Origin of the sequence: Natrinema sp. DC36, assembly GCF_020405225.1 — an archaeon.
In the GTDB taxonomy this organism is placed as follows: domain Archaea; phylum Halobacteriota; class Halobacteria; order Halobacteriales; family Natrialbaceae; genus Natrinema.
Genome location: NZ_CP084472.1, coordinates 2,524,240 through 2,578,450, shown reverse-complemented (window position 1 = coordinate 2,578,450; position 54,211 = coordinate 2,524,240). Strand labels below are relative to the sequence as shown.

The 54,211-nt window shown below is 65.2% G+C and carries 62 protein-coding genes and 1 pseudogene (2 of these 63 running past the window's edge); 38 read left to right on the top strand and 25 right to left on the bottom strand.

Translation table 11 applies throughout. From position 1 onward, the window contains the following. Together LDH74_RS13450 and LDH74_RS13445 are read right to left on the bottom strand one after the other, a co-directional pair. Window positions 1–580, bottom strand: the start of a protein-coding gene (locus LDH74_RS13450) for a hypothetical protein (RefSeq protein ID WP_226039228.1). It extends 869 nt beyond the left edge of the window; 580 of the gene's 1,449 nt are visible here — the first part of the coding sequence; its start codon is at window positions 578–580; its stop codon lies beyond the left edge, outside the window. 117 nt (window positions 581–697) lie between these two features. Continuing rightward, the gene (locus LDH74_RS13445) at window positions 698–1,675 is read right to left on the bottom strand and encodes an ROK family protein (protein WP_226039227.1); all 978 of its coding nucleotides are present in this window, start codon (window positions 1,673–1,675) and stop codon (window positions 698–700) included. A gap of 255 nt (window positions 1,676–1,930) precedes the next feature. Between LDH74_RS13445 and LDH74_RS13440 the strand changes: the two genes are divergently transcribed. After that, window positions 1,931–2,362 carry a hypothetical protein gene (locus LDH74_RS13440; RefSeq protein WP_226039226.1) on the top strand — a complete coding sequence of 144 codons (432 nt, stop codon included), beginning with the start codon at window positions 1,931–1,933 and terminating at the stop codon, window positions 2,360–2,362. A 54-nt stretch (window positions 2,363–2,416) separates the two neighbouring features. Here the strand turns inward: LDH74_RS13440 and LDH74_RS13435 are convergent, their stop codons facing one another. Together LDH74_RS13435 and LDH74_RS13430 are read right to left on the bottom strand one after the other, a co-directional pair. Continuing rightward, on the bottom strand, window positions 2,417–2,881 hold the full coding sequence (locus LDH74_RS13435) for a universal stress protein (protein ID WP_226039225.1): 465 nt from the start codon (window positions 2,879–2,881) through the stop codon (window positions 2,417–2,419). 215 nt (window positions 2,882–3,096) lie between these two features. Further along, window positions 3,097–3,558, bottom strand: a complete 462-nt coding sequence (locus LDH74_RS13430; protein ID WP_226039224.1) for a universal stress protein — start codon at window positions 3,556–3,558, stop codon at window positions 3,097–3,099. A gap of 196 nt (window positions 3,559–3,754) precedes the next feature. On the opposite strand from LDH74_RS13430, the gene LDH74_RS13425 reads away from it, so the two are divergent. Next, a complete protein-coding gene (locus LDH74_RS13425) occupies window positions 3,755–4,495 on the top strand; it encodes an SDR family NAD(P)-dependent oxidoreductase (protein WP_226039223.1) in 741 nt (246 codons plus the stop codon). A 21-nt stretch (window positions 4,496–4,516) separates the two neighbouring features. On the opposite strand, the gene LDH74_RS13420 is transcribed toward LDH74_RS13425, so the two are convergent. Further along, complete coding sequence (locus LDH74_RS13420) at window positions 4,517–5,143, bottom strand: hypothetical protein (protein ID WP_226039222.1); 627 nt, start codon at window positions 5,141–5,143, stop codon at window positions 4,517–4,519. A gap of 202 nt (window positions 5,144–5,345) precedes the next feature. Between LDH74_RS13420 and LDH74_RS13415 the strand changes: the two genes are divergently transcribed. The 3 genes and pseudogenes from LDH74_RS13415 to LDH74_RS13405 all read left to right on the top strand — a co-directional run bounded on the left by LDH74_RS13415 (window position 5,346) and on the right by LDH74_RS13405 (window position 6,828). Then, window positions 5,346–5,810, top strand: a complete 465-nt coding sequence (locus LDH74_RS13415; RefSeq protein ID WP_226039221.1) for an MOSC domain-containing protein — start codon at window positions 5,346–5,348, stop codon at window positions 5,808–5,810. A gap of 76 nt (window positions 5,811–5,886) precedes the next feature. Then, window positions 5,887–6,267, top strand: a pseudogene (locus LDH74_RS13410) (isochorismatase family protein); the annotation flags it as partial. 93 nt (window positions 6,268–6,360) lie between these two features. After that, a complete protein-coding gene (locus LDH74_RS13405; RefSeq protein WP_226039220.1) occupies window positions 6,361–6,828 on the top strand; it encodes a pantetheine-phosphate adenylyltransferase in 468 nt (155 codons plus the stop codon). A 24-nt stretch (window positions 6,829–6,852) separates the two neighbouring features. Here LDH74_RS13405 and LDH74_RS13400 read toward each other — a convergent pair whose 3' ends face one another. Further along, entirely contained in the window at window positions 6,853–7,650 is a 798-nt protein-coding gene (locus LDH74_RS13400) for a ZIP family metal transporter (protein WP_226039219.1), read from the bottom strand. A 108-nt stretch (window positions 7,651–7,758) separates the two neighbouring features. After that, complete coding sequence (locus LDH74_RS13395; protein WP_226039218.1) at window positions 7,759–9,012, bottom strand: digeranylgeranylglycerophospholipid reductase; 1,254 nt, start codon at window positions 9,010–9,012, stop codon at window positions 7,759–7,761. Window positions 9,013–9,160: 148 nt separating this feature from the next. On the opposite strand from LDH74_RS13395, the gene LDH74_RS13390 reads away from it, so the two are divergent. The 3 genes from LDH74_RS13390 (at window position 9,161) to LDH74_RS13380 (ending at window position 12,511) form a co-directional block, all read left to right on the top strand. Then, window positions 9,161–10,831, top strand: coding sequence for an AMP-binding protein (locus LDH74_RS13390; RefSeq protein ID WP_226039217.1), 1,671 nt, complete (start codon window positions 9,161–9,163; stop codon window positions 10,829–10,831). 435 nt (window positions 10,832–11,266) lie between these two features. Then, entirely contained in the window at window positions 11,267–11,596 is a 330-nt protein-coding gene (locus tag LDH74_RS13385; RefSeq protein ID WP_226039216.1) for a hypothetical protein, read from the top strand. Between the two features lie 90 nt (window positions 11,597–11,686). Next, entirely contained in the window at window positions 11,687–12,511 is an 825-nt protein-coding gene (locus LDH74_RS13380) for an MBL fold metallo-hydrolase (RefSeq protein ID WP_226039215.1), read from the top strand. A 25-nt stretch (window positions 12,512–12,536) separates the two neighbouring features. On the opposite strand, the gene LDH74_RS13375 is transcribed toward LDH74_RS13380, so the two are convergent. Further along, entirely contained in the window at window positions 12,537–13,535 is a 999-nt protein-coding gene (locus LDH74_RS13375; RefSeq protein WP_226039214.1) for a DUF5787 family protein, read from the bottom strand. A gap of 166 nt (window positions 13,536–13,701) precedes the next feature. Between LDH74_RS13375 and LDH74_RS13370 the strand changes: the two genes are divergently transcribed. The 5 genes from LDH74_RS13370 to LDH74_RS13350 are packed head-to-tail and all read left to right on the top strand — an operon-like array spanning window position 13,702 to window position 16,689. After that, a complete protein-coding gene (locus LDH74_RS13370; protein ID WP_226039213.1) occupies window positions 13,702–14,934 on the top strand; it encodes a translation initiation factor IF-2 subunit gamma in 1,233 nt (410 codons plus the stop codon). Between the two features lie 4 nt (window positions 14,935–14,938). Further along, complete coding sequence (locus LDH74_RS13365; RefSeq protein WP_226039212.1) at window positions 14,939–15,331, top strand: PIN domain-containing protein; 393 nt, start codon at window positions 14,939–14,941, stop codon at window positions 15,329–15,331. Then, window positions 15,332–15,901: a DNA-directed RNA polymerase gene (locus tag LDH74_RS13360; RefSeq protein ID WP_226039211.1), complete on the top strand. Its 570-nt coding sequence runs from the start codon at window positions 15,332–15,334 to the stop codon at window positions 15,899–15,901. Between the two features lie 2 nt (window positions 15,902–15,903). Then, entirely contained in the window at window positions 15,904–16,101 is a 198-nt protein-coding gene (gene spt4 / locus LDH74_RS13355) for a transcription elongation factor subunit Spt4 (RefSeq protein WP_098725680.1), read from the top strand. Between the two features lie 3 nt (window positions 16,102–16,104). Then, on the top strand, window positions 16,105–16,689 hold the full coding sequence (locus LDH74_RS13350) for a GTP-dependent dephospho-CoA kinase family protein (RefSeq protein WP_226039210.1): 585 nt from the start codon (window positions 16,105–16,107) through the stop codon (window positions 16,687–16,689). A gap of 79 nt (window positions 16,690–16,768) precedes the next feature. Here the strand turns inward: LDH74_RS13350 and LDH74_RS13345 are convergent, their stop codons facing one another. Next, on the bottom strand, window positions 16,769–17,386 hold the full coding sequence (locus LDH74_RS13345; RefSeq protein ID WP_226039209.1) for a DUF6230 family protein: 618 nt from the start codon (window positions 17,384–17,386) through the stop codon (window positions 16,769–16,771). Window positions 17,387–17,646: 260 nt separating this feature from the next. Beyond that, a complete protein-coding gene (locus tag LDH74_RS13340; RefSeq protein WP_226039208.1) occupies window positions 17,647–18,855 on the bottom strand; it encodes a hypothetical protein in 1,209 nt (402 codons plus the stop codon). Window positions 18,856–18,981: 126 nt separating this feature from the next. Here LDH74_RS13340 and LDH74_RS13335 point away from each other — a divergent pair, with 126 nt between their 5' ends. Then, the gene (locus tag LDH74_RS13335) at window positions 18,982–19,446 is read left to right on the top strand and encodes a GTP-dependent dephospho-CoA kinase family protein (RefSeq protein WP_226039207.1); all 465 of its coding nucleotides are present in this window, start codon (window positions 18,982–18,984) and stop codon (window positions 19,444–19,446) included. Window positions 19,447–19,551: 105 nt separating this feature from the next. Beyond that, the gene (locus tag LDH74_RS13330; protein WP_226039206.1) at window positions 19,552–19,908 is read left to right on the top strand and encodes a hypothetical protein; all 357 of its coding nucleotides are present in this window, start codon (window positions 19,552–19,554) and stop codon (window positions 19,906–19,908) included. Window positions 19,909–20,031: 123 nt separating this feature from the next. Here the strand turns inward: LDH74_RS13330 and LDH74_RS13325 are convergent, their stop codons facing one another. Together LDH74_RS13325 and LDH74_RS13320 are read right to left on the bottom strand one after the other, a co-directional pair. After that, complete coding sequence (locus LDH74_RS13325) at window positions 20,032–21,027, bottom strand: fumarylacetoacetate hydrolase family protein (protein ID WP_226039205.1); 996 nt, start codon at window positions 21,025–21,027, stop codon at window positions 20,032–20,034. Further along, window positions 21,024–21,848 (bottom strand): cyclase family protein, encoded by an 825-nt coding sequence (locus tag LDH74_RS13320; RefSeq protein WP_226039204.1) that lies wholly within the window; start codon window positions 21,846–21,848, stop codon window positions 21,024–21,026. Before LDH74_RS13320 ends, LDH74_RS13325 begins: the two co-directional genes overlap by 4 nt. A gap of 145 nt (window positions 21,849–21,993) precedes the next feature. Here LDH74_RS13320 and LDH74_RS13315 point away from each other — a divergent pair, with 145 nt between their 5' ends. From LDH74_RS13315 to LDH74_RS13300, 4 genes are all read left to right on the top strand, one after another. Then, window positions 21,994–22,176, top strand: a complete 183-nt coding sequence (locus LDH74_RS13315) for a hypothetical protein (protein ID WP_226039203.1) — start codon at window positions 21,994–21,996, stop codon at window positions 22,174–22,176. A gap of 129 nt (window positions 22,177–22,305) precedes the next feature. Next, the gene (locus tag LDH74_RS13310; protein ID WP_226039202.1) at window positions 22,306–23,397 is read left to right on the top strand and encodes a geranylgeranyl reductase family protein; all 1,092 of its coding nucleotides are present in this window, start codon (window positions 22,306–22,308) and stop codon (window positions 23,395–23,397) included. A gap of 166 nt (window positions 23,398–23,563) precedes the next feature. Beyond that, complete coding sequence (locus LDH74_RS13305) at window positions 23,564–25,000, top strand: MATE family efflux transporter (protein ID WP_226039201.1); 1,437 nt, start codon at window positions 23,564–23,566, stop codon at window positions 24,998–25,000. A 162-nt stretch (window positions 25,001–25,162) separates the two neighbouring features. Beyond that, window positions 25,163–25,351, top strand: a complete 189-nt coding sequence (locus tag LDH74_RS13300) for a hypothetical protein (RefSeq protein ID WP_226039200.1) — start codon at window positions 25,163–25,165, stop codon at window positions 25,349–25,351. A 10-nt stretch (window positions 25,352–25,361) separates the two neighbouring features. Here LDH74_RS13300 and LDH74_RS13295 read toward each other — a convergent pair whose 3' ends face one another. Continuing rightward, on the bottom strand, window positions 25,362–26,702 hold the full coding sequence (locus LDH74_RS13295; RefSeq protein ID WP_226039199.1) for a TIGR00341 family protein: 1,341 nt from the start codon (window positions 26,700–26,702) through the stop codon (window positions 25,362–25,364). A 57-nt stretch (window positions 26,703–26,759) separates the two neighbouring features. Beyond that, complete coding sequence (locus LDH74_RS13290) at window positions 26,760–27,167, bottom strand: hypothetical protein (RefSeq protein ID WP_226039198.1); 408 nt, start codon at window positions 27,165–27,167, stop codon at window positions 26,760–26,762. Between the two features lie 781 nt (window positions 27,168–27,948). Here LDH74_RS13290 and LDH74_RS13285 point away from each other — a divergent pair. From LDH74_RS13285 to lwrS, 3 genes are all read left to right on the top strand, one after another. After that, entirely contained in the window at window positions 27,949–28,608 is a 660-nt protein-coding gene (locus tag LDH74_RS13285; RefSeq protein ID WP_226039197.1) for a helix-turn-helix domain-containing protein, read from the top strand. A gap of 105 nt (window positions 28,609–28,713) precedes the next feature. After that, the gene (locus LDH74_RS13280; protein WP_226039196.1) at window positions 28,714–28,995 is read left to right on the top strand and encodes a 4a-hydroxytetrahydrobiopterin dehydratase; all 282 of its coding nucleotides are present in this window, start codon (window positions 28,714–28,716) and stop codon (window positions 28,993–28,995) included. A gap of 18 nt (window positions 28,996–29,013) precedes the next feature. Beyond that, the gene (gene lwrS, locus LDH74_RS13275; RefSeq protein ID WP_226039195.1) at window positions 29,014–29,406 is read left to right on the top strand and encodes an LWR-salt protein; all 393 of its coding nucleotides are present in this window, start codon (window positions 29,014–29,016) and stop codon (window positions 29,404–29,406) included. A gap of 95 nt (window positions 29,407–29,501) precedes the next feature. Here the strand turns inward: lwrS and LDH74_RS13270 are convergent, their stop codons facing one another. Together LDH74_RS13270 and LDH74_RS13265 are read right to left on the bottom strand one after the other, a co-directional pair. Beyond that, on the bottom strand, window positions 29,502–29,930 hold the full coding sequence (locus LDH74_RS13270) for a VOC family protein (protein ID WP_226039194.1): 429 nt from the start codon (window positions 29,928–29,930) through the stop codon (window positions 29,502–29,504). 130 nt (window positions 29,931–30,060) lie between these two features. Further along, window positions 30,061–30,429 carry a cupin domain-containing protein gene (locus tag LDH74_RS13265; protein WP_226039193.1) on the bottom strand — a complete coding sequence of 123 codons (369 nt, stop codon included), beginning with the start codon at window positions 30,427–30,429 and terminating at the stop codon, window positions 30,061–30,063. 83 nt (window positions 30,430–30,512) lie between these two features. Between LDH74_RS13265 and LDH74_RS13260 the strand changes: the two genes are divergently transcribed. The 6 genes from LDH74_RS13260 to LDH74_RS13235 all read left to right on the top strand — a co-directional run bounded on the left by LDH74_RS13260 (window position 30,513) and on the right by LDH74_RS13235 (window position 34,660). Continuing rightward, window positions 30,513–31,406 (top strand): ABC transporter substrate-binding protein, encoded by an 894-nt coding sequence (locus LDH74_RS13260; RefSeq protein WP_226039192.1) that lies wholly within the window; start codon window positions 30,513–30,515, stop codon window positions 31,404–31,406. 45 nt (window positions 31,407–31,451) lie between these two features. Further along, the gene (locus LDH74_RS13255) at window positions 31,452–32,492 is read left to right on the top strand and encodes an ABC transporter substrate-binding protein (RefSeq protein ID WP_226039191.1); all 1,041 of its coding nucleotides are present in this window, start codon (window positions 31,452–31,454) and stop codon (window positions 32,490–32,492) included. After that, complete coding sequence (locus tag LDH74_RS13250) at window positions 32,489–33,478, top strand: ABC transporter substrate-binding protein (protein WP_226039190.1); 990 nt, start codon at window positions 32,489–32,491, stop codon at window positions 33,476–33,478. Before LDH74_RS13255 ends, LDH74_RS13250 begins: the two co-directional genes overlap by 4 nt. Before the next feature lie 103 nt (window positions 33,479–33,581). After that, entirely contained in the window at window positions 33,582–34,250 is a 669-nt protein-coding gene (locus LDH74_RS13245) for an HAD family hydrolase (protein ID WP_226039189.1), read from the top strand. A 45-nt stretch (window positions 34,251–34,295) separates the two neighbouring features. Beyond that, the gene (locus tag LDH74_RS13240; protein ID WP_226039188.1) at window positions 34,296–34,466 is read left to right on the top strand and encodes a hypothetical protein; all 171 of its coding nucleotides are present in this window, start codon (window positions 34,296–34,298) and stop codon (window positions 34,464–34,466) included. Further along, on the top strand, window positions 34,463–34,660 hold the full coding sequence (locus LDH74_RS13235; RefSeq protein ID WP_226039187.1) for a hypothetical protein: 198 nt from the start codon (window positions 34,463–34,465) through the stop codon (window positions 34,658–34,660). Before LDH74_RS13240 ends, LDH74_RS13235 begins: the two co-directional genes overlap by 4 nt. 29 nt (window positions 34,661–34,689) lie before the next feature. Here the strand turns inward: LDH74_RS13235 and LDH74_RS13230 are convergent, their stop codons facing one another. Continuing rightward, the gene (locus LDH74_RS13230) at window positions 34,690–34,950 is read right to left on the bottom strand and encodes a glutathione S-transferase N-terminal domain-containing protein (protein WP_226039186.1); all 261 of its coding nucleotides are present in this window, start codon (window positions 34,948–34,950) and stop codon (window positions 34,690–34,692) included. 162 nt (window positions 34,951–35,112) lie between these two features. Between LDH74_RS13230 and LDH74_RS13225 the strand changes: the two genes are divergently transcribed. Further along, entirely contained in the window at window positions 35,113–35,445 is a 333-nt protein-coding gene (locus LDH74_RS13225) for a hypothetical protein (protein WP_226039185.1), read from the top strand. Between the two features lie 215 nt (window positions 35,446–35,660). Here LDH74_RS13225 and hemA read toward each other — a convergent pair whose 3' ends face one another. From hemA to LDH74_RS13205, 4 genes are all read right to left on the bottom strand, one after another. Beyond that, window positions 35,661–37,019 carry a glutamyl-tRNA reductase gene (gene hemA / locus LDH74_RS13220; protein ID WP_226039184.1) on the bottom strand — a complete coding sequence of 453 codons (1,359 nt, stop codon included), beginning with the start codon at window positions 37,017–37,019 and terminating at the stop codon, window positions 35,661–35,663. Continuing rightward, complete coding sequence (locus LDH74_RS13215; protein WP_226039183.1) at window positions 37,019–37,675, bottom strand: bifunctional precorrin-2 dehydrogenase/sirohydrochlorin ferrochelatase; 657 nt, start codon at window positions 37,673–37,675, stop codon at window positions 37,019–37,021. Before LDH74_RS13215 ends, hemA begins: the two co-directional genes overlap by 1 nt. Window positions 37,676–37,704: 29 nt before the next feature. Continuing rightward, window positions 37,705–38,787 carry an Lrp/AsnC family transcriptional regulator gene (locus LDH74_RS13210; RefSeq protein ID WP_226039182.1) on the bottom strand — a complete coding sequence of 361 codons (1,083 nt, stop codon included), beginning with the start codon at window positions 38,785–38,787 and terminating at the stop codon, window positions 37,705–37,707. Window positions 38,788–38,880: 93 nt separating this feature from the next. Then, window positions 38,881–39,297, bottom strand: coding sequence for a DUF5778 family protein (locus tag LDH74_RS13205; RefSeq protein WP_226039181.1), 417 nt, complete (start codon window positions 39,295–39,297; stop codon window positions 38,881–38,883). Window positions 39,298–39,471: 174 nt separating this feature from the next. On the opposite strand from LDH74_RS13205, the gene uppS reads away from it, so the two are divergent. Together uppS and LDH74_RS13195 are read left to right on the top strand one after the other, a co-directional pair. Beyond that, window positions 39,472–40,404: a polyprenyl diphosphate synthase gene (gene uppS / locus LDH74_RS13200; protein ID WP_226039180.1), complete on the top strand. Its 933-nt coding sequence runs from the start codon at window positions 39,472–39,474 to the stop codon at window positions 40,402–40,404. A gap of 243 nt (window positions 40,405–40,647) precedes the next feature. Beyond that, on the top strand, window positions 40,648–41,043 hold the full coding sequence (locus LDH74_RS13195; RefSeq protein ID WP_226039179.1) for a hypothetical protein: 396 nt from the start codon (window positions 40,648–40,650) through the stop codon (window positions 41,041–41,043). Here LDH74_RS13195 and LDH74_RS13190 read toward each other — a convergent pair. Then, window positions 41,040–41,645, bottom strand: a complete 606-nt coding sequence (locus LDH74_RS13190) for an undecaprenyl diphosphate synthase family protein (RefSeq protein ID WP_098725707.1) — start codon at window positions 41,643–41,645, stop codon at window positions 41,040–41,042. The genes LDH74_RS13195 and LDH74_RS13190 overlap by 4 nt on opposite strands. Window positions 41,646–41,804: 159 nt before the next feature. Between LDH74_RS13190 and LDH74_RS13185 the strand changes: the two genes are divergently transcribed. Further along, window positions 41,805–43,130, top strand: a complete 1,326-nt coding sequence (locus LDH74_RS13185; RefSeq protein ID WP_226039178.1) for a DUF92 domain-containing protein — start codon at window positions 41,805–41,807, stop codon at window positions 43,128–43,130. Between the two features lie 154 nt (window positions 43,131–43,284). On the opposite strand, the gene dnaG is transcribed toward LDH74_RS13185, so the two are convergent. Beyond that, entirely contained in the window at window positions 43,285–44,721 is a 1,437-nt protein-coding gene (gene dnaG, locus LDH74_RS13180; protein ID WP_226039177.1) for a DNA primase DnaG, read from the bottom strand. Window positions 44,722–45,505: 784 nt separating this feature from the next. Here dnaG and LDH74_RS13175 point away from each other — a divergent pair. After that, the gene (locus tag LDH74_RS13175; RefSeq protein WP_226039176.1) at window positions 45,506–46,888 is read left to right on the top strand and encodes an aspartate aminotransferase family protein; all 1,383 of its coding nucleotides are present in this window, start codon (window positions 45,506–45,508) and stop codon (window positions 46,886–46,888) included. A gap of 85 nt (window positions 46,889–46,973) precedes the next feature. Continuing rightward, the gene (locus LDH74_RS13170) at window positions 46,974–47,363 is read left to right on the top strand and encodes a Rid family detoxifying hydrolase (RefSeq protein ID WP_226039175.1); all 390 of its coding nucleotides are present in this window, start codon (window positions 46,974–46,976) and stop codon (window positions 47,361–47,363) included. Between the two features lie 31 nt (window positions 47,364–47,394). Here LDH74_RS13170 and LDH74_RS13165 read toward each other — a convergent pair whose 3' ends face one another. Both LDH74_RS13165 and LDH74_RS13160 read right to left on the bottom strand, forming a co-directional pair. Further along, window positions 47,395–47,847: a DUF4870 domain-containing protein gene (locus tag LDH74_RS13165; RefSeq protein ID WP_226039174.1), complete on the bottom strand. Its 453-nt coding sequence runs from the start codon at window positions 47,845–47,847 to the stop codon at window positions 47,395–47,397. Between the two features lie 48 nt (window positions 47,848–47,895). Then, entirely contained in the window at window positions 47,896–48,498 is a 603-nt protein-coding gene (locus tag LDH74_RS13160; protein ID WP_226039173.1) for a hypothetical protein, read from the bottom strand. A gap of 386 nt (window positions 48,499–48,884) precedes the next feature. On the opposite strand from LDH74_RS13160, the gene LDH74_RS13155 reads away from it, so the two are divergent. The 4 genes from LDH74_RS13155 to LDH74_RS13140 all read left to right on the top strand — a co-directional run. Continuing rightward, entirely contained in the window at window positions 48,885–50,165 is a 1,281-nt protein-coding gene (locus LDH74_RS13155) for an amidohydrolase (RefSeq protein WP_226039172.1), read from the top strand. A 167-nt stretch (window positions 50,166–50,332) separates the two neighbouring features. After that, window positions 50,333–50,980: a hypothetical protein gene (locus tag LDH74_RS13150; RefSeq protein WP_226039171.1), complete on the top strand. Its 648-nt coding sequence runs from the start codon at window positions 50,333–50,335 to the stop codon at window positions 50,978–50,980. Window positions 50,981–51,353: 373 nt separating this feature from the next. Beyond that, window positions 51,354–53,000, top strand: coding sequence for a BCCT family transporter (locus LDH74_RS13145; RefSeq protein WP_226039170.1), 1,647 nt, complete (start codon window positions 51,354–51,356; stop codon window positions 52,998–53,000). 176 nt (window positions 53,001–53,176) lie between these two features. Next, window positions 53,177–54,211 carry the 5' portion of an aminotransferase class III-fold pyridoxal phosphate-dependent enzyme gene (locus LDH74_RS13140; RefSeq protein WP_226039169.1) on the top strand. 327 nt of this gene lie beyond the right edge of the window, so the window shows 1,035 of its 1,362 coding nt (coding positions 1–1,035); it begins with the start codon at window positions 53,177–53,179; its stop codon lies beyond the right edge, outside the window.

Sequence of the window (54,211 nt, the reverse complement as noted above, 5' to 3'; positions counted from 1 at the left end):
GCCAGCCAGGCTCGCGCTCGAGCAGCGACCAGTAGCCGAGCTGCGTGATCCCGTCGCCACCGACGTCGTAAATCACGAGCGGACTCTCCCGTTGTGTGTTCACGACGACGAACAGCAGATCGTCCTCGAGATAGCAGTTGTGGATGAAGAAATCGGTTTCGTGTGCGCCGGTCGAGACGGGGTTTTCGGGGTCGCTCACGTCATAGCAGCGAAAACCCATCACGCCGAAGCCGGGGTTTGCCGGGCCCGCGACGACCAATCGATCACCGTCGACGGCCACGTCGAGGATCTCGGTCAGGGTCGCCCCATCGATTTCGATGCCGCGTTTCTCGGCGAGAACCGTCGGTGTCGCGGGATCGCTCACGTCGATGGACGCGAATCCGGTCGTCGCCGCGACGTACGCGGTCTCGCCGTCGTCACCGACGACGGCTTCCGCGGCACCGGTAACGGGAACCCGACCGAGCGGTTCGTACGTCCCCTGAACGGCCCCACCGCTCGAGCCGGTCGCTGCCGCCGGACTCGAAAGGGACAGGGCGAGACCGGCACCGCCGGTCGCTCGGAGGAACGCTCTCCGATTCATAATTACAGCGCAGGCTCGAAGGCATATAGAGATGGTCCCTCGAGGCGGCGACGCCGCTCGCCCGACTGGACGTCGCTCGAAGACTGGGATCCGGGCGGATACTGAACGGCGAGCGACTCAGCCGCGCAGCCGTCGCCGGTCGCCGGTCCCCTCGGTCATGGCGCTGGCGAGCGCCCCTTCGACGACGACGTCGTCGCCGAGTTCGGTGACGCGGATCTCGGGGACGTTCGTCATCACCATCTCCGAGACGCGCTCGCGAATCGGGTCGACGACGAGTTCCTCGTTGTGCAACGCGACCGCACCGCCGACGGAGACGACGATCGGCGCGAACGCGTGGACCACGTTGGTCACGCCGATCGCGTTCCAGTGGGCGAGCTGTTCGATGACGTAATCGGCCAGCTCGTCCTCGCCGGCGAGATCGAAGACGTCCTTCGCCGTGAAATCCGGCCCCTCGAGCGGGAGATCGGTCGAGATCGTCGGGTCGTCGTCGGCGAGTAGTCGGGCGTAGTCGGGGATGGCGTTGCCGGAGCAGTAGGCCTCCCAGTGGCCGTCGTGGCCGCACCCACAGGTCAGCCGACCGCGGGGGTCGACGACGTAGTGGCCGACCTCGCCGGCGTTGCCGTCCCAGCCGCTCGTGATCCTGCCGTCGGAGCAGACGCCGGCACCGATCCCCGAGGAGATGGTGATGTAGACCATGTCGTCCGGGTTGCTGGCGGCGTAAAACCGCTCGCCGATGACGCCCGCGGCGGTGTCGTTGTGGAGGTAGACATCCTCGCTGTCGATCAGCTTCGCGATCGGTCCCGTCAGCGGAATTCGATCGATCGAGTCCGGCAAGTTGGCCGGATCGATCACCGTTCCCTCCGCGAGATCGAACGGGCCGATCGAGCCGATCCCGGCGGCGGCGATCCGTTTGGGATCGACCTCGGCCTCGTCACAGGCGTCGCGAAGCGTTCGGAGGACCCCTTCCGTCACGTCGATTCCCGTCGGCCCGCGCGGCGTCGACCGGCGGCTCGCACCGATCGTCGTCCCGTCGGCCTCGGCGACGACGGCCCGGACGTTGGTCGCACCGAGGTCGACGCCCGCATAGTAGACCATGCTGTCCTAGGGACGACCGCGGCCGTACTTAACTACCCAGATTATACTCGACAACGAGTAGCGATTTCGATACGTTGTGGCGTCGATAGCGAGCGCCGCGGTTGCGTCCATCGACAGCGACGACGGTGTGGCGGCGATGATGGCGATGACGGTATGGCGGCGACGATTGCGACGATGGCGTGGCGACGACGACGATAGCAATTCCCTCGATGATCCGGCAACATATGTATGCCACTTCGTGGCATATGTTGTCGTATGACCACCGACGATACGTTCCCGAAATCAGCGGCCGAATCGGAGCCGACCCCCGCGCTGTCCGAGGCGGAACTCGAGGCCCTCCACGAGGTCGAGTTGGGGCTCGAATGGGCCCAGCGCGCCCAGGGCAGTCTGCTCGAGTTCCACCACGCGACGGGACACGGCATGGACCACCTCTCCCGGGCCGAGGAGTTGCTCAGGGCGGCCGGCCGCGACGACCTCGCGGCGGCGATTCGGGCTGACCTCCTTCCCCACGGCGTCGTCGACGAGGACCGGTGGTCATACGACGTCCTCGAGAACTTTCAGGAGAGCCTGCTGGCCGAGACGCGGTCGCTCGAGCGGCGGGTTCGGCGGGAGTTGGCCGACGGGGAGCGCCACGTCCGCGAGCGTCGACAGGAGCGAGCGTGGAAGCGACGCGCTGACGAGCCGTGAGGAGACCGAAGAAAGCGGCGCGGTGGGTCGGCGGTGAGTCCGCGGCGTGGGTCGCTACTCCATCACGTCGAGATCGCGGAAGTAGGTGACCGGACAGGGAGCCTGCAGGATGATCTCCTGGGAGACGGAACCGAGAACGGCCTTTTCGGCGGGCGAACGTCGCCGACCGCCGACGACCATTCGATCCGCATCGACGTCGATCGCCATGTCGACGACCTTGGTACTGACCTCGCCGAGCGCACCTTTGATTTCGTAGTCGACGCCGGCCTCCTCGAAGCGCTCGGCGAGTTCGGGAACCGGTGCGCGCCGGGCGGCGACTTCATCGGGATCGATGTCGTCGACGCGGGCCTCGAGGCCGAGATCGTCGTGGACGTCCTCGTACTCGTCTTCCGTGAAGGCGTGGCCGATGACGACCGTTGCACCGAGGGGTTCGGCGATCTCGAGAACCGTTTCGGCGAGCTCCGGCGCGCGAACTGTGTCCATCGGTCCGACTGCGAGAAGTACTGTATCGATTGCCATACCGGCACACTGTTCGGGCCATCCGCTTAAGTATTCTCGTCGTTGCAGTATTCGAGGAACGACGCGTGATACGGACTGCTGTCAGTCATTTCCGATGCGACCGCGATACGACCCGCGGTCGCAACGGTAAATCGTTACAGCAGACCGTATGAGTGGCGGGGAACCGCCGCTCTCTGCCGACGCGCCGTCGCTCGACGGCTGACCGGCGCAATCGATCAGTCCTCGAACTCCTCGCTCCGGACGAAGGTGACGGGGCACGGCGCCGAGAGCAGTACTTCCTGGGCCGTCGAGCCGAAGACGGCCTTCCCCGTCGGCGATCGACGGCGTCCGCCGACGACGACCCGGTCGGCACCGGTACTCGCGGCCAGATCGACGATCGACGGCCCGTGTTCCCCGACCGCGCCGCGGATCTCGTAGTCGACGTCGTGTTCGTCCAGGACGGCCTGCAGATCGTGGATCGTCGAGTGGCGCGACGCGACCGCGTCGGGGTCGATCTCGTCGACGTTCCGGTCGAAGTCGAGGCGGTCGAGCACCTGGTCGTACTCGTCGCTGGTGAACACGTGTGCGAGGACGACTGTCGCCCCGGCGGGTTTCGCGACCTCGAGGACCGCTTTGGCCAGTTGATCACTGCGGTCCGCGTCACCGGGTCCGACTGCGAGTAACACTGTATCTAGCATGGATGACGGATTGATCGCACACCACCGTAAATCCGCGGGTCGACGAACGCGGGCGTGAGTCGCGGAACACGCACGCAGGTCGCGAAACGCGAGCGCGAGTCGCGGAATGCGACCGCGCGTCACGAAACACGGGCCGTCGTCGGCGAGCACAACCCGTTCCGGACGGTTTTTCCACGCCGTCGTTGACTACGGACGCATGGACGGACCCGATCTCACGGGGCGAACGGTCCTCGTCACGGGCAGCGCGAAAGGCGTCGGGCGCGAACTGCTGTTGGCGACGGCCGAGCGCGGGGCGGCGACGGCGGTCCACTACCACACCAGCGCCGAGGCGGCCCGCGACGTGGCCGAGAGGGCCCGCGACCGCGGCGCAAGCGCGGCGATGACGGTTCAGGGCGACGTCACCGATCCCGAGAGCGTCGACGGCCTCTTCGCGGCCGTCGAAGCCGAACTCGGGAGCGTCGACGTGCTTGTCAACAACGTCGGCGACTTCGCGCCCGCCCACTGGTCCGACCTCGAGTTCGAAACCTGGAACCGCGTCCTCGAGACGAACCTCAACGGGACATACCTCTGTTCGAAGCGAGCGCTACCCGAGATGCGGGAGACCGAGTACGGCCGGATCGTGAACATCGGCTACGCCTCGAGCGAGCAGGGGCTCGTCAGTCCCGAGAACTTTCCCTACTTCGTGGCCAAGAAGGGCGTATTGATGTTCACGCGTATGCTCGCGGCCGACACGCAGGACGACGGGATCACGGTCAACGCCATCTCGCCGTACGTCGTCGAGAACTCCGACGAGTTTCCCGAGGAACTGCCCCGCGACCGGCCCGCGAGCTTCGAGGACCTGATCGCGCCGCTGTACTTCTATCTCGACCCCGACAGCGGCTACGTCAGCGGGGAGAACCTCGAGGTCGACGGCGGTTGGTTGCCCGAGACGGTGTGACCGGTCGCAGTCGAACGGCGTTCAATCGATCGTTCTGATAATATTCCGGAGGGTCGCGGGACCGTTCCTCACGAGCGCTCGCGGAAATCGTCTCCGAGGCGATCTGAGCGCCGCTCGAAGGACGGCGCTCCCGTTCTCCGTGATCCCCGCCCCGTGCCCGACGAGGACGCGTTCCGGCTCGAGGTCGTTCAATCGGCGCGGCGGCCTGAGCCGACGCAACAGCTGCAAGCCGAGTCGTTCCTCACCGACCAGGAACGAATCGATCGTCCCCAGCGAATCGGGAACGACGAGGGTTCCGCTGGGCTCGTGAAAGAGGATCACCTCGTCCCAGACGGAAAACGGTCGGTTGGGAATCGCGCGAATACTCGAGTCCGGGAACGAGCCGCTGTACCGCTCGAGCGGCGCGTCGATGCGCTGTTCGACGCGTCCCATCCAGTCGGGAACGGAGACGGGGACGTCGTAGCGGTCTGCGAACACGTCGGCGTCACGGGAGTGCCAGCACGAGAGGACGGCGACGCCGGCGACCGCACCGAAATTCCTCAGCACGCGATCGATATCGGGAGCGTCTAACGGATCGAGAAGCCAGACCCCGTCGTCCGTTCGAATCGCGTGGCTCACGCGCTGGCCGCCTTCTTCGGGGTGAGCCATCCAACTTATCCCATCGGACCGGTCGTTGCATATCTGCGCGCCCGCCGATTCGCCGCGATCGAACATTGCTATCGGTTCCTCTCGAGGCCGCTTTCATAGTTCTCCCGCCGACGGCCCACTGCTCGAGATACTCGAACCGAGATCGCGGCCGCTCGCGGAGCGCATCGAACAGTATACCTCGACCGCGGTCGTCTCTGTGCCCATGTCATCGACGGGAACGGTCCGGGCGATCCACGTCGCGCCGGAGCAGGGAGCACCGACGGAACGGGTCGACCGCGTCCGAGCCGTCGCCGGGTGCGGCCTCGAGGGCGATCGCTACTACAGCGCCGACGGCACGTTCGCCGACCGCGAGGGAAGCGATGTCACGCTCATCGAGGCCGAGGCGCTGTCCGCGGTCGAGCGCGACTACGAGATCGACCTCGAGTCCGGCGTCCATCGCCGGAATCTGACGACCGAGGGGATCGCTCTGAATCATCTGGTCGACGTCCGGTTCCGGATCGGCGAGGTCATTTGTAAGGGAGTCGAACTCTGCGAGCCGTGTTCGTTCCTCGAGTCCCACCTCGCGAAGAACGGGATCCGGGAGGCGCTGGTTCACCGCGGCGGGCTCCGAGCACGGGTCCTCGAGAGTGGAACCGTGACGACCGGCGATCGCGTCGAGCGGATCTAGCGCTTCCCCTCCGGAATACCCTACATATGTTCCGATGATGCCCAATCAACGAAAACAAAACCTACATTTTCGCGGAGTACAAGTGAGAACTGATGAACGAGTCTGGGATCCAGTCGCTGATGGATCAGGAAACGCTCGATCGGCGCGTTCGGGCCGGAGAAACCCCGGAATCAGCGCGTTCATCGGAACGGATCTCGAGACGTGGCTTCGCGATCGCGGCCTCGAGACGGTCGTCCTCGTGGGACTCACGACGGACCACTGCGTCTCCACGACGACGCGGATGGCGGAGAACCTCGGTTTCGCCCCGATCGTCGTCAGCGACGCCACCGCGACGTTCGAGCGGGCGTTCGACGGCGAGACCTTCGACGCGGAGACGGTCCACCGCACGGCCCTGGCTCACCTCGAGGGGGAGTTCGCCGACGTGGCGACGACCGCTGAGCTTCTCGGCGGAGACTGAGTCGCGTCGCTTCCGACCGGTTCGAGTCAAAAGCCGTATCGAGTCGCGACAGTCCGCAGTACAGTTATGTGTCGCCTTCTCTCACGACTACCTATGCGAGTCGCAGTCGCCGGCACGTTCGGGCCGCTCCACGATGGGCATCGAACTCTGTTCGAGCACGCGCTCCGGTTCGGCGAGAACGGTGTCGTCGTCGCGCTGACCAGCGACGAGTTGGCCGTCGAGACGCGTCACGAGCCCCGCCCGATCCCGTCGCTCGAGGAACGAATGCAGACCGTGACCGACGCGATCCGCGAACTCGACGAGTGGGATCGCGACGTCGAAATCCGAACGCTCGAGACCGAAGACGGAATTGCGACCGACGAGCCGTCGATCGACGCGCTGGTGGTCTCCCCTGAGACGGCCCCCGAACTCGAGGGGATCAACGACCGGCGGCGCGAGCAGGGGTTCGAACCGCTGTCGGGGATCGTCGCACCGTACGTCTACGCCGACGACGGAGAACGGATCTCGTCGACCCGGATCGTCGCGGGGGAGATCGACGAGCACGGGCGCGTCCTCGAGTAGGTGTAACGACGGCCACAGAAGCCGCTAGACGAACGCCAGCGGCACCATGACCAGAACGCCGACGACGATACCGCCCGCTAACTCCGGCTTGCCGCCCCGGGGCAGCCGTTCGCCGATCTCGAGCGCCTCGGGGACGAACTCGGTGAGCACGAGATAGATCATCGCGCCCGCGGCGAAGCCGAAGCCGTAGGGCAGGAATTCGCGGGCGTAGCGGACGAAGCCGAACGCGAGGACGGCCCCGATCGGCTGGGGCAGACTCGAGAAGACGGCCCACCAGACCAGCTTCCAGTTCGCGACGTCCATCGAGCGCAGCGGGATCGAGATCGCGGTCCCCTCGGGAACGTTGTGAATCGAGATGGCGATCGTCATGAAGATCGCCAGCACCGGGATGGTAAAGCCGAGGAACTGGGTCCCGCCCTCGAGGCCGAGATCGGCGAAGGAGACGCCGATGGCCACCCCCTCCGGGAAGCTGTGGACGGTCAGGATGCCGAGGATGAGGACGAGCTTCTTGAAATCGGCCTCCTCGTACTGCTGGGGGTCGATCTCGGTGTCCATCAGCACGTCGTGGGCGACGACGACGAGCGCGACGCCGGCCACCATGCCGATTCCGATCTCGAGGGGCGTCCCTTCGGCCAGTCCTTCATCGACGAGGCCGAACAGCGACGCCGAGACCATGATCCCCGACGAGAGTCCCCAGAGAATTACGTTTCGTCGGTCACTGATCCCCTCGAAGAAGAAAAACGGCAGCGCGCCGAGGCCGGTCGCCAGCGCTGTTATCAGCCCGGCGACGAACACTAACACGAGGTTCTCGAGCAGCGCCATCTTCCGGAGTGTCGGACCGGGTGTATAAATCGGCGGCGAAAGCGGCGGTTCGCGGCCGGTTTCGCCCGGCGGAGATCGCCGCGGGGCGAGCGACAGCGGCCGGTCGCGCTACGGCAGCAGCGAGCCGAGGTCGAGATTCATCTGCTGTTTCGCGAACCGGGCGAGCAGCGGCACGTCATCGAGTTCGATCAGGTTCGCGATGGCGCGGACATTCCCCTTGTTCGCCTGGGCCAGCGTGTCGTCGTCGAGCCGCTGGAGATCCCGCATGAGCGTGTCGTAGCGCTCGTTCGATGCGAGATAGAGGAGCTGGGTCATCAGCAGCCGGCTCTTCGCGTTGGGGGCGACGTCGCGGTGCCAGAGGGTGTCGTAGACCTCGAGGGTCTCGGCGGTCGGCTCGACGCCGTCGTGTTTGAGGACGCTATCGGCGGTGGCGGCAGCCGCGCGACCGGACAGCATGCACTTGTTGATTCCCTCGCCCCAGAGCGGGTCGAGGCTCGGCACGGTGTCGCCGATGGCCATGAACCGATCGGTGTGGAGTTCCCCCGGCGCCTGAATGTGGGCCGAGCCGCGGTGTTGTTTGCCCTCGATCGGTTCGGCGTCCCGGAACCGGGGGTCCGTCTCGAGCCAGTGAGAGAGGTAGTCGTCGATGGTAAAATCGTCGCGACTGTACTGGTCGTGGCTGCCGTTCTGGATGTAACAGAGGCCGACCTTGGCGGTGTCCTCCCCCGTGTGGAAGATCCAGGAGTAGCCACCGGGTGCGATCTCGTGGTCGAGTCGCAACATCATGGCGTCGCGCAGGTCCGCGAAGCCGGGGCGATCGATGTCGATCCCCTCGAACTCGTACTCGATGCCGATGGCGTGGTTTTCCCGCTTGAGATCGACGACGCCGAGTTTCTTCGCGAGGGGCGCGCTCGGCCCCGTCGCGTCGATCGTAATATCGCCGTAGACCTCCTCGTCGCCGTTGTAGGTGACGCCGATGATCTCGCCGTTTTCCGTGATCGGCGCAGTGACGCGAGCGTCGAATCGATACTCGGCGCCGCGGTCGCGGCTGTCTTTCACCAGATAGCGTTTGAAATCCGCGAACTCGAGGACCGCGCCGGTCTGGTCGCGGACGTAGTGCTCGGTCGGCGACTCGAGGACGACGCTGTCGGTGTACTGCATGACCACGTCGTCGGGGATGCCGAAGGACGCCATCATGGAGTGGAAGGTTCCCGCAGTGGACTTGTTGCTCTGTCGCGGGAACTCCTCTTCGGCCTCGGTCTCGAGGACGACGACGTCGTACCCCCTGGCGGCGAGGTCGCGGGCACACTGTGCACCGGCGGGACCGGCACCGGCGATGACTACGTCGTAGCGGTCGTTCATGTAATCCAGACTGTAGCGGACCTTAATTAGTTTGTCCAGTTACGACGGCTAGTACGGAGTCGAGTCCCTTGAGCGCTAACCCGGCAGAGACAGCCGGACGGGAGAATCCAACGGAACGAATTTAGGTGTTCATCGTGTCGTCGCGCCCATGGTTACCACGGAACCCGGTGAGTTTCCGGACGGGATTCCAAACGAGCTAGATCTCCCGTTCGGGGAGCGACCGCTTCACGAGTACGTTTCCCGCTACGCGGCGGAGCGGCCGGACGGCGTCGCGATCGACTACTACGGCGCACGGCTCACCTACGGGGAGCTCGGCGACGCGATCGACCGCTTCGCGACCGAGCTAGCCGAGCGCGGGTACGGCCGCGGGGACACCCTCCTCTTGCTTCTCCAGAACTGCCCGCAGTACGTGATCGCCTATTACGCGGCCCAGAAATTGGGGATGCGGGTCAGTCCCTGCAGCCCGATGGCGAAGGAACACCGCGTGAGCTATCAACTGTCCGACGGGGGCGCGCGAATCGTCGTCGCGGGGGACACCCACGCGCCGCTGCTCGAGGCCGTCCGCGAGGAAACGCCGCTCGAGGAGATCGTTTACACGCGCTTCGAAACCTATCTGCCCGACGAGCCGGTGCCCGCGATTCACGAGGACATGGCGGACGCGATCGAAACGCCGCGACAGCCCGAATCCGATGACGTTCGGTACCTCGAGTCGATCCTCGAGGAAACGCCCGCCGAGCCGCCGGCCGTCGAGGTCGCGATGGACGATATATGCCTCTTGCAGTACACTTCGGGAACGACCGGTCTGCCCAAGGGCTGCATGCACAGCTACGCGAACGTCCTGTTCGCCGCGGCCACGTCCTCGGCGCTGACCGGGCGGGACGAGCACACGCGCCACCTCGCGGTGATGCCCGTCTTCCACGTGGCCGGGAAGCTCAACGCCGTCGACTCCCCGATGATTCAGGGCGGGACGACCGTCCTCCTGACCCGATACGAGCCAGAGGCCTACGTCGACGCGCTGGCGGCCCACGAGCCGACCAACGGCTGGATCACCACGCCGATGGTCCGGGAGCTGCTGCCGTTGCTGGAGTCCGAGGAGCGGGCGATCGACTCGCTCGAGTCGATGCCGGTGACGAGCTTCGGGCAGGCGCTGACCGAGGCCCTCTGCGAGCGGTGGGCCGACGCGACCGACTCGACGATGTACGAAGCGGCTTACGGCCTGACCGAGACCCACACGCGGGACACGTTCACGCAGGGTCTCGGCGTGATCGAGGAGGGATTCGTCGGCAAGCCGGTCTACGAGACCGATATCGTGATCCGAGACTGGGAGAGCCACGAGGAGGTCCCCCGGGGCGAAACCGGCGAGATCACCGTGAAGTCGCCGTCGCTCTTCGAGGGCTATCTCGGCAAACCCGAGGAGACCGAGGCGGCGTTTCACGATGGCTACGTCCTGACCGGCGACATCGGCCGAATGACCGACGACGGGACGCTCTACTTCCTCGGGCGACGAACGTACATGATCAAGTCCAGCGGCTACTCGATCGCGCCCGCCGAAGTCGAGACGGTCCTGAAGACGCACCCTGCCGTCGCTAACGCCGCTGTCGCCGGCCGCGACCACGGGACCAAAGGGTCGGAGGTCGTCGCGGCCGTCACGACCGCCGACGGCTCGTTCGCCAGAGACGAGTTTCTCGAGTGGGCCGAGAACCGACTGGCCGCGTACAAGCGGCCCCGCGACGTCGTCGTGCTCGAGCAGTTGCCCGTTACGGATATGGGGAAGCTCGATCGGGAGCGACTCGAGGGCGTGATCACCGATCGGGCGTAGCGGCCGCGTGCTGTGGCGCGCGCTGGGGCCGCGGCGAACGAATTGTGAGCCGCGGGCTGACGCCGTGCGAGGGATGAGTGAGCGCCGTAAGGCGCGAACGTTAGCGCGGGACCGGAGGTCCCGCGAACCATGCGAACGGGCGCTGCGCGCCCGTGAGCAGAAATCGGCTGGGGAGGGCGTGGCGATTCCGTGTTGCCACGATAGCAGGTCGCTTTGTCTTACTCAGTCACTAGCAGAGCCAATTCCATTCATTGCCTGTAGTAAACGGGACGTTCAGTACGCGTCGTCGGGCGAACGGCTGACGGCCACGCCAATATATGGGCGACGAAACGGCTACCGACGGCCGCGAACTGTCCGCCAACTGTTGCGTCGAATCCCTTCAGTGACAGTCAGTGAACAACATATCCTTTATGCGACGGCTGCCTACCACGACGCATGAGCGATGGAGCGACAGCGGGGGACGCCGCGGCGGCGTTCGCCAGTCGGGCAGAGGCGGCCCACGGCGAGTCGATCCGTCACCTCGTCGCGTTCGGGGCCGCCGTCCGGGGCGACGACCGCGGCGTCCACACCGAGACCGAGATCCTGCTGGTCCTCGAGGAAGACGACGAAGCGATCGAGCGGGAACTCGAGGCGCTCGCCGAAAGCGTCGGACTCGAGCACGGCGTCGTCTTCTCGGTGCACGTCTTGCCGGCCGATCGGTTCGAAGCGAAGGCGGATCACCCGTTTATCCGGACGGCGCTCGAAGAAGGGACCGCGTATGTGTAGACTGCGGCGCTCGAAGGCGCTCGAGAGAGCGTCGAACCGGTCGGTGAGCGCCGACGGGACGGTGAGTGCCGATCGGAGGACTGCGTAATCATGCGGGTGACGCTGCTGGGAACCGGCGACACGACCGGAACGCCGACCGTCGGCTGCGACTGCGACACCTGTACGGCCGCACGCGAACGCGGCGTCGAGCGAACGCGATTCTCTGTTCACGTCGAAAACGAGCGCACGGGAGAGTCGCTGCTGATCGATTTCAGCCCCGACTTTCGTTACCAGTTCCTCCGCGACGATGTCCCGCTGCCCGACGCCGCCGTCATCACGCACATTCACTTCGACCACCTCGACGGGCTGGGCAACGTCTTTCGCGTCCTGGACTCGCTCGAGGTCTACGCGGCCGACGAGACCGACCCCGAGACGGGCAAGAGCGTCGCCGAAACGGTCCGAGACGACTATCACTATCTCGACACCGTCACCGTCGTTCCGACGACGCCGCTCGAGACGGTCCGGATCTGCGGACTCGACGTGACGCTGGTCCCGGTCGAACATCCGCCGCTGGTCTGTTACGGACTCACCGTCGAGGATCCGGAGACGGGCAGAAAACTATCGATAACGGGCGATACGAGCTACGATATCCCCGATGAATCCCGCGCGGTACTGGCCGATGCGGATCTCCTGCTGGCCGACGGAATCGTCCCTGCGAGCCTCTGTAAACATCACCCCCTCGGCGGCCGCCACGAGGACAGCGAGGGCACCCCTCGGACGTTCGGCACGAAACACATGACTCGAGAGGGGGCGATCGCGATGGCCGAGCGGCTGAACGCCGACCGGACGCGACTGGTCCACCTCGCGCACTTCTACCCCGCCGAGGAGGCGTTCGAGGAGCCGCTCGCGATCGACAGCGAGCAGTACGTCCTCTAACGGTTTCGGGCGGGAGGGGCCGTCGTCAACTGAATTCGCCGATTCCGGACTGTTGTCGCCGCTTACCGCCCGGATCGGCCTCCCACGCGGTTCGGCGGTCGCGTTCAGCATCGAGATCTATGTCCGGAGCCCCGGCCGCGTCGTAGCCCGAACACGACGGCCCGCACTCCGCAGCGGCATCGACCACCCGTCCCTTCCACTCGCAGTAGGGAAGCACTGCCCCGCTCGACTCGTCGGGGCGGCAGGCCGAACAGGCCGGAAAGTCGTACGTTCGCCACCCCTTGCCGTACGCGCGTTCGGCGATCTTTCGTCGCGCTCGCGCCTTCGCCGCGGGAGAGACGACCTCGATCTCCGTTCGGCCGGGATGGGACTCGAGCGGTTCGATTCCCGGCTCTGCGACGGGCAGCGACGCGGGGTCGCGAATCACCTCGATCTCGAGTTCGGCGTCCGGGTCGGACTCGTCGCGGTGGACCCGCCAGACGCCGATTTCCTCGGGAATTCGGTGCAGATGCGCGCGCGTCACGTAGCTCTCGGTCGCGAGGATCGCTTCGTCGACCAGCGCGAGGCTCACGTCCGTTCGCAGTTGGGCCTCGAGATCCCCCGGCCGACCGAGGTCGGGCTTGTTTTCGATGCCGACGATGCGACCGTACCAGTCGGGATAGCGGGCGACCTGTCGAACGTGGTCGCGACTGCTGGCCGCGCTGGCGGCGTGATCGCGTTCGAAGAAGCCGATCTCGAGCGCGCGCTCGAGGGCGCTGCGGGCGCGCTCTGGATGGCAGTCGAAGGCGTCTTTCCAGTAGCGCGCGTGACCAGTGCCGATAGCCGACTCGATGGCGGCGTCGGGGATCGACTCGCTCGTGATCGCGACGCGATCCTCGAATTCGGGACCGGGCTCGACGCAGAGCACGTCGAGGATCCGCCCGCCGGGATCGGCGACGCTGCCGCCGAGCTGGCGGGCGACGATCCCCTCCCGGCGCGACTCGAGATGGGCGCACAACTCGAGTTCGAACGCGAACTCTGACACGGTAGTAGGGAGGGCAGCGGTCGAGAAAAGTCGTCGGGTTCGACGGCTCGAAGCCGACCGTGTGCGTGGCAATCTCTCGGTTGTATCGTCGCCGAAACCGAAGGGATAGCTCGCAACCTTTATCAGTCGCACAGCGGAATCACTACCCAAGATTACTCATCGTCTTATGGTAGGAAATCGACAACCGGAGGTGAACATCGGGCTCGTCGGTCACGTAGATCACGGCAAGACGACGCTGGTGCAAGCGCTGAGCGGTTCGTGGACGGACCAGCACTCCGAGGAGATGAAACGCGGTATCTCCATCAGACTCGGCTACGCCGACGCGACCTTCCGCTACTGCGAGGGAGCGGACGAACCCGACTGTTACACCGTAGAAGAGGAGTGTCCGGACGGCTCGGAAAGCGAGCCGCTTCGGACCGTCTCGTTCGTCGACGCCCCGGGTCACGAGACCTTGATGGCAACGATGCTCTCGGGCGCGTCGCTGATGGACGGCGCGGTGCTGGTCGTCAGCGCTAACGAACCCGTCCCCCAGCCCCAGACCGAAGAGCACCTGATGGCGCTGGACATCATCGGCATCGACAACATCGTTATCGCCCAAAACAAGGTCGACCTCGTCGACGCCGAGACCGCTCGCAACAACTACGAGCAGATCAAAGAGTTCGTCGAGGGAACGGTCGCGGAGGACGCCCCCATCGTCCCCGTCTCCGCGGGACAGGAGGTCAATCTCGACCTGCTGATTCAGGCGATCGAGGAAGAGATCCCCACCCCCGACCGAGATCCAGACGCCGACGCCCGGATGCACGTTGCCCGGAGCTTCGACATAAACAAACCCGGGACGACGGCGAACGATCTCGCCGGCGGCGTCCTCGGCGGCAGTCTGGTCCGGGGCGAACTCGAGGTCGGCGACGAGATCGAGATCCGACCCGGCCGCGAAGTCGAGGAGGGCGGCCAGAGCGAGTACGTCCCGATCGAAACGAGCATCCGCTCGCTGCAGGCCGGCGGCGAGACCGTCGACACCGTCACGCCGGGCGGCCTGCTCGGCGTCGGAACCAAGCTCGACCCCTCGCTGACGAAAGGCGACGCGCTGGCGGGCCGGATGGCCGGCCCGCCGGGAACGCTCCCGCCGACGTGGAACGAGTTCACGATGGACGTCGACCTGCTCGATCGGGTCGTCGGCGCGGAGAGCGGCGAGACGGTCGACGAGATCAGCACCGGCGAACCGCTGATGATGACCGTCGGCACGGCGACGACCGTCGGGGCCGTCACCAGCGCCCGAAGCGGCGAGTGCGAGGTCAATCTCAAGCGACCCGTCGCCGCCGATCCGGGGACGAAAATCGCGATCAACCGCCGCATCGGCGCGCGCTGGCGGCTGATCGGGCTGGGAACGCTCACGGACTGAGGCGATGAGCACGCGGACGCGGGTCGCCCTCGACACGAGCGCGCTCATGATGCCAGTCGAACTCGACGTGCGGCTGTTCGAGGAACTCGAACGATTGCTCGATTCATTCGAGCCGACGATTCCACAGGCCGTCGTGGAGGAATTACGGCGGCTGTCCGAGAAGGGCGGCCAGGAGGGGACGGCCGCGACCGTCGGCCACGATCTGGCGACCGAGCGCTGTCTCGTCGTCGACACGGAGGCATCGTACGCCGACGACGCGCTGGTCGAACTCGCCCGCGAGGGCAACGTCGAGTACGTCGTCACGAACGATCGCCCGCTACGCGACCGGGTGCTCGAGGCGAGCAGACCGGTAATTGCATTACGCGGGAGAAACAAGTTAGCGATCACTCAACCATAGATGTACAAACGGGTCAGGCTGAAGGACACGGTAGAAGTACCGCCGGAAGAACTCGGCGACGTTTCGCCGAATCGAGTCAAACGACTGCTCCAGGACAAACTCGAGGGGCGCATGGACGAGGAGGTGGGGAGTATCGTCTCCGTCACCAACGTCCACGATATCGGAGAGGGGACGGTGTTGCCGAATCGGCCGGGCGTCTACTACGAGGCCGAGTTCGACGCGGTGACGTTCGATCCGCAGATGCAGGAAGTCGTCGACGGCACCGTCGTTGAAGTCGTCGAGTTCGGTGCCTTCGTCGGCATCGGTCCCGTCGACGGCCTGCTGCACGTCTCCCAGATCAGTGACGAGTATCTCGCCTTCGACGGCGAGAACCAGCGACTCGCCTCGAACGAGTCCGCCCGCTCGCTCGGCGTCGACGACGCCGTCCGAACTCGCATCGTCACCAAGAGCATCGACGAGCGCAACCCGCGCGACTCGAAGATCGGGCTCACCGCGAAACAGCCGGGGCTGGGCAAACACGGCTGGCTCGAGGAAGAACGCGAGAAACGCGAAGCGGCCGCAGGTGAATAACCATGGCATCCGACCGCCTCGTCTGTCGCGAGTGTCACCGGGTCAACGAACCGGACAACGAAACCTGTGACGCCTGCAACTCCTCGTCGCTGACCGAGGACTGGGCGGGCTACGTCATCATCGCCCATCCCGAGGAAAGCGAGATCGCGACGGAGATGCAGATCACCGAATCGGGCGCGTACGCCCTGAAGGTTCGCTGACGCGTGACTCGCGACGACGACAACGACGACGCGTCCGCCGCCGACGAGCAGCTACTGGTTTTACCCGACGAGCTCCGCCACGAACTCAAGGAGCCGATGGGGCCGATCGAGACCGACGCGGATCGACTCCTTGAAGCCGTCGACGGCCCCCTGATCGCCGTCGGCGACGTCGTCACCTACCACCTCCTGCAGGCGGGCCACCGCCCCGACGTCGCGCTCGTCGACGGCCGGACGAAACGCAGCGCCGTCGACGAGGAGATACGGGAGGCGGTCACGTCCGGCGCGAGCATCGAAGTTCGGAATCCGCCGGCAGAACTCTCCGCGCCCGTCATCCGAGCGCTTCGACGCGCGCTCGCAACGGATGATCCGACGACGATTCTGGTCGACGGCGAGGAGGATCTCGTCGCTCTGCCGGCGATCGTCGCCGCGCCCGAGGGCGCGAGCGTCGTCTACGGCCAGCCCGACGAGGGGATGGTCCACGTGAAAGTCACCGACGACCACCGAACGGAGATGCGCGACCTGCTCGAGCGATTCGAGGGCGACACCGAGCGCTTCTGGGAACTCCTCGAATCCAATACTGGCGCGTAACGACAGTCTCACACCGACGAGGCGACGGGCCGGGTTTTGATGCCATCGACGCAAACGAAGTATCGCTTCGAATACCGTCTCAGCCTGAGCTGTTCCCCGCCAGACAATCGTTTTCTCGAGTTCCGAGCCCCTCGTCGGGGTTCCGTATCGTATCGACCTCGAGGTCGTCGAGCGAGAGTTTGGTGATGAACTGGCGGTCGGTATGGATCGTGCCGTCCTCGATCGTGATGCTCGACGCCGAGATTCGCATCTGGTCCTGGGGGCCTTCGGTGTCGTATTCGGTAACCTGGTCCTCGTCGAACGAGAGATCGCCCTCGAGGCGAGTGAACTTCTGGCTGAGGCCCTGGAACTCGACGTCGTCGGATTTTATTGACACCCTGACCGTCTCACCGGTGACGGGCATCTCGGCGTCTTTGAACAGGTGCAGTCCCTCGATCGTCCCGTCGTCGATCTGGGCGACGTTGACGGAGTACTGTCCGCACGTTTCGGTGCTCCCCATCGTCGACCGTTGTTCGAACCCTTCTCCGTGGAGTTCGTCGAACGTAATCGCGAACGTTCCGACGCCGGCGGTTGGGACGGCAGCGCCAACACCGGCCGTTATCATGCCGGTCAAGACACAGACCAGCACGACGTTCGTGACGAGAAAGCTGACGAGAAACCGTTTGCGATCGATTGGCACGAGTGTCCCGTATTCCATCGAATGCGTAGTTATAAATTTGCACGTGTATCCGAGGTCCTATAAAACGGACCAGACGCGTTCGCTCGTCTCCGGAACGAGTATCGCCGTTAGAACGGTAACCCGTCCGTGATCGATGCGTGAATCGCCTCGAGAACGAATCGTGATTCGATCAGAAGTCGGCGAGACGCAGCGGCGGCAGGACGGTACCGACCACGTCGTGTTTCGACCGGGAGTTCCGGTCGGCTATCGGATCGATCGGTCGCCGATTCCGTCGGTCGCTAGCCGATAGCGGAATCGGTCCCGATAGTGATAGCATCTGTCGTTCCCTCTGCGATACCTCCGATTATGCCCGTCGTCCCATCCACGGTCTCGTCGACTACGTCGGTGGTCCCGTCTACGGTTTCATCGACCACGTCCGTGGTCCCGTTCACGGTATCGTCAACCACGTTGGTAGTCTCGTCTACGGTCTCGTCAACCGCGTCCGTCGTGTTGTCTACGGGTTCGTCGAGCGCCGTGTCATTCACGGTCTCGTCGACTGCATCCGTCGTACTGTTCGTGGTATCGTCGACCGCATCCGTCGTGGTATCTACGGTCCCGTCGACTGCATCGGTCGTGTTCTTCGTGGTGTCGTCAACCGCGTCCGTCGTATTATTCGTGGTATCGTTGACTGCATCCGTCGTATTGTCCACGGTATCATCGACCGCTTCCGTCGTCTCATTCGTGGAATTGTCGACCGGATCCGTCATATCGTCTTCTGTGTCGTCGACCGGATCCAGCACGACATCGTTCCCGGTATCGCCGTCCGAACTCGTGGTGTTATCCCCGGCATCGTCGTCCGAACCCGTGGTGTTATTCCCGGTATCGTCGTCCGGATCCGTCGTATTGTCTTCGGTGTCGTCGGTTTCGTTTGCCGCGGGGTCCGTTTCGTCGATCCCGTAGTCTTCTATCCCGAACAGATTTTTGATGGTCTTGATCGCATCGATCGAATCGGGGAGCTGCTTCAGGAGATCCAGTACCGCCTCCGGTGAGAGAACGACGGTCATCGAGTCAGCCTCACCCTGCTCGAACTCGACGTCAGTCCACGGGCCGATAAGCGTGGTGTCCTGGAACCCGACATCGTTGAGCCGGAGTTCGATACTCTCCTTGTCGTGATCCGATCCGCTAAAACAGATCGTGCTCGCGGCGATCAATCCGGACTCGATTCCGAACGTCTCTTGCCCGTCGGACGGGCCGGTACTGGTCGCGGAAACGTCCCCCGATTTCGTCCGGAGATTCGTCGCCTCCTGCTTATAGGCGTTCATCGAGATATTTTCGAGCGTCGGCGACGGGAGACACGCCAGGGAGTCGAGGGGGTCTCCGTCCGCCAGCTGTGCGGCTTCGTTCGACGACGAACTCGAACCCGGTGCGCCGGAGTAGGCCACGGCCGGAGGGCTCGCAATGACCACGACGACGAGGAACGCGGCCACGAAGGTACTGCGGTCGATCATTGGTACTGACTGTCGTACCTATCGCAATGTCATCATCTGTAATAGACATTGACTGACGTATCCCGGGCTCTTTATAAGGGTCCGTCGCCGGAACCACGGCTGCCCCGGCGATCGCGCGCCGACGAAGTGAACACCGTCGAGACCTCGTACCTGCCACCCCTGATCGCCGTCGGCGATGTCGTCAGCTACCGTCTCCTTGAGGCGGGCCATCGACCCGACATCGCCCTCGTTGATGGCCGGATCAAACGTAGCGCGGCCGACGAGGGGATCCGCGAGGCGGTCACTGAGGGTTCAAGTATCGAAGTGCGGAACCCGCCGGCCGAACTCGCCGCGCCGGCCGTACGGACGCTCCGGCGTGCGTTCACCGTCAACGAGCCGACGACGATACTGGTCGATGGCGAGGGAGATCTGGTCGCGCTGCCGGCCATCGTCGCCGCCTCCTCGGGAGAGAGCGTCGTCTACGGGCGGTCCGACGAAGGGATGATCCACGTGAAAGTCACCGACGACCACCGAACGGAGATGCGCGACCTGCTCGAGCGATTCGAGGGCAACACCGAGCGGTTCTGGGAGATTCTCGAAGGCGGATCGTAACGCTCGAGCGGATCACGACCGTTTCGTTCGGTCGCGATGCGAGCTGACGCTGCTAGCGCGCACCGTTTCACAAGGATATTATCACTGAAACGTGTTTTTCCAGATATGAATAGGTCCCTCCTCGCGGGACTCGGATTCGGAGCGGCGACGGGTGCTGTGGTGTACGTCGCGTTCGGGACGAACTGGTTCCTGATCGTCCCCGTGGTCGCGCTGTACGCCGGCTGGGGGTACTTCGCCGTGCGATACCGGCGACTGCTCTGGAGCGAGTTTCCCGCGTTCGATCGGTCGGCGGACCGACTCGGCTACGCGATCGGCCTGCTCGGTCTCTGTCTCGGATCCGTGGCGTTCGGTCAGCGGTACACGTCGGGCGACGGCAGCCTCGAGTTTCTCGTCGTCTATCTCGGCGTCATCGGCTTTCTCCACGCCTCGAGCGCCGCGGCCGCGGACGCCGATCCCGCGTGAGCGACGCGGGAGCGGATCGGCCGGCACCGTCAGAAAGACCGGTCCGGGCATTATCTACCGTGGCTGGAGCCAAACAATAAACTGTGGGACGAGTGACCAGTATTGCCGTCGCCGAGGCCGACCTCACTCGACGACCGTGTGCTCGAGCGTGCCGATCCCCTCGATCTCGAGCGCCACCGTATCGCCGTCCTCGAGCCATTGCCCCAGTTCCAGCCCGCAGCCCTCGCCGACGGTGCCGCTGCCGATGACGTCGCCGGGGTGGAGCGTCTCGGACTGGGAGATGTGTTCGACGATCTCCGCGAAGGAGTGGTACATCTCGTCGACGGTGCCCGCCGACCAGACCTCGCCGTCGATTCGGGCGGTCATCGGCGCCTCGAGCACGTCGATATCCTCGCGCGGGACGAAATAGGGGCCGAGACCGTTCGCGAAGTCCTTGCCCTTCGCGGGACCCAACCGGCCCTCCATCTCCCGGCCCTGGATGTCGCGGGCGCTGAAATCGTTGAAGACGGTGTAGCCGGCGATGTGCTCCTCGGCTTCGTCGGCCGGGATGTCCCGGGCCCGTTTCCCGATCACGGCCGCGATCTCGAGTTCGTAGTCCATGATCGACGAGTAATCGGGCCAGTCGATCGTCTCGCCCGGCGCGACGACGCTGTCGGCGTTGCCCTTGTAGTAGACCGGCAGGTCGTACCAGACGTCTGCGATCTCGCCGTCCATGCTGTTCTGCACGTGCTCTTCGATCGCCATGCAGTCGCGCAGCGAGTTCGGCCGGGGAAGCGGCGCGAGCAGGTCGTACTCGCCGGGTTCGTACCGGATCTTCGCACCGCCAGGACCGCGCTCGGCGTCGGCCTCGGTCGCGTACTCGAGGGCCTCGCGGGCGTCTTCGATCGCCCGGTCGCCGCGCTCGAGAAAGGCGATCATCTCCGGCGGAACGTGTGCCCGCGCGAGGTCGGCCGGCGCGGGTTCACCTTCGGCCTCGAGGGCGGCGCCGTAGGCGGCGGTGAGATCGACGAGCGTCGCTTCGCCGGCGGGCGCACCGTCGGATCCGGTGGACTCGTCGACGGCACCGATCCGTTCGACGGGGCCGACCGGCGTATCGACTTCGACGGTCGCGAGTTTCATGCGGTCTCACCTCCCGTCTCGTCCCCGAGAAGTGCGACCGGTCGCACCCACCCCGCGCTTCCGCCCTCGATTTTGATGGGGAACGCGACGATCGGCACGTCCGTCCTGCGGGGCAGTTCGTCGAGGTTGGCCATCTTCTCGATCTGGCAGTATTCGACCTCGCGACCGGCGAAGTGGGCCGGCCACAGTTCGTCCCCGTCGCCCGATTCGACGTAGCGCTCGCCCATCGCCGCGAACGGCTTGTCGAAGCCGTAGGCGTCGGTGCCGATCACCGTGATTCCCTGCTCGACGAGGAACTTCGTTCCCTCGGCGCTCATTCCGGGGAACTCGGTCAGGTACTCGGGCCGGCCCCACAGCTCGTCGGCCCCGGTCTGGAGCAGGACGATCTCGCCCGGCGAGAGGTCGTGATCCAGTTCGTCGAGGGCGTCCTCGAGATCCCTCACCGAAATCTCCTCGCCAGGGTCCATCCACCGGAAATCGAGGACGACCGCGTTCCCGCGACACCACTCGAGGGGAATCTCCTCGATCGTCTTCGCCGGCTCGCCGTCGACCTCGGGGCCGTAGTGCCACGGCGCATCCATGTGGGTGCCCGCGTGGGGGATCACCTCGAGATCTTCCCAAGCCAGCCCCATCCCGTCGGGGAAGTCCTCGGCCTCGACATCGTACCCTTGGTCTCGGAGGGTTTCGGCGAGTCGTTTCGCGCCGGCTTCGTGGTCGAAGGCATCGATTTTCGGCGGGGTTGGTTCGCTCGCGACGCCGTCCTCGAGGCCGATGCTCAGGTCGATCAGCGTGGTCTCGTCGGCTGTTACCAAGTCGCGCATAGTCGCCACGATTCGGTGAGCCCAGTTAACAGTGACTCCGATTCGCTGGGTTCTAGACCGGCCAGTTCCGGTGGCCGCGGCCAATACTGTCGCGAGACACATGAAAAACGAGAATCATTATGTGTCTGGTAGTGCGGTTTCGGACATGGAGACGGGATCCGAGTCGTGGGTCGCTCTTTTGACCGTGGGGATGTCGCTCAACGTCGTCGGTCTGCTCCTCTTGGATACGATGGCATGGTACGTCCAGTACGCCGCGTTGGGGCTGTCGGTCGTCCTCGTAGGTATCGCTGTGTATCAATTGACATCGGCCGAATCACGGGCGGAGTGATCGAATTGTCGAGAAGGAGGTGGCCAACGGCCACCCCTACGAGCGGCCGCTATCGACACCCCGTCGGCACCGGGATCCCATCGACTCGTCTCGAGTAACTATTTACTCTCCGCCGGAAACGTGACGACCATGTACGATTTCGTCGTCGTCGGCGTCGGTCCGCCGGGCGCGCGCTTCGCCCGCCGTGCCGCCGAAGAAGGCTACGACGTGCTCGCCCTCGAGAAAGGAGAAATCGGCGACCCGCTCGCCTGTTCGGGCCACGTCAGTACCGACATCTGGGAGTTCACCGGCGACGGCGCTCGCGAGGAGCTGTTCCAGAACGAGATCTACGGCGCGCGATTCCACGTCGGCGGGCCCGGCAGCGACGACTACCCGTTCTACAAGGGGGACGTCGCCTCGAACGTCATCGACCGCGTCGGACTCGACCGCCACCTCGCGGCGCTCGCTCGAGAGGCGGGCGCGGACGTCCGCGAGGAACACACCGTCACCGGGGTTACCGAACACCAGGACCGCGTCGAAATCGTCGCTAGTGGCCCCGACGGCACCGTCGAGTTCGAGGCGAAGATGCTCGCCGGCTGCGACGGTCCGCGCTCGAGAGTTCGGGACGAACTCGAGCTTCCACAGCCCGAGGAGTTCCTCCACGGCGTGCTCGCCTTCTCCGAGGAAGAAGACCACGAGGACTTCGTCGACGTCCACCTCACGCCGCCGACGTTCTTCGCGTGGCGGATCCCCCGCGGCGAGGCCGGCGTCGAGTACGGCCTCGCGGCCCCGCCGGGCGTGCAGGTGACCAAGCACTTCGAGGAGCTGATCGACGGCTACGAGATCGACGTCTCCCACCGCTGTTCGGGGGCGATCCCGGTCGGGTCGCCCGACCGGGTGACGACCCGCCGAGGCTTCCTCATCGGCGACGCGGCCGCCCAGACCAAGCCCTTCACCGGCGGGGGAATTCTCTATAGCATGACCAGCGCCGACCACGCGGCTCGCGAGATCGATCCCGATCGGCCGACCACGCTCGCGGCTTACGAACGCGCCTGGCGCGACGACCTCGAGCGCGAACAGGAACTCGGGCGCTGGATTCGGCGGGCCTACTCGCTGCCCGAGCCCGTCCAGCGGATCGGCCTCGGAGCGCTCTCGGGCGAGATCGGCGTGCACATGGACCGACCGACGTCGCTGGTCTCGCCGACGCATCTGAAGGCGGTCCTCTCGCGGTTCCGCGGATAACTCAGTCGAGGCACGACAACTCGAGGTCCTGCAGACGATCCGCTCGCAGCTCCTGCGGAGAGTGAGCCGATTCGAGTGCGATCCTCCCCGCATCGCTCGGCGGCGTTGACCGTCTCGAGTGCCGGAGCCGACAGACCGAAGGTGTCCGTAGCGCAACGAGCGATAGATGACGGGACGGCAGTTGCGGTCGTCCGGGGTCGAGTTCGTCGCGGGGCTCCTCGATCGCTACGGGGTGATCGACGCCGAGCGCTTTCGCTCGACGATGGCGCTCGCGTGGCCCCGGATCGTCACCGGCTTCGCGATCATGTCCAAGCAGACGGCCGACCTCGCGATGGTCGGGATCGCGGTCGGGACCGCTGGAACCGCGGGATTAGCGTTCGCGCTCGGCTACTGGCAGATCGTGACGCTACTGGGACTCGGCGTCGCGGGCGGCACCGTGACGCTCGTCTCGCAGAACTACGGCGGCGAGGAGACCGCCCGCGCATCGCTGGCCGTCAATCAGAGCGTCGTCCTGGCGATCGCGCTCTCGGTCCCGATCGCGGGGGCCTTTCTCGCTGTCCCCGAGCGACTGATCGCCCTGCTCGGAGCCGGCCCAGACGCGCTCCGTCACGGCAGCGTCTATCTGGTCTTCGTCGCGCCCGCGGTGGTCTTTGAGTTGCTGAACCTCATCGCCAGTCGGACCTACACGGGCGTCGGCGACACGTTCACGGAGATGATGGCCCGCGCCGGCGGCGCGGTTCTCAACGTCGTCTTCAGCGGCGTGCTCATCTTCGGGTACGGACTGGGCGCTGCCGGTGCGGCGATCGGAACGACGCTCGCGAGCGGGTTCGTGACGCTCGTACTCGCGTGGGGGATGCTCGGCCGGTCGTACGGCCGTCTCGGCATGCAGCCCAGCCCCGTTCCGATCACGCGGTCGGGGCCGTGGTTCGAGCCGACGCTGTTCCGGCAGCTGATCGAAATCGCCACGCCGGAGATCGGTCGACGACTCGCACAGGGAATCGTCGTCTTCCCGTTGCTGTGGATCGCCGCCTCGTTCGGGCCGGTCGTCGTGACGGCCCTCGAGGTCGGACGGCGCGTTCGGGACCTGATCAACAGCGTCAACTGGGGGCTATCGCTGGCCTCGAGTTCGCTCGTCGGACAGCACCTCGGTGCCGGCGACGAGGACGAGGCGGGGGCCTACGGCGCGGGGATTATCAGGCTCTCGGCGCTGTGCTACGCCGGAATCGCGGCGCTGGTTCTGCTCCTCGCACGACCGATCGCGACGGTGTTCGTGACGGCCCCCGACGAGGTCGCGCAGGCCGCCGTCTTCGTCGCCGTCGGTGCCGTCAGCTCGATCGGGTTCGGCATCGACGGGGCCGCCGCGGGGGCGCTGCTGGGTGCCGGCGACACCCGCTGGCCGTTCGTCGCCTCGCTGCTCGGTCGGTACGCCTTCGCTCTCCCGGCGGCCGCGCTAGGACTCGTTACGCCGCTGGGCGTCGACGGTCTCTACCTCGCGCTCTTCCTCGAGACGACGGTTCCGGGCGGGATCAACTACTGGTTGTTCCGAAGCGGCCGGTGGAAAGCCGTGAGCCGACGGTACCGTCCGTCCTCGGATCCCGGCTGAAACTGGCCCACGTCTCGTTCGGGCTTCAGCGCTGCGTGGAGGGCGTCGATTCTGTGAGACGCGGCCACAGCCAACGCGTTTCGCCGGCTTCGTTTTCCGACGCGTCGTCCAGTTCCGACGAACACACCGAGAGCTATCACCCTCGAGCGCTATCGGCTAGCCATGGCTGAACGAGGCGACGAGCCGACGGCTGCGGGAGACGGCGACGATAGCGAGAGGGGGAACATCGGGGTCGGCATCGCAATCGGCATGGGAGTCGGCGTCGCGATCGGCGTCGCAACCGATAACCTGGCGCTGTGGCTCCCCATCGGCGTCGCGATCGGCGTCGGCATCGGTGCGGGACTAAATTGACGATCGTCGCTCATCCTTCGTTCGAGAACCGAACGATCTCCTCCTCCTCGGCGTTGCTCCCTCGCTCCTCGGCGACGACGTACTGGACCTCGACGACCAGCGGTTCGTCGCTGTGCGGTTCGATCTCCTCGTAGAGTCGGTCGGCGAGCCCCGGCATCGTGCCAGGGTCCCGTCCGGTGACCGTGACGACGACCCGTTCGACCGACTGAATCGGGTAGTCGCCGTCGAGTTCGACCGCGACGTCTTCGGTCTCGAGCCCGTCGTATCGGGGCTCCGCGAGCACCGCATCGACCTCGTCCTCGGCCGCCGACTGGAGTTCGGTCGTATGGAAATCCAGCAGGGTGACGCCGGCCAGCGGTGCGGCGAGTACCAGCAGTCCGACGCCGAAGATCGCCGCGTACGTGTAGGTCGGGGTTCGGGTTGGCGACACCTCGAACAGTCCCTGCGGGCGATAGCCGGCGACCCACAGCGTCGCCAGCGCGGCGAGGTTGATCGACAGGAGGTTCACGATCACGAGGACGGCGGCACCGATCGCCGCGCCGGACATCCCCCAAGCGACCGTGATCCCGACCGCGGCCGACGGCGGAATGAGCGCCGCGGCGATCATGACGCCGACGATGGCCTCCGAGAACCCCCGCGTGAGACTCAAGATTCCGGCGATTCCCGCACCCAGCGCGACCGCCAGCGAGAACAGGTTCGGCGCGACCCGCTCCTCGAGTTCGGTGGCGGCGACGATATCGACGCCCGCCGGCTCGAGGCCGGCCAGCCGGGCGAGCGTGGCGAGTCCGATCGAGGCGACGACGACGATCGTGACGCCGACGAGCTGGTAGGTGAAGCCGGTCGACTTGAGTCGACCGTCGCCGGTAACGATGCCGACGTTGGCGGCGAGCGCGGGACCGAGCAGCGGCGCGATGACCATCGCCCCGATCACGACCGCCGGTGAATCGGCCAGCAGCCCGGCGGTGGCGACGACGGCGCTGATGAGCAACATGACGGCATAGATCGGAAACGGGGGCGTGAGTTCGTCGGCCTTCGTGCGTAACACCTGTCTCGAGGTACGCGATCCCATCTGGCCGCCGCGGCTGTACCGGTCCCGGAGCGTCGCGAACTGCTCCGAGATGACCGTCTCGGCGTCGATGACGACGACGCTGGCCTCGTCGCCGATACCGGCTCGCTTCAGCCGATCGAGAATCGGTTCGACGGCCTGCGTCGGGACCGGAAACCGGACCACTGCGGTGTACCCCCGACCGCTGGTCTCGTCGCTGACGACGTAGTTGACTCCTTCGTCCTCGAGGATCTCGAGCACGGCCCGTCGCTTCCCCTCCGGCACCGTGATTTCCAGATACCGCATATTGGGGTCACACGCGACCGCCCGATAGTCCCACGGGCGGCAGTGGACGGGTGCCCGTCAGTCGTCGGTGCCGAGGATCCCGCAGGCGACCGCTTCGGGCTCGACGAGTTCCTCGCCCTCGACCGCGTCGGGATGCAACAGGAGGATCGTATCGTCGGGCATCTCGTCCTCGACGCGAACGCGGCAGTCGAGTACCGTCTCGAGCTCGTCGACGTCGTCGATGTCGAACTCTCGCTCACAGAGCAGTTCGGCGTTGGCCCGTGAGAGAACGAAGACGAGCGCCCCCGGCTCGAGGTGTTCGCTCTCGGCGGCCTCGAGCAAGGTCGCGAGCGAGTCGGAACTGACGGCCTCGAGCGACCGGATCGTCACCCGTTCGGTGTCCGAGCCGGGCGCTTGCTGTGACTGCGTTCGGATGCGGGCGGTCAGTTCCTCGAAGTCGGTTTCAGAGTCGAGGCGTGCTGGCATACTCGCGTTCGGTGACCGCGAGTCTTGACGGTGTGGCCGGCCAGTTCCGGGACTCGATAGATCAGTGATAGCAAAGAAATACGCTCGAAAATGAATCGAACAATTCGGTAACTACGTCTGCTTACCTTATGGCATGACGCCTTCCCAAGGTTCATGTAGATGGAGTGAAGTTATTTAACTGTTGGAATCATGGATTGGGCCTTTCGAATTCGCAAAGACGTTGATCCAAAGATACAGCTTTTGATACTGGTTTTAGCAATTGCGGTTATCGCATCATTGCAGTATTTCAATATACTCTGATTTGGAACCGCTTCTCTGTGGCGACTGGTCTCGGTTTGCACTGACCGAAGTGTGTCTTCCCCGTACTTACCACGATTTCACGCTCAATTCCGAATAAATAACCCGTACTACCAACTACTGCAAAGGCGAGCGTCCTACCTCTACTGGAAACGAGGAATCGCCACGCCCTCCCCAGCCGATTTCTACTCACGGGCCGAAGCCCCGCTCGTATGGTTCGCGGGACCGTCGGTCCCGCGCTAACGTTCGCTCGCAGGCTCACTTACTCATCCCTCGCGCAGCATCGTCGGCCCCCCTTCGCTATCGCTCGAGCAGCCGACAGCGCGCGCCACCGCACGGCAGTTTACCGGTCTGGAGTACTAGCGGAAAGATTGGACTGAACGGTTTCGCCTCGAGTCACGTCTCCTCAGATCGATATCATCGAATTAGACAGTCAATCGAGCCACAACAGCGGTTTTTACGCCGCGGTGGTGTACGAAGCCCGATGTCGACGATAGCCGACCTTCGACTGCCGGCGGCGGAAACGGCGTTGGCGACCGCCTTCGAGCGCGCGCCGGCGGCCACGTTCGAACTCGAGTCCTCGGTGTCGAAGACGCGCCCGTCGCTGTGGGTCGCCGGCGTCGATCGCGAGACGGCCGACGACGCGTTTGTGGCCGACCCCTCGGTCGAGGCCGCCGAACTCCTCGTCGAGACGGACTCGCGGTTGCTGTACGACGTGACCTTCGCGGAGGAGACGGGGACCGAGATCCTCTGGAACGACCTGCTTATCGACGGCGGCTCGCTGCTCGAGGCGCGGGCGACCGACGGCTGGTGGCAAGTGACGGTGCGATACCGCGACCGCGATCGGCTCTGTGAGGCCTACGATCGGCTGGTCGATCGCGGGATCAACGCCGACCTCCGGCGCGTAACCGACGTGACCGACGCCGACGGCCGCGAGACGCGGTTGACGCCCGAACAGCAGGAAGCTCTCGAGGCCGCACTCGAGTACGGCTACTTCGAGATTCCCCGCGGGGTGTCGATGGAGGAGTTGGCCGAGGAGCTCGGAATCTCCCATCAGGCGCTCTCCGAGCGGTTCCGTCGGGCTTACGAGACGCTGGTTGACGCCGAACTCCAGCCCGCAAGTGAGGAGTCACAGCTCGAGTGATCGCCAGTCGACCGTCGATCGGCCGCGACGGACTGCGATCGCGAGGCGGCGGCCGAATGGGAACGCGGCACAATCGTTATTTGGGTGGCTTGCGTTCGGCACCACATGACTAACCTGCTTTCCGACGAGGAGATCGAGACGCAACTCCCCGACGACTGGAATCGCGAGGGCGACGAGATCGTCCGCGTGTACGAGTTCGACGACTACCTTCGCGGCGTCAACTTCGCCCAGATGGTCGGCGAGATCGCCGAAGCGCAGTTCCACCACCCCGAGATCATCATCCGCTACGCCGGCGTCGAGATCCGGCTGACCTCCCACGAGGAAGGCGGTATCACCGAGGACGACATCGAGATGGCGGAACTGATCGAGTCCGAACGCGGCGACTGAAATCGCAGTACCCACGCGATGGACGCCCGCTACGTCTTCCGCATTCGTTTCCGCCTCGAGCCCGCCGGGGAAGACGTCTCCCTCGAGCCGAGCAGCGCCGAGACGACGGTCACGCTCTTTCGCGGGGCCCCGGAGCCGGGTGCCGAGGGCTGGCTGTTTTTCCGCAATACACTGTGGCGCGGCGAGGTATCCGACGAGGACTACGCTCGCCGGCTCGCCGCGGAATGGCTCGGCGTTCCCGAGCGGACCGTCGAATCGGTCGACTTCCGCGAACTCCAGGCCGACGAAGAATACCTCGAGGCGCTGAAATCGGAGACTGCGGCGGATCTCGAGGCGTTCAAGGCCGATAACGTCTCCGAGGTGTTGTCGAAGTATCTGGGCTCGAGCGTTCGAGTGACGGATGCGTCGTGACCGCGCCGTGAGCTGACCGCGTTCCGTCCGGCGCTCGAGAGTCGAGGGTCCCGGGTACTCGTTCCTCCAGTACTCGTTACCCCATCGCGGACTCGTTACCCTACGTCGTCGTGAGTCAGTAGCCGTCGCGTTCGCTCGCCCTCGGGTGGATCGTACGTGACGACCTCGAGGAGGTTACCGTCCGGATCGAGGAAATAGAATCCCTCGAACTCCCCCCAGTCGTACGGTCCTTGCTTCGGGAACTGTCCCTCGAGGTCGTCCAGCAGGGCCTCGTAGGGTTCGCGGTCGGTCGCGAACGCGAGGTGGGCCTTGTCGAGCGGGTGATCGAGCCCGCGCTCGTCCCAGTTCTCGGCGCGGCCGGTTTCAGCCAGCGTCACGACCGTCTCGCCGGCCCGAAACATCGCGTGTGCGCCCTGGAAGTCCTCGGGGGGTCTGACCAGCTCGAGTTCGAGGACATCCCGGTAGAACTCGTAACAGGGCTCGAGCGCGTCGACGTCGACGTTGATGTGATCGACAGCGTTCATGCCAGTGAGTACCACAAGAGGGGACAAGAGGCTAGCCGTGGCAGCAGCGTCGGACCGGCCTCGAGCGAGTCTCGACTGCAGCGGTCCGCGCCGTCCGTCTGCGAGTGAGCCCACCGCGAGCGGGCGGTGATCACCCCCCGTCGGCTCGCGACGCCGATGGCGTCTGCCGCCACTCCGGCTCCTCCCGCGGCGGCGCGAGGATCCCGAGACCGAACGCGTCCTCGCGACTTCGGTTCTCCGCGCCGTGGCGTTCGTCGCTCGCGAATCGGTACGCGTCGCCGGCCGTGAGCGCGTACTCCTCGCCCTCGACCAGCGCGGTGAGTTCCCCCTCGAGGACGAACCCGATCTGTTCGTTGTCGTGTGTGTGGACCGGTAGCGTCGCCCCGGCTTCGATCCGCCAGTAGACCATGCCCGCTCGTTCCCCGGCGGGGAGCGCTGCGAGGTGGACGCCGTCGGCGACCTCCTCGAACGCTGCCCGGTCCGTCGATCGTTTCTCCATGTGAGCAGGCAACACTCCCCACGCCGTCACTGATAAACGTATCGTGAAAACGCTTTAAGCACCTCAGCGGTGTCGATTGTCCTATGTTGGCACACCAATCCGTCCGGCTGTTTCACCTCCCGTTCTCGTTCATGCTGCCCCAGCGGGTGGCGGCCGAACGCGGCTACTTCCGCGATGCGGGGCTCGCGGTCGAACTGGTCGAGCGAGATAGACGCGACGTCGAAATCAAGTATATCCCCGCAGAGGAGACGCTAACGGGCGACTACGACGTGGACCTCTACCCCATCTGCAAGTGGGAGAGCATCCGTCGGACGTGGGAGATGGACGACGGCCGCATCGTCGCGAACGGCACCTTTGCGAACCTTCCGTACACCGTCGTTACGCGACCGGATTCCGCGATCGAGACCCCGGCCGACCTCGCGGGGGTCTCGGTCGGCGTCAACCTGCGGACCGGCCAGGAGTACACCGCGCGAAAGGCCCTCGAGGAACACGTCCCACCCGACGAGATCGACCTCGTCGGCTGCGGAATGCCGACCGATCGGCTGCGGGCCCTTCGCGAGGGACGCGTCGACGCCGTGACGCTCATCGACCCCCACAGCACCCTCGCCGATCACCTCGGCTTCCGGCGACTCCTCGAGTACGACAACCACATGGGGATCGTCGGCAGCGCCGAGATCGACCGCGACCTGCTCGAGGCGTTCCTGCGAGCCTACGGCCGCGCGGTCGACGACATCAACGCCGATCCCGACGCCTTCCGCGGGACGTATCTGGAGTTGCTCGAGGCCGACGCGGCGGTCGCGCCCGACCTGTTCGACGAGGTCGATATCGACGCCGTCCGCGAAGAGATCGCCGTGCCCGAGTACGAGGTTCCCGAGCCCGCCGACCGTTCGGAACTCGACGACCACCTCGAGTGGATGCAGACCCGCGGCTTGATCGGCGAGGACGCGACGATAGACGACATCGTCGCGCCGTTATGATCGGTTCCGAAACTCCCCAGAAACACCCACATTCACAACCGACCTATGACCGACATCGACATCAGTTCCCAACAGGCCGCGATCGACGAGTTCCAGGGCGACCCCGGTGACCGCCCCGTCTTGCGGGCACGATTCGAACACAACGGCAGCCCGCGGTACATGCTCTATACGATCAAACGGTTCGGCTACGACCACGACCACGGCTTTCACCTCGACCTGCAACTCGTCTCCGACGAACTCGAGGCGGGCCGCGAGACCGTCGAGGCGAAACTGCAGGACGGCGACGCCGACCTGATCGACATCGACTACATCTCGACGGCCCGCGAGCGCGCCGACGGCGCGCCGATCGTCGCCTTCCACCCCTACGGCCAGACCGTCGGCGGCCTGGTCGTCCCCGACGACTCACCGATCGACGGGCTCGCGGACCTCTCGGGCCACCGGATCGGCGTCGTCAGACGCCTCGACAAGAACTGGATCCTCGTCCGGGCGGCCTGCCGGGAGTTCCACGGCTTCGACCCCGACGAGACGGCCACGCCGATCGAAGCCGGCTCGAAGGTCGAGCTCACCCGGCTCCTGGAGGACGGCGAGGTCGACGCGATCCTCCAGTTCTGGCAGATTATCCCTGAGATCGTCGAGACCGGCCCCTACCGCGAGGTACTGCCGATGTCGCGGCTGGTAGACCGCCTCGCGGACGCCGGTACCGATACCGACACCGATGGTGATGGCGATGACGATCGGCCGATTCCGGTCTCGACGTTCCTGACGAGCGAAGGGTATCTGGCCGACCACACCGATGCTGTCCGCGGGTTTCAGGGCGCGTTTCAGGACGCCGTCGAGCGACTGCAACGCGACGACGACCTCTGGGACGAGATCGGCGCGCGACTCATGTACGAGGACGATCCCGCGGTCATCCGAGCCGTCCGCGATCGGTGGCGGGAGATGGTCGTTTCCGACTGGGACGAGTCGACGGTCGAGGGGATGGAGCGGCTGTTCGACGACCTGCGCGCGGTCGCCGGCGCGGACGCGCTCGGCGTCGACGAACTCCCGGACGGACTGTTCCGGCCGAGCCTCGAGGTGGACGCATGACCGCGACGGACAGCGAGCCCATTTCGTTCCAGCTCAACTGGGAACCCAACGGTTTCCAGTCGCCGTACTTCCTCGCCCGCGAAGCGGGGTTCTACGAGTCCGAGGGCCTCGAGATCGAGTTCGTCGAGGGACACGGCTCGCCGTTCGCGGTCGAACGCGCCGCTCGCGGCGATAGCGATATCGCGCTCGCCGGCGCGAGCGCCGTGTTGGCGAAACAGAGCGAAGGCTTCGAGCCGCTCGCGGTCGCGGCGGTGACCCAGAAGACGCCGGCGGCCGTCTACACGCTGCGGGACGTCTTCGGTGAGGAGCTCTCCGAACCCGAACAACTCGCGGGCCGAACGGTTGCGCCGTCCGCCACGAAGACGCGGATTCTCACCGCTCAGTTGCTCGCGAACGCGGGCATCCGCGACGAGGTCGACCTCCTCGAGGTCGATCCGCACACGCACCACCGCGTCCAGCACAAGGTGATCGACGGGGCGGTCGACGCGGCGGTCGGCGTGGTCACGAACGGAATCGAGATCGGTCGGGAGCACGATCGGACGGCCGACGAACTCCCGATCGGCGACTACCTGGACATCTACGGGATGACGCTCGTCACCGGCCCCGAGTTCGCGGACGAGAATCCGGAAACGATTCGGTCGTTCCTGCGGGCGACCGCGCGCGGCTGGGCCGCCGCGACGCGCGACCCCGAGCGCGCGATCGACGCCCTCGTCGACCGGAACGCCACGCTTGAGCGCAACCGGGAGATCGAACGGCGCAAGTTCGAAACCGCCGCGAATCGGCTGCAGTTCACGCCGTACGTGACAGAATACGGCTGGGGTGCGCAGGACTCGGCCCGGTGGCGGCGACTCGGGGAGACGCTCTCGGAGACGGCGCTGCTCGAGGGAGCGATCGATCCGGACGCGGTGTGGACCGACGAGTTCCGGCCAGACGACGAGCCGATCGTCGCCGAGTACGCCGATCGGGTTCGGCCGACGGCGGAGTGATCGCGCTGGCGATAGTCGTCTCGAGCCGTCGCGTTCCCCGCCATCGGCCCTTTTGCGACGGTCGACAGGCATTTACTGGAGAACCCCGTACGTCTGTGTCCGAATGGCCCTCGAGCAATCCGAGTACGACTTCTGGCTGCTGGACCTCGACGGGACCCTCGTCGACGTCGAGTGGTCCTACACCCGCGAGGTGTTCGACCGGGTCGGCGACCGGCTGGGGCGGGAGTTCACCGACCGGGAGGCCGACATCCTCTGGAGCGGTCTGACCGGCTCCCGGGACCGCCAGCTCGAGGAGTGGGGGGTCGATCCGCAGGCGTTCTGGGAGGTCTTCCACGACGAGGAGGATCCGCTGGTGCGGGCCGAACAGACCTACCTCCACGAGGACGCCGCGTTCGTCGCCGACCTCGAGGCACCGGTCGGGCTGGTCACGCACTGTCAGGAGTTCCTCGCCGAGCCCGTGCTGGACCACGTCGGAATCCGCGACTGGTTCGACGCGCGCCTGTGCTGTACCGAGGAAACCGGCTGGAAGCCCGACCCGGACCCCGTCGAACGCGTCATGACCGATCTGGGCGTCGGCCACAACGGCCACCGCGGTGTACTCGCGGGCGACGGCGCCTGCGATGTCGGCGCGGCCTGGAACGCCGGACTCGACGCGATCCACGTCGAACGCGTCGGCCACGAGCGGCGGGGCCGGTGCGTGCTCGGCGATCACCGCGTCCGCTCGTTCGACGAACTGGGGTTCGACGGATCGCATCGATCGGCGACCGACTGACGTTTCAAGGCGAGTTCCCTTTTCGGTGGGCGTCCGAGAGGACGTATGGAAATTAATCGCACAGATCGCGCGATCCCCTCTCTCCTGCAGGCGGAGAGTCGAGCGGATTTCACGCGTGTCGAGAGCGACGGCCGGATCACGCTCGGGACCGGCAGAGAGGGGGCCGGTGAGACCACAAAGAATTCAACGGTCCAGTTGGAGACGGATTTACGATGAAGTACTGCCTCGACTGCGACTGGTATCTGAACGCCGCCAGCGAACCGTCACAGCGCGACCGCTCGCGGGCGGCGATCGAGCACCACGTCGAGACGGGACACGCGATCGACTCGAGCGAATCGGTCGTGCGTCCGACAATTCCCGACGTCACCGGCGAGATATTCGTTCGCGACCTCGTTCCCTCGAGCGACTGACTATCAGGTCGCCGGCGTCTCGACTCGGCTCACCCGTAGTGTTTCTCGAGGTAGTCGACGATCTCGTCGCTCTCGTAGCGCGATTCCTCGCGGTCGGTGTCGACGAGGAACGGAATCGCGTCCTCGCCACCCAGATCGATCATCGCCTGCTGGGTCCACTCGTTGAGCACCTCGCCGTCGTCACCGGGTCGGCGTGGATTGTGAATCACGTACGAGACGCCGAGGGCCGTCAGTTTCTCGCGGACGTCAGCACTATGCGGACAGCCTTCCGCCTGGTAGAGTTCGAGCATTCCATGCACGCCGACCACATCGATCCTCGTAAACGTTGGCCGTACACCCCGACGCCGATCGTCCCACCGGGGCAATCTCCGGCGAACAATGGGTTTGCATTCACGCAATCTTACCATTATATCGACAGGAAAGCTTATGCCGGGATACTCGGGTTATCGAGCATGGCACGCGACACGCCGATACGAAATCGAACTGACTCTACCGCGAACGATGCTCAACTGCCAAATCTCGTGACGATCGTCGGTCGAGGCGTCCCCTCGAACTACGAGATCGCCGTCGACGGCGACCTCGAGATGCTGGCGGACGATCCGATGGCTGAGGGAACCGTCCTCTCGGGGAGCGTCGCGGAGGGGGCAATAGACGTCGGCGTCCAGCGGTTTCGCTTCTCCGGCGAGATGGCGAACGTCCGACTCGTCGACTGGAACGGCAACGAAGCGCCCGACTCCGCGAGCGTCCCGACGGTCCACGTCGAGTACGGCGCACCGAATCGATAACGGGGTGGTATCTCCCGATGGGAGGCGGTTCGGGTAGGGGGTTTCGCAGACGCTGTCGAGTGACCGACGCTATAGTACCAACGGAAACGAGTTACACACCGATCGTACAGCAGTCGTGCGATCGGTGTGCAATGACTTCAGTGGCTACTATCGTCCGACGGAGACTACGTTGAACCGAAAAACGGACTCGAGAGCGATAGAACTTCGCCGCGTCGTCAGTCGTCGTCGGTCGCGCCGAGACTCGCGTCGCCGGTCGTCGCGTCACCGGTCGTCGTGTCGCCGGTGACGACGGCAGCCATCGATGGCGGCGCGATCGGCCCGTCGTTCGCGCCGAACTCCGGATCGAACAGTTGGAGCGCGGTATGGATGGTGCTCCAGTCGTCTTCCGCCGCCGCCTCCCGCAGGCTCTTGGTCGGCGGTGCGAGCAACTGATTGACCAGCGAGTCGGCCATCGCCTCGACGACGTCGCGTTGCTCGTCGGACACCTCGTCGGCCTCGAGTTGCGAGAGGGCCGTCTCGACCTCCCGTTCCTTGATCCGCTCGGCGGACTCGTACATGGCGGCGATGGCCTCGTCGGCGCGGGCGCGCTTGTACTGCTCCGTGAGCAGGTCGAACTCCCGATCGATCATCGATTCGACCTCTCGAGCCGCGTCGGCTCGCTGGTCGCGGGTCTCCGCGGTGATCGACTCGAGGTCGTCCAGATCGAAGATCCGCACCGCGGGCAGTGCGGCGGTCGCCGGTGCAACATCGCGAGGCTGCCCGAGATCGACGATCACCTGTTCATTCGCCTGCCCCTCGAAATGTCGGGGCTCGAGTATCGGATCCTCGCTTCCGGTCGCCGTGACGACGACGTCGGCGCGGGTCGCGACGGTATCGAGCGCCTCGAGCGGCGCGGCGGTGGCGTCGGTCTCGTCCGCGATGTCGTCGACGAGGTGGGCGGCGTGGGCGACGGTCCGGTTGGCGACGACGAGTTCGTCGACGCTGGCGGCCGCGAGACTGCGAGCGGCGAGTTGTCCCATCTCGCCGGCCCCAACGACCAGCGCGGTCGCTCCCTCGAGCGGAATCTCCCGGGCGGCCCGTCGCGTCGCGGCCGAGCCCAGCGAGACGACACCCTCGTTGATCGCCGTCTCGGTGCGGGCGCGCTCGCCGACGTGGATGGCCTTCGTGACGGCGGCCTCGAGCATCGAGCCGATGCCGCCGGCGTCGCGGGCGTCCTCGTAGGCGGTCCGAACTTGGCCGATGATCTGGTCCTCGCCGAGGATCACCGACTCGAGGCCGGCGGCGACCCGCAGCAGGTGACGCAGGCTCTCGTCGTGGTCGGTGGTGACGACGGCCTCGTCGTCGATTCCGGAAAAGAATTCCGCGAGTGCGGCCCGGCCGACCGCGTGGTCGGACCCGACGACGTACGCCTCCACTCTGTTACACGTCGAGAGGACGTACGCCTCTTCGATGTCGGGGACGGTCAGCAACTCCGTTACGGCGGCCTCCTGACTCTCGGGGCTCGCGACGGCGAGCTGATCGACGCCGCCGCTTCTGTGTGTAACTCGCGCCGCGGTGACGACTCCAGTCGACATCACGGCTTCTCACCCCCAGCAGACAGTTCTTCGCCGAGCACGTCCTCGATCACTTGCGGACAGTTGGAAGTACCCGTACGTAAAGCTGTCCAAAGATCCGGAGAATTGACGACGTCGGTGACGACCCGTCGGCGTCGGTCAGCCGGCACGTCGCGTGCCTTGAGTTCCTCGCGGAGCGCCGCACAGACCCGAGCCATCTCGCCGGCCCCGTCGAGGGTCTCCTCGAGCTCCTGCCGAAGGTACTTGCTCAGCGCGGGTGCCGTCCCGCCGGTCGCGATCGCGACGGTTACCGGCTCCTCGCGGACTGTCGCGGGAACGACGACGCTGCCGGGATCGCGTTCGCCCGATCGATCCGCCCGATTGACGAGGACCCCTCGCTCGTGGGCCGCGTCGGCGACGGCCTCGTTGATCCCCTCGTCGTCCGTCGCCGCGACGACCAGGGCGGGCGCGGCGCGCTCGAGCCACCCCGCGATTTCGTCGGGACCGGGCGCGGCGCGGATCAGCTCGGCTCCGCCGAAGTCCCGGTCGGCGAACGCCGGGCTGACGACGAGTACCCGCGCTTCGCGGGCGAACCGTCGGGCCTTCCGGGCACCGACGTGGCCGCCGCCGAAGACGAGCACCGTCGCATCCGTGAAATCGTGCAGGAGTGGAATCATTGGTGTAGTTCGGGCATGAATGTCCGACGTTATCGCTCCCTGGTGTTGGCATCGGCGCGCTCTTCCATCCGGATGCCGGTTTTCTTCAATATTTGCGTCGAAAACAGGGAGTCCCAGTCGTCGTCGGTCACGTCCCAGTACTCGGCCATGGTCTCGCGGACCTGCTCGATGCGCCGTTGGCTCTCGGCCTCGCTGCGGCCGTGGGTCATCGCGAAGAAGTTGTACGGCCAGACGCCGTCGTGACGCGGGCGCTGATAGCAGTGTGTGACGAAGGGGAGCGCGGCGACTTCGGGGCCGACTTCGGGGACGATCTCGTCCGGCACGTTCCAGACCGTCATTCCGTTTTCCGTGTAGCCGAGCGCGTAGTGATTCGGCACGACGCCGATCCGCCGAATCTTTCCTTCGCGCTCGAACCGTTTGACCGTCTCGAGCACCCACTCGAGATCCTGATCGATCGCATCGGCCACGTCCGCGTACGGCGTCTCGGTGAGCGGAAAGCCGTCCTGTATCTCGAGGACGAGGTCGCGTTCGGCCGGGGTGAGCGTGGATTCGCCGGTCGGCGTGATATCCGGGCCGAGATCCGAACAGTCGATACCGGCCGCGTCGGTGTCCCCATCGCCGTCGAACGGCCCGTCGACGTAGAACTTGGCCTCGACGCGGAACTCCTGTTGTTTGGGGAGGTTATACGTCGTCTGGCCCGTCTCCGTTTCGATTTCGGATAGAACATCCGCCACGCGGTCTTCGTCGGCGACGCTCACGACGAACCAGACGTTCAGGTGCGGGTGCTCGCGCTCGTAGTTGTGGGCCACCTCGCGGTGGTCGTTAACCCGCTCGACTATCTCGTCGAACCGGTCCTCGGGGGCGTGCATGGCGACCAGCGTCGCCGCGCCGCCGATCTCCTGAGCGTTGACGAGCGCACCGAACCGCGAGAGAACACCGCGCTCGTCGAGGTCCTGAATCGTTTCGAGCAGTTCCGCCGCGTCGATGTCGACCCCGCGCTCGCACATAGCGGCCGCGGCGGGCTCGAACGGCCGTTCCACGACGGGGAAGCCGCCCTGAAAGGCGTTGACGACCGCCCGCTCGCGCTCCGTGAGGTCGACGTCCGTGGTCATACGCGGTTCTCGGGACTGGCGGTGTATAAGCGAACTGGAACTGGTGGCTCGTATCGCCGATGCGCCCTCCGGGCGAGTAACCGACGGACGAGCTTACTCCCCTTCGACGCCCGTCACGTCGAAACCGAGCTCTCGAATTCCCTCGAGAATCGCCTCGTGGTCCGCGCTCGCCTCGTAGTAGATGACGATATCGAAACTGCCCTCGCGCAGCAGTTGTTGACACTCCCAGACGAACGCTTCGTCCTCGAGGGTCAGCCCCTGGTGCTGGTTCGAAGAGAAGTCGGTGTCGTCGTTGCCCGAGTAGACGTAGCAGTCCTGCGGGTCGTATCCCGACTGTTCGGCAATGATGTCGCCGACGTCGATCGTCGCCTGCATCATCTGCACGTCCTCGCTGCCGTCGTAGTCGGTGTGGACGATCGCCCCGTTGAGGGCGATGTCGCCGGGCTCGAGCAGCGCCTTGGTCCGTCGGTAGAGATCCTCGTCGAGCGCGTCGGAGTTCGTGTTCGTCATTATCGGAATCGTACGGGGCCGGCCTGATAGCCGTCACGATTCCGACGGCGCGAGTGACTCATCCCGGAGAGAGCGCCCCTGTCCTCATGCCCAGATCCGTGAGGGTGTCGCTCCGTCTCGCTGAGAGAGGGTGACACGCAAGAATCATAGGTCTCGGTGACTTTTACCCGAGTGATGAAGCGGTGGCTCCGCCAACGTGTCGATTCGGCCTACGAGCGGCTGCTCTCCAGGGAAATCTCCGGCGCGCCGACGCACGTCGCAGTGATTCAGGACGGGAACCGGCGGTACGCCCGCCGCCGGGGCGGCGACGCCCACGAGGGCCACCGGGCCGGTGCCGAAACGACCGAACGCGTCCTCGATTGGTGTCAGGACATCGGTGTCGAAGAGCTGACGCTGTACACGTTCTCGACGGAGAACTTCGAGCGGCCGGCGGAGGAAAACGAGGCGCTGTTCGACCTCCTCTGTGAGAAGCTCCACGAGTTCGCGGACGCGGACCGCGTCCACGAGAACGAAGTCTGCATCCGCGCCATCGGCGAAACGGAGATGCTTCCCGAGCGGGTTCAAAACGCCGTCGAGTACGCTGAACGGCGCACCTGTGGCTACGATCAGTTCGTCCTCAACATCGCGCTCGCCTACGGCGGTCGCTCACGACTGCTCGAGGCCGCCCGCGGGGTTGCGGCGGGCGTCGAAACGGGCGACCTCGAGCCCGACGAGATCGACGTCGAAGACATCGAGCGCCGACTGTACGATCAACCGGTTCGAGACGTCGACCTCATCATCAGACCCGGCGGCGACGAGCGAACGTCAAACTTCCTCCCGTGGCACGCCAACGGCAACGAGGCGGCCGTCTTCTTCTGTACGCCCTTCTGGCCGGAGTTCTCCAAGACGGACTTCCTCCGCGGGATTCGAACCTACGAACATCGTGAGGAGTCCTGGCGGCGGACCCGCGCTCGCCGTGCACTGGCCCTGCTCGGCGCGGTCAGCGAGCCGGAACTCGCCGAAGCCCACTCGATCGTCGACCGGTTCCGCGACTCGCTCCCGTCGGGCGAACGGCCCGACGCCGGGGAACTCGAGTCCGGGGACTCGAGCAATCAGGTTGCGGACTGACTCTCCCTGTACGGCCACTATCGCCGCTGTCGTTTACCTGCCCGTCGCCGCCGTCCGCCACTTTCCATCGCCGTCCGCCACTTTCCGTCGCCGTCCGCCACTTTCCGTCGCCGTCCGCCACTGCCTACCCGCGTATCCAGCGGTCGCAGAGCTGCCGGACGATCGAGTAGCACCGATTCCTGTGGGTTGCTAGCTACCCTCACCGCAAGACCTTTATACATCAGTAGAACAACACAATCTGCGATGCCGGCTCCAAACAGTGCGCCCGTCGTCGACGTCGAGCGGTTCGTTCGGCTCACGAACGTCCCGCTCGACGAGGCGTACGCGCTCCTCGCGAACCCCAGGACGCGTCTCACCCTCCACGTCCTCTCGACGTGTGAACCACCGCTCCCGGTCGACAGGCTGACCGACGCCGTCGCCGGTCGGGACGATGCCGACGAACGTGACGTCCGCGTCTCGCTCGTTCACGTCGTCCTGCCGAAACTCGAGGCGCGCGACGTCCTCGAGTACGATCGCGAGACGGACACGGTCCGTCTGGAACGTCCCGTCGTCGTCGCGGACGATCGGGTCGCGGAACTTGCCGGTGCAGTGGAGTCGGCGGGTTCGAACGCGTCACAGCGGCGTGACTCCGCCGACTAGCGGCCGTACCGTCGCGACCGATTGCAGTACTCGCGGACCGCCCGGAGAAAGTCCCGCTTGCGGAAGTCCCGCCAGTTGACGTCGGTGAAGTACAGTTCCGAGTAGACCGACTGCCAGATCATGAAATCGGAGAGCCGCTCCGCGCCGGTCTTGATCACCAGGTCCGGTTCTGACGGGAACACGAGGTGGCCTTCGACGTGTTCGTCGTCGATCTCGTCGGGATCGAGTTCGCCCGACTCGACCCGCTCCGCGAGGGTCCGCACTGCGCTGGTGAACTCGTGTTTCCCGCCGAGGCCGATCCCGATCCGGATCGGCGCGTCCGCACGCGCCCTGTCTTCCGGGCCGCGAACGGCGACTGGCCGCGGGGCGTCGATCGTCTCGAGTTCGCGCTGGAGGGCCGGCACCGCCGCCGCGTCGAGGACGCTCACGTAGACGGTCACCTGCGAGGCGTACTCGACGGCCCACTCGAAGAAGTCCGTGAGCGTCTCGTAGGCGCCTCGTTCTAACAGATCGCGTTCGGTGATCACGAGGGCGACGTGGTCTGGGGGGTCGCCGTCGTGACGGGCGATCCGGAGGGCGAGGTACCGTTCGTACAATCCCACACGCGTGAGTTTCCCGGCAACTGTGATACGAGTTACGGGTTTCTATCGGTCGCCCAGCGACGACACGTACAGTCCGAACGAGCCGCTGAACGCGGTGAAAACCGACTCGAGCCGCGTTCACGAACCTTGAAGTGATCGCCACAGAAAGGGACCGATATCGTGACAGCACCCGTTCGGCGAGCCGGCGTGTTCGCGGCTCTCTGTACGCTCTCGCTGGCCGTTCCGCTCGTCGAACCGCGGGTGGCGGCCGCGGTCGCCGGTGTCGTCCTGCTGGGGGCCTACGTGATCACCGACGGCCCGCTCTTCGACCTGCTGGCGTATCCGGGCGATTACGAGGATTCGCGACTCTACGGCCTCATCACGTTCGTCCTCGCGGCGGTCGCGCTCGGGCTCATGGCGACCGCGGCGTCGATGCCGATCGCCGTCTTCGTCGGGACGATACTGCTGGTCGGCTACGGCAACCTCGGCGCGCAACTCGCCAGGCTGCGAACGGACACTGACGTCGTTCGCGTGGGAAGCTTCTGTCTCGCGGCGCTTGTAGCCGCCGTCGCCGGACAGGCGCTCGCCCACTCGCTCACCGGTGACGCCGCCGCATCGGCACTGCCGCTGGTGGTCTTCCTGGCCGCCAGCGGTGCGTTCCTCGCTGCGCTCCTTCGCGACGTGCTGCTCCCCTCCGACGACCCGATCATCGTCCTCTCGGTCGGCCTCCTGCTCTGGCTGCTCGCGGAGCTCGAGCCGGCTATCGGGACGGGCGAAATCGTCATCGCACTCGCCGTCACGGTCGCCTTCGGCTACGCATCCTACGCCCTCGAGACGGCGTCCATCGCGGGGATGCTCACCGGGATCTTGCTGGGGCTGCTAACGATCGTTCTCGGCGGCTACGGCTGGTTCGCCGTCCTCATCTCCTTTTTCGCCATCGGCGGCCTCTCGACGAAGTTCCGCTACGAGCGGAAGACGGAACTCGGCGTCGCCGAGGACAACAACGGGGCTCGAGGGAGCGGGAACGTCCTCGGCAACGCCGCCGTCGCGCTCGTCGCGGTGCTCGGCTACGCGGCCAGCGACGCCGGCTTCCTCCCTCGAGAGCCCGAACTGTTCCTCTTCGCCTTCGCGGGTTCGATCGCGACCGCGATGAGCGACACCCTCTCGAGCGAGATCGGCAGCGTCTTCGACCGGCCGCGGCTGATCACCACCCTCGAGCCGGTCGATCCCGGAACGGACGGCGGCGTCACCTGGCAGGGAGAACTCGCCGGCGTGGTCGGCGCAGCGGTCGTCGCCGCGATCGCGTACGGGCTCTTCTCTGACATCGGACTCGTCGGCGCGGCGATCATCGTCGCCGCGGGTATCGCCGGCATGACCGTCGATAGCCTGCTCGGGGCGACCCTCGAGGGGTCGATTCTGGGGAATCAGGGCGTGAACTTTCTGGCGACGCTCTCCGGCGCGCTCGTCAGCGCCCTGCTGGTGCTCTCGTTTGCCGTCTTCGGCTGACGATCGAAGGCAGGCCACTACCGACCGCTGGGCTGTGCTATAGTAGCTACTGAAAGTCATTGCACACCGAATCACACGACAACGATGCGATCTGCGTGTAAATCGTTTTAGTGGCTACTATAGCATCGCAACCACTCCCCGTCGGTCCCGAAAATCAGTTCGTCTCTGTCTCTGGAGGCTGCTCGGCGACGTCGTCGACCGCGTGGATTCGAACGTCGGTCGGCCGCTTGGTAAACTGGCCGAGCGAGCGCGCGATGATTCGGTCGACGCCGCGGTCGGCCGCCAGATCGAGGAGCCGCTGATCGAGGATCCCGTCGAGGACGACCGTCGTCGGCACGGTCCCGAGGGCCTCGAGCGTCCCGTAGGCCTCGCTCGCATCGCCGTCGCCGATCGGTTCGGAATCGGCGTCGAGAAAGCGGACGCTGTCGGTACCCGCTCGAATGACCGCGGTCGCGTGCCCGTAGACCGTCTCTGGGGTGCGATCGGTATCGGACTCGGCGTCGGTCGTGGCCTCGTCCTGGCGCATCCGTTCCGGATCCGTCCCCGCCTCCCCGGCGGATGCGCCCGACTGCGCTCGACTCGCCGTCGCTCGTTCCGAGTCGACCGTCGACGGCGTCTCGAGGGCGTCACCCGAGTCGGGAGACGACGACGCTCGCTCGTTCGACTCGAGATCGCCCTCCTCGTCGGGCTCCGCGGTCGTCGGTGATGCGGTCGACAGTTCGGACGGCGGCGGTGCCGGCGTCGTACTCCCGTCGGTCGCGGCGATCGCGTCTCGGGGCTCGTTCAGCTCCGAGACGGTCTCGTAGGGCACCTTGTTCCGGAGGGCGGCGAACAGTTCGTGGTGGTTCAGGTCCTCGACGGAGCTCTCGGTGGGCGCGAAGGCGACGTAGTCGAGGTCACCGACCTGAGCGAGTTCCTCGAGGATGAGGTCGCCGCCGCGGTCGCCGTCGAGGAAGGCCGTGACGGTGCGGTGACGGGTGAGTTCGGCCACGGCGTCGGGAACGCTCGTCCCCTCGACCGCGATGGCGTTTTTGATGCCGTACTTGAGCAGGGAGAGGACGTCGGCCCGGCCCTCGACGACGATGATGGCGTCGCTGTCCGTCACTCGGGGGCCGGCGGGGAGGCCCTCGTACTCGGTGATGTCCTCGACGCGAACCTGCTGGCGCACCTCCGCGAGGATCTCGTCGGAGGACATGATCGTATCGTCGAACCCCGTCCGGAGCAGTTCCTTCGCGCGGTCGACGACTTCCTTTCGCTTCGCCGCGCGCACGTCCTCGATTTCCCGTACTTCGAGGTCGGCTCGGCAGGGACCGACCCGGGTGATCGTCTCGAGGGCGGCGGCGAGGGTGGCGGTTTCGACCTTGTCCAGGCTGGTCGCGATCGTCACCTGTCCGTGAGACTGACCGGCGGTGCTCGTAATTTCGACGTCGATACGGCCGACTTTGCTCGACTGACGGAGGTCGCGGAGGTCGAGCTCGTCGCCGAGCAGTCCTTCCGTCTGGCCGAAGATCGCGCCGACGACGTCGCTTCGCTCGACGATCCCGTCAGCCGTCACGTCCGCGTGGATAAGATATTTCGAGGTGTCTTCCATTGGAGATCTGTCCCCGGGAGGGGCGGTGACGCGAGTATCGCGTACAGAGACCGATTTATATGCAATTTCGGTCGTGGGGGGCAAATAGCTGTTGACCTCCGCAGACGTTGGCTCGGCTCGGTTCGCCGGTGACCGTTCGATCTCGATTCGGCGTTTTCGAACGTGTCCGATCGTTATTCTCTATTCGAAAGCAACGATTTGAACGACCGTTCACTACAGACAGTTTACTGAGCAGAGTGTTCGGTAGTGAGTTCGATGAAAGAAGTGTCCTACTATCGAGGCAACAGGGAATCGCCACGCCCTCCCCAACCGATTCACTCGTTCCCTTCGGTCACTCGTTCATCCACTGGAGGACGCAAAGCGTCTTCCAAGCAGTCACTCGCTACACTCGTGACGACCTCGCACGGCTTCAGGACGCGGCTCACCCATCGGGTTCGCGGTTCCCTCCGGTCACCGCTCACAGTATCGAGGCCTTCACTCCGTTCAGGCCTCGCAATTCGCCGCGGCCCAGCGCGCGCCACCGCACGTCGGCTGATCGATCTGGAGTGAGACGTGGTTTCCCTGTACAGAGTGTTTTACCCGTTTATCGGTTCGGTCAGAGGGATCTGTCTCACCACCGCTGCTTCGAGAACGATTCCTCCTCATCTCGCGAATTCGTCTACGACTTTCGTCACCGATGTCACCCGTATCGGGTTTCGTAATCAGTTACGTAGTCAATATCTGTATATGTTCTTCATGGATACTGTGGACAAGTTATTTATAACTGTTTCACCTGCCAGTACGTATGACGGCAGGTCCGCCGATAGACGAACTCCACTTCGAGGACGCACCGGACGTCGACTCCGTCCCCGGCCCCAACACGAGGGCGCTGCTCGAGAAACAGCGCGAGATCGACAGTAGCGCGGTCGCCTATCCGGACGACATTCCGATCGCCTTCGAGGAGGGGAAGGGCGCGACGGTCCGCGACGCCGACGGCAACACCTACATCGACCTCTTCGCGGGCATCGGCGTGCTCAACGTCGGCCACTCGAACCCCTACGTGCTCGAGGCGGTCCACGAGCAGGCCGACAAGTTCGTTCACACGGTCGACTTCCCGACGGAGGCGCGCCTCGAGCTCATCGAGAAGTTAGACGAGATCGCTCCCGAGGGACTGCAGGGCCAGAACAAGGTCGTTTTCGGCGGGCCGACCGGCAGCGACGCCATCGAGGCGTCGATCAAACTCGCCAAGTACAACACCGGCGGCGACGGCCTCATCGCGTTCCGCGGTGGCTACCACGGCGCGACGACGGGTGCGATGAGCGTCACCTCGAACAAGAAGTTCAAGGCCGACTACACGCCGCTGCTCGCCGACGTCGTTCACGCCCCCTATCCGCACCCGTTCCGACAGGGGAAAACGCCCGAGGAAGCGGTCGATCACGCGCTCGAGGAGGTCCGGGCTATCGTCGAGGACCCCTACGGCGGGCTGGCCAATCCGGCCGGCATGATCGTCGAACCGATCCAGGGCGAGGGCGGCATCGTCACGCCGCCGGAGGGCTTCCTGCAGGGGCTGCGCGACATCGCCGACGACAACGACGTCGTCCTCGTCTTCGACGAAATTCAGAGCGGTCTGGGCCGCACCGGGCAGTGGTGGGCCAGCGACTGGGAAGGCGTGACTCCCGACGTGATGACCTCCGCGAAGGCCCTCGGCGGCGTGGGCTTCCCGCTCTCGGCGACCATCTACCACGAAGATCTGGACACGTGGGGTCCGGGCGACCACGCCGGTACCTACCGCGGCCACGTCGTCGGGATGCGGGCCGGGACCCGCGCTATCGAGTACGTTCAGGAGCACGACCTCCTCGCGCACGCCCGAGACCTCGGCGAGTACATTCGAGGCCGGCTCCGCGAGGCTGCCAACGGCAACGAACACCTCGCCGACATCCGCGGCAAGGGGCTGTTCATCGGCGCGGAGTTCGTCGATAGCGACGGCAACCCGGACGGCGACCTCGTCGACGCCATTCAGCAGTACTGCTTCGAGCGCGGGGTCCTGATCTGGACGGCCGGTCGCCACGGTAACGTCCTCCGATTCCTGCCGCCGCTGGTGCTCACGCACGACCTGGCCGAGACGGCGCTCGACGTCGTCGTCGAGGCGATCGACGACGTGACCGCCGAAGCGACGCAGACCGCCTGACTCGAGCGGCGAGACCGACCACCCCACGTTCGACACCGATCGCACCACACCCGAGACCGATCGAACCACGCCCGATACCGATTCTATGTCCGACATCGATTCCATCGAAACCGATGACGCACCGAGCAACGACAACCCTTACTCGCAGGGCGTTCGCGCCGGCGACACGCTGTACGTCTCCGGCTACGGCCCCGTCGACCCCGACACGGGCGAAGTCGTCGACGGCAAGATTGAGGCCCAGACCGACCGGGTGCTCGACAACATCGCCGCCGTCGTCGACGAAGCCGGCGGCGACGGACTCGCGGACGTCGTCAAAGTCACCGTCTACCTGACCGAGCTGGCGGACTACGAGCGGGTCAACGAGGCCTACGGTGCTCGATTCGGCGAGGACCCGCCGGCTCGAGTCTGCGTCGAGGTCTCGCGGCTCCCCGAAGACGTTCGCGTGGAGTTGGACGCCACGGCGTTCCTCGGGTAAGCGGTCCGACGTCCGGGAACCGCCGGCTCGATCACACGAATTCGGGCGCGAACGGGTAGCGCCACGCGTCGCCGAAGATGGCTTTCGCCATCGCGACGATCCAGACGAAGAAATTGAGGAATCCGAGGAGGATCGAGACCAGCGCCAACGCGAAGACGGGGACGAAGACGACCGTTTCGATCACCCCCGGAAGCGCGACGTACTCGAACAGCGTTCCCAGTCCGAACACGAGGACGAACACCGCGAAGAACGATCCGCTGACCAGCAGCTGCCAGTTGAGCGCGTTCCGCGCGTTGGCCCGCGTGAATTCGTGCTCCGATACCGCGTAGATGATCCCGGCGGTGACGAACCCGAAAAACGGGAGGATCGCGATGAAGTGGACGAAGATCCCCAGGAGCGTCCGCTCCGTGAGGATCGACGGGCCGGGTTCGTTCGAAGTCGATTCGGGGGACGGCGAGTCGTTCGGGGTCGAGTCAGTCGACATGGGTACGTGTTCTGGGGTATCAGCTGGGTGGTTGTCGGTCGCGTCGCGTTACTTCGGACTGGTCCGTTCGGGCGTCGGAATCGCTCCGTTGGCGCCGTCGTCGCGACGGTTGCGAACGATGCGTTCAGCGAAGAGGAGGACCAGACAGACGACGAAGAGATTGCCGGCGGCCGCCCAGAGCCCGTGACTCGCTTCGACGGGGGCCTCTATCGACAGCACGATCATCCCGACGCCGACACAGAACAGCACCAGGCTGAGCTGGAAGCCCGCCAGGACCAGCGTCCTGATCCCGGCCGGGTTCCGGAGGCGGAGAAAGTCACTCGCCGACAGCGTCTCGAGGGGCGAATCGTGAGCGAGCGCCCGTTTCCCGTCCGGCGAGAGCGGCCATCGCGATTCGGGATGGTTGACGTAGTACAGCGTGATGGTGTCCGGATACGTTTCCGCGGCGACGACGTCGATCTCGTGGAGTTCGTCGAGCCGGTTTCGGACCGTCTCTTTACTGACCGTCGGCTTGACTCGAGCGCGGAGCTGCTGGATCGAAAAGAACGGCCGCTCGGACTCGAGCATGACCTCGACGACGTGTCGCTGCGTGAGTTTCTTGTCGAGCGCGGGATCGATCCGATCGTCGATCCACGTTGGGAGGGGCGGCATCGATGGTCCATCCATCGTGGGGTTGTGAATTAAATCCCGTGATGGATTTGGCGGGCACCAAACACAAATGTGCGCCCGCAAAACGGCGCTTTGATCGCTTGAACGGACGGTCGACTCGAGGTAAGCGAGTGATAACGCGTTTGCACGCACCCTGTGGGCTGGTTCGGTTCAGGAGTGATCTCTGCCTGCCTTCTCCATGGACCCGCTCCGCGGACCGTCCTTCTCTTTGATCCTCTCCATACTGGAGTCGCCGTGGTCATCGTATCGATGGCTTGTGGAAACCGACCGGATCTGTTTCGATCGCCGACTCTCTCCATCGATCGTGCGTAACCAGTATACGATTATCGACTACGATTAAGTATCTCCCGCGCGTAGAACCGGCAAGAATGTCCTACGAAGCGCGAAATAGATTGCGCGAACTACGGCGGGAGTTCCACCGTCATCCCGAACCGGGCTGGCGCGAGTTTCGGACGACCGGCCGGGTCGTCGAGGAACTCGAGCGGATCGGCGTCGACGAGATCGCCGTCGGCCGCGACGCGCTGGCGACGGACGAGCGCATGGCCGTGCCGTCGGCGGCGGAACTCGAGCCGTGGATCGAGCGCGCCCGCGAGGCGGGCGTTCGATCGGACGTTCTCGAGCGCACGGCCGACGGTCACACGGGCGTTATCGCGACCCTCGAGCAGGGAGAGGGCCCCTGTCTCGGGTTGCGCGTCGATCTCGACGCGATTTCGATGCGGGAGTCCGACGAGAGCGACCACCGGCCGGCCGCCGAGGGATTTCGGTCCGAACACGACGGCTACATGCACGCGTGTGGCCACGACGCCCACCTCGCGATAGCGCTGGGGACGCTCGAGGCGGTCAAAGAGAGCGATTTCGACGGAACGCTGACGGTGTTCTTCCAACCCGCCGAGGAGATCTCCGGCGGCGGGAAGGCGATGGCCGAGAGCGGCTACCTCGAGGGCGTCGACTACCTCCTCGCCCTTCACATCGGCCTCGACCATCCGACGGGCGAGATCGTCGCCGGCATCGAGAAGCCGCTGGCGATGGCACATCTGACCGCGACGTTCGAGGGGGCGAGCGCCCACGCCGGCAAAGCGCCGAACGAAGGGGCCAACGCTATGCAGGCAGCGGCGACTGCGATCCAGAACGCCTACGGAATCCCGCGGCACAGCGACGGGCTGACGCGAGTGAACGTCGGCCGAATCGAGGGCGGCACCGCGAGCAACGTCATCGCCGAGGAGGTCACCATCGAGGCCGAGGTCCGCGGCGAGACCACCGCGCTGATGGAGTACACGCGCACGGAGCTCGAACGCGTCTGCTACGCCGCCGCCGAGATGCACGACTGCGACGTCACGCCGCGGATGATCAGCGAGTCGCCCCGCGTCGACAGCCATCCAGCGCTGCGGGATCTCGTGGGGAACGTCGCGTGGGAGATCGAGGGCGTCGATCGGGTAATTCCGAGCGAGGAGTTCGGCGTGAGCGAGGACGTGACCTACCTGATGCAACGCGTCCAGGACGAGGGTGGGCTCGCGTCGTACGTCCTCGTCGGCACTGACCACCCGACGAGCCACCACACGCCGACCTTCGACATCGACGAGGAGAGCCTCGAGATCGGGGTGACGCTGCTCACCGAGACGGCTACCGAACTCTCCCGTCGGCGGCCGTAGCGGACGGATTCAGATCGGTACTGTTGGCTCTGACTGAGCGTATGGTTCGCCGAAACTCTCGTGGTAAACCGCAATACTGACTGACAGTCGAGCGAACGCTTCTGTCCGGCGAGCATCACGTTCGCCGAATGGGAAACGTTAATTCGCGGGCTCTCCGTGTATCCCCTATGAGCCAAGACGACGTGCCGGAGTCGTTGCGGACGGCGGCGGACTCGGATCGCCCGCGCGGCATTCTCACGCCCTCCGACCGCGATTTCTTGCTCGGCCGGAAGACGGACTACACCGACCACTCGAAGAAACAGAAGCGAAACCGGATCCGACGCCGGGTTCGCAACGCGATGCTCGACTTCAGCATCCTCTTCGAGTACATGGAGGAACGCGACCGAGAGACGGTCTTCGATCCCGACGCCGAGGATCGCGACGCCTACACGCAGGGCATCACCGATATGCTCGCCTTTCTCCACCTCGGGACGATGGGGTATCACACCCCGTTCAAGGACATGCTCTCGGAGGGCGTCGGCAAGGCCGAACAGCGCCTCGCCGGCTCGAACTACCGGATGGTCAACGTCGAGTTCAACGTCGAACCGGTCGGCCAGATCGACGTCGACGAGGTCGTCGACAAACTCGAGAACGAGGAATTCGCCCAGCTCACCGACGAGGAACTGCGGGCGTTCGTGCGCCTGCTGACGATGTCGGATAGCTTCTCACCGGCGGACACCCGCGAGGAAATCAAGGACCGTGTCGACGAGTTCGCCGAGCGCGTGGCCGAGAGCACCGAGACTCGAGAGCAGACGCTCGAGGAACTGACGAACTGACGGAGCCGTCTTCGGATTTCGTTTTCGGTCGGCCGAATCGGTCGGTCCCACCGTCGTTACCCACACCGCCAGACACGGTAGTTCTCAGTTACTGATTGGCGTTCCGATTGACTAAACCGATATTGTACTCCGCGGAGGATATCGATTGTCTGCCTATATGGTGTATCTAACGATGATCGATGCAGGACGAGAGATATTCTGTATAGCCTTCGAGAAATACATAATAAACGCAATCTGTGGATACTCTAGCCGAGTGAGAAACACTTATTGTATACGACGTTAATGGTGGCGGTATGCCATCATGCAGCATGGCGAATGGTAAGTGGACTCACGAGAGATCGTTCCGCTGCCGTCCGATACCGGGGGTGGGACGATGAGCGACGCCGATAAGGGGATGGTCGACGAGTTCCTCGAGGAGATCGACCTGGTCGTCTTCGCGTTCGGGGCACTGTTGACCGTCGGCGTGATCGCGGCGTTCTTCATCAACCAGACGCTCGTCACCGAGACGATCGGGACCGTGTACGGCTGGGTCGTCGAGTACCTGAACTGGGCGCTGTTGGTGATCGTGTTCCTGATCGTCCTCTTCCTGTTGTTCCTGATCGTCGGTCCGTGGGGCAAGATCAAGATGGGGGACGAGGATCCGGAGTACAGCTTCCTATCGTTCTTCTCGATGTTGTACTCCGCCGGGTTCGCAGCGGGAGTCGTGTTCTGGGGCCCGACCGAAGCGCTGTTCTACTACGATAACCCGTCGCCGCTGTTCGGCGTCGAAGGTGGGACGGCCGAAGCGATTCCGATCGCGATCCAGCAGACGTTATTCCACTGGGCGCTCCCCCAGCTGGCCGTGTTCACGATCATGGGACTCGCGATCGCCTACTTCGCGTACAATTACGAAGGCGTCCCGCTTCGGGTTTCCTCGGCGCTGACGCCGATCATCGGGAAGGAGAACCTCGACGGCCCGGCCGCGAAAGTCGTCGACATCCTCGCCGTCTTCGCGACGATCGGCGGCGTGGCGACGTCGCTCGGCTTCATCGGGAGTCAGTTCATCGCCGGCCTCAGCTACCAGTGGAATATCGATCTGGGGAACGTCGGCATCCTCGTCGTCGTGACGACGATGACGCTCCTGTTTACCATCTCGATGGTGCTCGGGGTCGATCGGGGAATCCGCCGGCTGTCGAACTTCAATATGATCCTGTTCGTCACGCTCATGCTCGCGACGTTCATCCTGGGGCCGACGCTGTTCTTGCTCCTGCTCGGCTCCCAGGCGATGGGCGGCATGATCGCCGACTTCACGTCCATGAGTCTCTACACCGGTGCCGGGGGCGACGGCGGGACGGGCTGGATGAACTCCTGGACGGTCTTCTACTGGGCGTGGGCGCTCTCGTGGTCTCCGTTCGCGGGACTGTTCATCGCCCGGATTTCCAAGGGTCGGACCGTCCGCGAAGTCGCCTTCACTGGGATCGGCGCGACCTCGGCCGCGACTATCCCGTGGTTCACGTTCGTCGGTGGCACCGCGCTGCGATACCACCACACCGGAACGGCCGACTTCAGCAGCGTGATCGCCAACGGCACGCCGGAGATTTCGGGCTTCATCCTCTTCGACGCCTTCCCACTCGGAACGGTGTTCATGATCGCGTTCATGATCCTCGTGACGACGTTCTTCATCACGTCGGCGGACTCGTCGACGCTCGCCGTCTCGATGATGACGACCGGCGGGAAGGCGAGCCCCTCGACGATCAACCGGATCTTCTGGGGCGTCGTCCTCGGCATGACCGCCGCGATCCTCATGATCATCGGCGGTGAAGGCGGGACGAGCGCGCTCCAGAACGCGGTCATCATCACCGGCGCACCGTTCGCGTTCGTCTGTTTCCTCGCGATGCTCTCGCTGATCAAGGACTTCAGCTCGAGCTACGGCCGGGTGTTGCTGCAGGACGAAACCGTCCTCATCGGCTCGAGCCGGAAAACCGAACCCGAGCCCGAGTCACCCGGCCCCGGCGGCCCCGTCGAGTCGGACGACGACTGAGACGGACTGACAGTAGTCCGTTTGAACCGCCCGCGGCCCGCCATCTCTCCGGCCGATCCGCTTCGGCCGTCATGCTGTCCGTTTTTTCGCGCCGTCGATACCCGACTCCCGTCCCGCGACGACCTCCTCGCCAATCGATAACAAGTTTTAATGTATGAGGTATACATAAATTGTGTATGGATAGGGACACGGCGGAACCCGACGCGGACGCGCTTCCGGGGCCGAACGCCCAGCAGTGGGTCGACTTCCACCAGGAGTACTCCGCCCCCAGCGAGTACTCCCACGACTTCGTCTGGGACGTGACCCGCGAGGCCGACGGCCCCTTCGTTACCGACGTCGACGGCAACGTTCTCCTCGACTTCACCTGCCACATCGGCGCGGCACCGCTCGGCTACAACAACGAGAAGGTCCTCGAGAAGGTCCGCGAGTTCGACCTCGTCGAACCGATGAAGATCGCCGGACAGGACATGTACTTCGGCTCCGGCCCCAGCCCCGAGGAGGCCGACTTCCCGGGCTCGAGCCACCTCATGCAGAAGCTCACGGAGGTCTCGAGTCAGTACGGAATGGATACCGTCTTCCTCTCGAACTCCGGCGCGGAGGCCATGGAGAACGCGATGAAGATCACGAACGATTACCGCGCGCCGTCGAAGTACGGCGTCGCGTTTTCGGGGAGCTTCCACGGCCGCACGCTCGGCACCCTCTCGCTGACGAAGTCCAAAGAGGTCTACACGCGCCACTACCCCGAAATCAGCGGGATCGAGACGGTGCCGTTCTGCGACGATCGGGGCTGTGACGCCGAGAGCTGCGACTGTGGCTTCTTCGCCGGCGGGGGCTCACAGCTTCGCGATATGCTCGCACCCGAAGGCGGCTACGTCGATCCCGACGAGATCGCCTTCCTGACCCTCGAGCCGATTCAGGGCGTCGGCGGCTACCGCTTCCCCAGCGAGGCCTTCATGCAGGAGGTCGCCGACGTCACCGACACCTACGACATTCCGCTGGTCGTCGACGAGATTCAGTCCGGCATCGGCCGCACCGGCGAGATCTGGGCCTCGGATCACTATCCGATCGAGCCGGACGTTATCGCCAGCGCAAAGGCCTTGCGCGTCGGCGCAACCATCTCGCGCTCGGAGGTCTTCCCCAGCGAGAAGAACCGCCTGGGTTCGACCTTCGGCGGCGGTGACATGCTCGGTTCGATGATGGGAGCCTTTACG

Bases quoted from the DNA above. Each gene is read 5' to 3' on its own strand.
- LDH74_RS13445 (WP_226039227.1), bottom strand. From the start codon at position 1,675: ATGGTCTACTATGCGGGCGTCGACCTCGGTGCGACCAACGTCCGGGCC.
- LDH74_RS13440 (WP_226039226.1), top strand. From the start codon at position 1,931: ATGACCACCGACGATACGTTCCCGAAATCAGCGGCCGAATCGGAGCCG.
- LDH74_RS13435 (WP_226039225.1), bottom strand. From the start codon at position 2,881: ATGGCAATCGATACAGTACTTCTCGCAGTCGGACCGATGGACACAGTT.
- LDH74_RS13430 (WP_226039224.1), bottom strand. From the start codon at position 3,558: ATGCTAGATACAGTGTTACTCGCAGTCGGACCCGGTGACGCGGACCGC.
- LDH74_RS13425 (WP_226039223.1), top strand. From the start codon at position 3,755: ATGGACGGACCCGATCTCACGGGGCGAACGGTCCTCGTCACGGGCAGC.
- LDH74_RS13420 (WP_226039222.1), bottom strand. From the start codon at position 5,143: ATGGCTCACCCCGAAGAAGGCGGCCAGCGCGTGAGCCACGCGATTCGA.
- LDH74_RS13415 (WP_226039221.1), top strand. From the start codon at position 5,346: ATGTCATCGACGGGAACGGTCCGGGCGATCCACGTCGCGCCGGAGCAG.
- LDH74_RS13405 (WP_226039220.1), top strand. From the start codon at position 6,361: ATGCGAGTCGCAGTCGCCGGCACGTTCGGGCCGCTCCACGATGGGCAT.
- LDH74_RS13400 (WP_226039219.1), bottom strand. From the start codon at position 7,650: ATGGCGCTGCTCGAGAACCTCGTGTTAGTGTTCGTCGCCGGGCTGATA.
- LDH74_RS13395 (WP_226039218.1), bottom strand. From the start codon at position 9,012: ATGAACGACCGCTACGACGTAGTCATCGCCGGTGCCGGTCCCGCCGGT.
- LDH74_RS13390 (WP_226039217.1), top strand. From the start codon at position 9,161: ATGGTTACCACGGAACCCGGTGAGTTTCCGGACGGGATTCCAAACGAG.
- LDH74_RS13385 (WP_226039216.1), top strand. From the start codon at position 11,267: ATGAGCGATGGAGCGACAGCGGGGGACGCCGCGGCGGCGTTCGCCAGT.
- LDH74_RS13380 (WP_226039215.1), top strand. From the start codon at position 11,687: ATGCGGGTGACGCTGCTGGGAACCGGCGACACGACCGGAACGCCGACC.
- LDH74_RS13370 (WP_226039213.1), top strand. From the start codon at position 13,702: ATGGTAGGAAATCGACAACCGGAGGTGAACATCGGGCTCGTCGGTCAC.
- LDH74_RS13365 (WP_226039212.1), top strand. From the start codon at position 14,939: ATGAGCACGCGGACGCGGGTCGCCCTCGACACGAGCGCGCTCATGATG.
- LDH74_RS13360 (WP_226039211.1), top strand. From the start codon at position 15,332: ATGTACAAACGGGTCAGGCTGAAGGACACGGTAGAAGTACCGCCGGAA.
- spt4 (WP_098725680.1), top strand. From the start codon at position 15,904: ATGGCATCCGACCGCCTCGTCTGTCGCGAGTGTCACCGGGTCAACGAA.
- LDH74_RS13345 (WP_226039209.1), bottom strand. From the start codon at position 17,386: ATGGAATACGGGACACTCGTGCCAATCGATCGCAAACGGTTTCTCGTC.
- LDH74_RS13340 (WP_226039208.1), bottom strand. From the start codon at position 18,855: ATGATCGACCGCAGTACCTTCGTGGCCGCGTTCCTCGTCGTCGTGGTC.
- LDH74_RS13330 (WP_226039206.1), top strand. From the start codon at position 19,552: ATGAATAGGTCCCTCCTCGCGGGACTCGGATTCGGAGCGGCGACGGGT.
- LDH74_RS13325 (WP_226039205.1), bottom strand. From the start codon at position 21,027: ATGAAACTCGCGACCGTCGAAGTCGATACGCCGGTCGGCCCCGTCGAA.
- LDH74_RS13320 (WP_226039204.1), bottom strand. From the start codon at position 21,848: ATGCGCGACTTGGTAACAGCCGACGAGACCACGCTGATCGACCTGAGC.
- LDH74_RS13315 (WP_226039203.1), top strand. From the start codon at position 21,994: ATGGAGACGGGATCCGAGTCGTGGGTCGCTCTTTTGACCGTGGGGATG.
- LDH74_RS13310 (WP_226039202.1), top strand. From the start codon at position 22,306: ATGTACGATTTCGTCGTCGTCGGCGTCGGTCCGCCGGGCGCGCGCTTC.
- LDH74_RS13305 (WP_226039201.1), top strand. From the start codon at position 23,564: ATGACGGGACGGCAGTTGCGGTCGTCCGGGGTCGAGTTCGTCGCGGGG.
- LDH74_RS13300 (WP_226039200.1), top strand. From the start codon at position 25,163: ATGGCTGAACGAGGCGACGAGCCGACGGCTGCGGGAGACGGCGACGAT.
- LDH74_RS13295 (WP_226039199.1), bottom strand. From the start codon at position 26,702: ATGCGGTATCTGGAAATCACGGTGCCGGAGGGGAAGCGACGGGCCGTG.
- LDH74_RS13290 (WP_226039198.1), bottom strand. From the start codon at position 27,167: ATGCCAGCACGCCTCGACTCTGAAACCGACTTCGAGGAACTGACCGCC.
- LDH74_RS13285 (WP_226039197.1), top strand. From the start codon at position 27,949: ATGTCGACGATAGCCGACCTTCGACTGCCGGCGGCGGAAACGGCGTTG.
- LDH74_RS13280 (WP_226039196.1), top strand. From the start codon at position 28,714: ATGACTAACCTGCTTTCCGACGAGGAGATCGAGACGCAACTCCCCGAC.
- lwrS (WP_226039195.1), top strand. From the start codon at position 29,014: ATGGACGCCCGCTACGTCTTCCGCATTCGTTTCCGCCTCGAGCCCGCC.
- LDH74_RS13270 (WP_226039194.1), bottom strand. From the start codon at position 29,930: ATGAACGCTGTCGATCACATCAACGTCGACGTCGACGCGCTCGAGCCC.
- LDH74_RS13265 (WP_226039193.1), bottom strand. From the start codon at position 30,429: ATGGAGAAACGATCGACGGACCGGGCAGCGTTCGAGGAGGTCGCCGAC.
- LDH74_RS13260 (WP_226039192.1), top strand. From the start codon at position 30,513: ATGTTGGCACACCAATCCGTCCGGCTGTTTCACCTCCCGTTCTCGTTC.
- LDH74_RS13255 (WP_226039191.1), top strand. From the start codon at position 31,452: ATGACCGACATCGACATCAGTTCCCAACAGGCCGCGATCGACGAGTTC.
- LDH74_RS13250 (WP_226039190.1), top strand. From the start codon at position 32,489: ATGACCGCGACGGACAGCGAGCCCATTTCGTTCCAGCTCAACTGGGAA.
- LDH74_RS13245 (WP_226039189.1), top strand. From the start codon at position 33,582: ATGGCCCTCGAGCAATCCGAGTACGACTTCTGGCTGCTGGACCTCGAC.
- LDH74_RS13240 (WP_226039188.1), top strand. From the start codon at position 34,296: ATGGAAATTAATCGCACAGATCGCGCGATCCCCTCTCTCCTGCAGGCG.
- LDH74_RS13235 (WP_226039187.1), top strand. From the start codon at position 34,463: ATGAAGTACTGCCTCGACTGCGACTGGTATCTGAACGCCGCCAGCGAA.
- LDH74_RS13230 (WP_226039186.1), bottom strand. From the start codon at position 34,950: ATGCTCGAACTCTACCAGGCGGAAGGCTGTCCGCATAGTGCTGACGTC.
- LDH74_RS13225 (WP_226039185.1), top strand. From the start codon at position 35,113: ATGGCACGCGACACGCCGATACGAAATCGAACTGACTCTACCGCGAAC.
- hemA (WP_226039184.1), bottom strand. From the start codon at position 37,019: ATGTCGACTGGAGTCGTCACCGCGGCGCGAGTTACACACAGAAGCGGC.
- LDH74_RS13215 (WP_226039183.1), bottom strand. From the start codon at position 37,675: ATGATTCCACTCCTGCACGATTTCACGGATGCGACGGTGCTCGTCTTC.
- LDH74_RS13210 (WP_226039182.1), bottom strand. From the start codon at position 38,787: ATGACCACGGACGTCGACCTCACGGAGCGCGAGCGGGCGGTCGTCAAC.
- LDH74_RS13205 (WP_226039181.1), bottom strand. From the start codon at position 39,297: ATGACGAACACGAACTCCGACGCGCTCGACGAGGATCTCTACCGACGG.
- uppS (WP_226039180.1), top strand. From the start codon at position 39,472: ATGAAGCGGTGGCTCCGCCAACGTGTCGATTCGGCCTACGAGCGGCTG.
- LDH74_RS13195 (WP_226039179.1), top strand. From the start codon at position 40,648: ATGCCGGCTCCAAACAGTGCGCCCGTCGTCGACGTCGAGCGGTTCGTT.
- dnaG (WP_226039177.1), bottom strand. From the start codon at position 44,721: ATGGAAGACACCTCGAAATATCTTATCCACGCGGACGTGACGGCTGAC.
- LDH74_RS13175 (WP_226039176.1), top strand. From the start codon at position 45,506: ATGACGGCAGGTCCGCCGATAGACGAACTCCACTTCGAGGACGCACCG.
- LDH74_RS13170 (WP_226039175.1), top strand. From the start codon at position 46,974: ATGTCCGACATCGATTCCATCGAAACCGATGACGCACCGAGCAACGAC.
- LDH74_RS13165 (WP_226039174.1), bottom strand. From the start codon at position 47,847: ATGTCGACTGACTCGACCCCGAACGACTCGCCGTCCCCCGAATCGACT.
- LDH74_RS13160 (WP_226039173.1), bottom strand. From the start codon at position 48,498: ATGCCGCCCCTCCCAACGTGGATCGACGATCGGATCGATCCCGCGCTC.
- LDH74_RS13155 (WP_226039172.1), top strand. From the start codon at position 48,885: ATGTCCTACGAAGCGCGAAATAGATTGCGCGAACTACGGCGGGAGTTC.
- LDH74_RS13150 (WP_226039171.1), top strand. From the start codon at position 50,333: ATGAGCCAAGACGACGTGCCGGAGTCGTTGCGGACGGCGGCGGACTCG.
- LDH74_RS13145 (WP_226039170.1), top strand. From the start codon at position 51,354: ATGAGCGACGCCGATAAGGGGATGGTCGACGAGTTCCTCGAGGAGATC.